Below are 57671 nucleotides of genomic sequence, written 5' to 3' on the forward strand. Positions count from 1 at the left end.
CTTCTGCCGCCGTACGCTCCGCGAACAGTCGATTTACCTTAAGATAAACCTCCCAGTGATCTTCCGAAACTCGCTCGCTCCCAAAAAGTATGCAAAGGTGGGCCAAAAGCCTCCTTAGAGAACTTCTTGTAAAAAATATCCATGTCTTTTTTGCTTAAAGGAACCCGCGCTGCCACCAACTTTGGATAACGACTAGCCTCACTTCGGTGTGGGTTTCAAATTTGCCTTGTTTATTGTCATGCACCGACCACGCCACCCACGAGCCCGCTTTGCCGTCGGCAAAGAAACTCAATAAGGTAGGAATAATGCCATTGGGCGAGGCAGGCCTGCGCCGAATCATGACACCATCTTCTACCACTTCTTCGTAGGGCAGGCGGTGATACACCATCACCAAGTCCGCCTTGCCGGGCTCCAGAATGTCTCGGGCCTCGGCATCCAAACCGGCCGTGCCTAAAAAGCCGAAATGGCGGATAGCTTCCAAAATTCCCCCCGCGCCACTCAGCGAGGCATGAAAACCCGCGCCGGCTTTCGGTCGCTTCCAGCAAACCTGACTCTGACTCACCTACACAAACACCGATAAAGCCCTGCTCATACATAGACAGATCATTCAGAGTATCCCCGCCACCAACACCTCTTCATGGGGAATGTTCAAATGCGCCACCAATGCCGTCAGGGTCGAACCCTTATTGACGCCTTTAGCAAAAATATCTAAATACCAACTTGCGGAATACAGTAGATCGCAATCTAATGCGGCAACAGCTTTGGCCAAGGGGGCTCGCACCGCATCTACCGCTTCAGGCTCACAAAAATAGGAGCAACGACGCTCCTGCGGCACATCTTGGCGTTGCAGGCCGTTAATACCGTCCAAGGCAGCTTCGACAACGTGCTCACCCGGCCAGAGCTTGTCGATATCGGACTGCAAAGGTTGTATCGGCTGCTGAGTACTACCATCAACTACCGTGCAGCCCACATCACAAATAATATAATCCGGTTCAGGAATGGTGGGGTCGGCTAATAATGGCAATACAGATTCCAGTCCACGACCGGTGACAAATGCCAGTTCAATTTCGGGGTGAGCGGCGATAATCTGATATAAACGAAGGCGATTTTCAGAAGTCCCCCCCAAAAACGTGCCGTCTAAATCGGTTGCTAACAACATAGTCAATTCCCGTGATTTGCAACAGCGCCGGGCATTCCCCAGGCCGATGCCTGACGTATGGTCCACGGACCTATGTTGGTGGGAGCACTCACTCGTTCGAGCCACTCCTAGCACCGCGAGACGGCGCACAAACATCCTCACTGCATGAAGGAAGAAACCAGTAAAGGCTGATCCGAAGACCTTGATTAACCAAGCAAAAATCCGTTTAGCACTTCAGCTTGGCGGTGAAACGCAATAAACCTGATCATGCAGATTTTATGCCGCGCAAAGCTAAAAGCAGGCCTCACGGCGCTTTCCTGCAAGTCTATTCAACTGACATGGAACGCAGTGATATTCAGACTCTCCCCGGCACCCCTTGCTGCACCAAAAAAGAGCGTCACGCCCGTTTAGGCCTGTCCCCGCTCTTTCTACACAAACAAGAAACTTTCTGGCTTTTCCACATACCAACGCTATAGCACTTAAGTATCACGGCTCCAGCACCACCAGCAGGTGGGCATTTAAAGCTAAACGCCCCTGCCCAAAAGCTGGTTGGAACAAGTCTTGCCTCGGGTCTAGTATTAGAGCTGAATTGCTAAGTTCGACACCTGATCATGAATCGCCTATTACAAGCGAGCGATCTCCAAGGTGGTAAACCGTTGGCAAAACGTGCTTTGATCGTACATGCCAGTGCAGAACTGGAGAATAATAGGGAGGAGCATGTCCGAACGTTGGAATAACATCATTACCTCGGCCCAGACCTTTCGTCGGGAGCTCCACCGCTATCCCGAACTAGGCTGGCAGGAAAACCGTACCGCTGCAGAAATCCGCAGAGCGTTAAGCTCACTGGATATCTCTTGGCGAGATTGCGCCAAAACCGGCACTGTCGCATCGCTCGGTAAACACAAGCGCGGTAAGCACATTGCCCTGCGAGGCGATATCGATGCACTTCCCATCACTGAAAAATCCGACAAAGAATGGCGCTCCGAACATCAGGGTTGCATGCATGCCTGCGGCCACGACGGTCACACCGCCACGTTGCTGGCAACCGCAGAGTGGCTTAAACACAGTGAAGATCAACTCACGGGGCCAGTCACTTTAATCTTTCAGCCCGCCGAAGAAGGGGGCCACGGCGCGCGGGAAATGATCGCCGACGGTGCCTTAGAGGGCGTGGATGAAATTTTCGGCTGGCATAACTGGCCCGCCATCCCCTTTGGCAAATTGGCTTGCCCAGACGATATTGTAATGTGTGGTAACGGCACCTTTCGCATCAAACTGAATGGCAAAGGTGGTCATGCCAGCCAACCTGAATTATGCAAAGACCCCGTATTGGCCGCCAGTGCAATCACCCTTGCGCTACAGCAAATTGTCGCTCGGCGCCTAGCACCCCAACGGGCCGCCGTAATCAGCGTCACATCCATTAATGCTCCAAGCGGGGCGACGATTATTCCGCAACAAGCAGAACTCGGCGGCAGTATTCGAGTACCCGACATTAAAACCCGGGACGAAGTAAATCAGCTTATTCGTGAAATAAGCCAGCAAACCGCGGCCAGTTATGGGGTTGATTGCGAGGTAGAAATCATCCCTCGCTACAACGCCACCATTAATCATGCCCAGCAAGCCCAACGCCTTCGCAGCTGCTGGCAAGACGCTTTTGGTAGCGCGGCAATGGCAAACGATATTCTCACGCCGATTATGGCGTCAGAAGACTTCAGCTATTACCTGCAAGAAATTCCTGGGGCCTTTGCCTTAATCGGCGCAGGCGAGGCAGACGAAGAAGCCTACCCTTGCCACAGTCCCCACTACGACTTTAATGACAAACTGATACCACTTGTTACCGAACTTTATGCCCGCTTAGTCGGCGCGGCATTACCTACGCCCAACTAATCGGGCATCAAAACTATCGTTACCTTGACGCACCACGACGCGTCTATTTTGTCCCCAGCGACAAAATTCTAAAAACCGCAGGAGGAAAGACATGAGTATTTTTGAACAGCGCGAATCCGAGATCCGGGGTTATTGCCGAGTCTATCCAGTGGTGTTTGATAAGGCATTCAATGCCCGCCAAACCGACGAGAACGGCAATGAATATATCGATTTTTTTGCCGGTGCCGGGGTACTTAACTTTGGCCACAACAACGAGCGCATGACCCAAGCCGTTATTAAATATATTCAAGGTAATGGCGTTACCCACAGTTTGGACATGCACACCACTGCTAAGCGGGATTTCATGGAACGGTTTGTCAAAACCATAATGGACCCCCGCGGCATGGATCACAAAATGCAGTTTATGGGGCCCACGGGCACCAACTCTGTTGAAGCCGCATTAAAAATTGCTCGCCGCGCGACAGGACGCCGAGAAATCATCGCCTTTACCAAAGGCTTTCACGGCATGACGCTAGGTGCACTGGCATGTACTGCAAACCAAGCGTTTCGGGGGGCAGCAGGCATTCCATTAGAACATGTCAAACACTACCCCTTTGGCGAAGACAGCACTATTACTCAACTACGGGCCATGTATAGCGACAGTTCCAGCGGCATGTTGCCTCCGGCCGCATTTTTGGTAGAACCAATTCAGGCCGAAGGCGGCGTCAATATTGCCAGCCAGGCGTGGCTGAAGGATCTGTGCGACTTGGCTAAAGAGTTTGGCTCGCTCGTAATTTTTGATGATATTCAGGCCGGTTGCGGTCGCACTGGCTCCTACTTCAGCTTTGACGGCATGGGGCTAGACCCAGATATTATCTGCCTCGCCAAAGGCATCGGCGGCATGGGCACGCCAATGGCCATGAACCTCGTCAAACCAGAGATTGATAAACACTGGTCACCAGGCGAGCACACCGGGACATTTAGAGGTCAGTGTTTGTCCTTTGTCGCTGGCTCAGAAGCCCTGAGCTATTTTGAAGACGAAAGCTTAATGGAAGAAGTGGCGCAAAAAGCCGCCACCATGCGCGGTGCCGTCGACGCCCTGGCAGATCGCTATGACAGCATAGAAATTCGAGGCAAAGGCATGATCATTGGCGTCGATGTTGGCAATGGCGATCTCGCCAAAGCCATTGTCGCCAAATGCTTTGGTCGCGGTCTTCTCGTTTCAGCCTGTGGCAGCGGCGGCCGAGTGGTCAAACTTATTCCGCCCTTAACCATCCCCAATGACGACTTGAACACCGCGCTGGATATTCTCGTTCAAGCCACCGCAGAAATCATGGAGGCCGCATGAAACAACGCGATGATATGACCTTTGAGTTTGCCGAATACGAGCAGCGACTGGCCGCGCTGCGCCAACGTATACAAAAGCGCCGCTTAGATGCCGTGGTCATTACCGATCCTGAGAACATTATGTATCTCACCGATTACCAGACCACCGGCTACTCCTTCTTTCAGGCGCTGGTGGTACCGCTGGATGATGAACCATTTATGATCACCAGGGCATTGGAAGAATCCAATGTCCACGCTCGAACCTGGGTAGAGCGCACCCGGCCCTATCCCGATACCGGCGACGCCATTCAAATGCTGGTGGATGCGCTACGCGAGTTTGGTCTGGACAAAAAACGTATAGGCTATGAACGAAACAGCTATTTTTTCCCGGCTTACCAACAGGACCGCATCCACACCACGCTGAGAGAAGCCAAGCTGCTGGACTGTTTTGGTATTGTAGAGCAGGGACGGATCTGTAAATCGCCCGCTGAAATCGAGCTTATGCACCGGGCAGCAGTTGCCACTGAGGCTGGCATGAAGGCGGGCATTGCTGCTTGCGAACCCGGCGTGACAGAAAACGAAATCGGTGCTGCCATCAGCGCCGGCATGTTCAGTGCCGGTGGCGAGCCCCCGGCAGTCATGCCCTATGTCACCTCCGGCCCGCGAACCATGATCGGCCACGCCACCTGGGAAGGCCGCACCGTGCAGCCCGGCGACCATGTGTTTTTAGAAGTGGGCGGCTGTTTCCGTCGCTACCATACCGCCATGATGCGCACGATTGTTACCGGCCCGCTCACCGACTCTATGTATAAAGCCCAGGAGAAAATGAAACACGCCTTGGATGCGGTACATCAATACGTGCAACCGGGAATGACTGTATCTGACGCCGACAATTTGGTGCGAAATATTATTACTGACAACGATGTCGGCGCTCGTTTAGTGACCCGCTCGGGTTATTCCATCGGCATCGCCTTTCCTCCCAGCTGGGACGAGGGCTATATCGTCAGCCTCAAACAGGGCGAGTCAGTAGTGCTGGATGAAGGCATGACCTTTCATATCATCCCGTGGATGTGGGGCGTTGACGGCGACAAAACCGTAGGCATTTCCGACACCATCCATATTACCGATCAAGGCTGTAAATCCTTCTTCACTATGGATCGGGATTTCAGTATTAAAGCCGCTAAAGAACCACTGGCTCCTATCAAGATGGAGGAAGTGCGATCAAAGGACGCCAGTAGCAAGCAAGACAAAAGCAAAGACCACAAAGCGCAAAAATCAACAGGAGCTTGAGGTAACCATGCTAATAGCACGCAACCCCTACACCGGTGCGGTCATTGAAGAATACCCCGCACTGAGCAATGAGCAACTGCACGAGCGTATCGGCGACGCCGATCGCGCCTTTGATGGCTGGCAGGCGATGACCTATCCCGCCCGCGCAGAAGTGCTTAGAGCCGTTGCTAGAGAATTAAGAAATGACAAGCAACGCCTTGCAAAAACCATGGCCATTGAAATGGGCAAACCCATTAAAGAAGGCGGCCCCGAAGTCGAAAAAGCCGCGGTGTGCTGTGAGTTTTATGCCGACAATGCCGAAACTTTTTTAAGCAAAGAAGAACTGCCCTCTGACGCCTCACTCAGCTACGTTTGCTACCAACCACTGGGCACCCTGCTCGGCATTCTGCCTTGGAATGCCCCGGCTTGGCTGGCATTCCGCTATTTGGCGCCAGCGCTGATGGCGGGCAATACCTGCGTCATGAAACACGACCCCAATGTGCCAGGCTCAGCACGTCTCATTGCCGAGGCCTTTCAACGCGCTGGCGCGCCAGAAAACATTATGGTCAATCTGCCAATAGAAACCGCCCAGGTAGAAAGCGCCATCCGCGATCCGCGCATTATGGCAGTCTCCTTTACCGGTTCCGCCGGTGCCGGATCCAAAGTTGCCGCAGTGGCAGGCTCAGAAATTAAACCCACCGTACTTGAACTGGGCGGTTCTGACCCCTGCATTGTCTTGGCCGATGCAGACCTTGATGCAGCCGCCGACATCGCGGTGCTGTCTCGCATTATCAACGCGGGGCAATCCTGCATTGCTGCCAAGCGCATCATCATTGAAGAATCGATATATGATGACTTTTGTGAGCGACTCAGAAGCCGGCTGGCAAAATTAAAACTCGGCGACCCCCTATCAGCGGATACCGACATTGGCCCCATCGCCAGAGCAGACCTGCGAGATAATCTGCACAGACAGGTTAGTGAGACCATTGAAGCAGGGGCCAAATGCCTGCTGGGTGGCGAGCTTCCCAGCGGTAAAGGCTACTTCTACCCGGTAACCTTGCTGACCGATGTAGAAGAAAACATGTGCGCTTTTAAAGAAGAGACTTTTGGCCCATTAATGGCGGCCATTAAAGCCTCAGACATAGAAGAAGCCGTGCAGCTGGCCAACGAAACGCCCTACGGTTTAGGCGCCGCCATTTGGACAGGCAATGCCGAGCTAGCCAGAGAAGTCGCCGACCGCTTGGAAGCCGGGCAAGTTGCCATTAATGGCATTGTGAAAACCGACCCTCGCCTCCCCAGCGGTGGCATTAAGCGCTCTGGCTACGGCCGAGAACTTGGCCCCCACGGCATCAAAGAGTTTGTTAACGCCAAACAAATCTGGATTAAGTAACAGGCCCAAGCTCGGCAGCCCGCTCTGCCGAGCTTTTTTCTCCTCGCTCTCACACCCTAGCAATTCCCCTTTTAGCAAGTCACACCCTAGCAACTCCCCTTCTAGTAATTCACACCCTAGCAGCTCACACCCTGGCTACTCCCCGCCAGCCAACCCTAAACCGCAGAAACTGTTATTATCGTTTGATGAATAACCCAACACTTCCACCGTATATTCAAACGCAGGACCGGGTTCTGTTATTTGATGGTGTCTGCAAACTTTGCCACGTCTGGAGCCGCTTTATTTTGCGTTTTGACCGAGCGCAAAACATAAAGCTTTGCAGCGTACAGTCTCCAGAAGGACAAGCCATTCTGGCGCATTTTTCATTGCCGCTGGATCAGTTCGATTCGCTGGTTTATGTGGAAGGTGCAAACCACTATTTACGCAGTAATGCCGTGTTAAATGTGCTCAGGCAATTGCCTTGGCCTTGGCCTGCTTTTTATATTTTTAAACTTATTCCCCGCCCACTCAGGGACTGGGGCTACAACCGCATTGCCCAGAACCGCTACCGTCTCTTTGGTCGTTACGCTCAGTGCCAGCTCCCCAGCACCGAGCTGCGCCAACGCTTTCTTGATGGCCAATGTATTAAGCCATCAGAACATCATTAAAAAGCGTATTGCCACCCCAGTGTCAGCGTCGACTCCAACTCCATATGCGGCCCATCTAAACGTTGAAAGATCGGCTGGCTGTATTCCAGCGCAAGGCGGTGGCCTTTCAACGAACCCCTAATGAACAAGTAATTCAGCCCCAGGGATAAATCGGCGCGTTGCCCCGCACGGGCATCTGGGTCAGCAGTGGGCACCATATTCGGATTCAAATCTTCTCTGGCCCCATCAATATTTTGCCAATATTGATAATTCAACCCCAGCGACGTGCTCACCGCAGTAGACCAACTCCGCGCCAACCAAACCGACACACCGTAGCGATTACCCAGCTGGTAGTCGTTATCGTTCTCTGCGGTCGGCAAGGTCAGCATCAACTGTGAGCCCCAGCTATATATCTCACCAAAACCTTGGTAAGTCATGCCCGGCATTACATCAATGCTGCCGGACCCAAGCTGCATGGGATAGGGCAACTTGGCGTTAGCCATAGCTGGCGTATCGTCACGCTCATCGATAGAACCAGTGGGAAGACTCAAACCTAAATTAAGGTGGACTTTATGGGCCTTAGAAACCGATTGATAAACATTCACCAAGGCACTCAGCTTCACGTCGCCAAAGCCCGCAGCTTCGGTGGTAAACCGGCCACCCATTCGGGTGACATGGTCCATCTCGCTTGAAACCCAAGGCAGCATTGCCATTACCGTCAGCTGATCACTCGGCGCATACATTGCTCCCAGCATATGCATGGTCATAACCATATCTTCAGGCGCGACCATATACTGACCCGGATTCATCATATTGCCCGTAATCTCGGCGCTGCTGATGCCATCGCTGCCATCGAGGTTGCCGCCCATCGCCATCGACATATAGCGATATGACAACATCCACTCACCGGCTTTATGGGTATGGTCGCCCATAACAGAGATCGGCGCATGGCTACTCGAACCCGATATGGTATTTGGTGAACCGTGGGCAAAGACCATTGAAGGGCCCAACAGCGTTACCAGTAATAAAGATGTACGACGCATACTGCCATTTCCTACTACGCAAAAGGCGACATTCTAACAAGCCAGCCCCACGACAAAATGCGACATATTGTCACGCCCCGCTTACCCGTAAAAAACGCCACGGCCGATTCCTGCTGCCCAGCCCCTTTATCCCTATTCCCCTATCCCTGCTCCTTTAAGTAAGCTGGCGCGACAGTTTGTCGCAGCTGCAGCAAAGCTATCATTGCCGGCACAAGATATAATATCCTGACAAATATGCTGATTTCTGTCTTAACGATTAAGCCCAGAATCGGCTTATTTAACCCGTAATAACAACTGTAAAAGAGCATTGTGAATCTGAATCCCGCCACCGCCAATTTGCGCACGCTTTGCGCGCTACGCAGCTTGGTACTCATTGCGCAAGTCAGCGCAGCCTATTACGCCGGTTCAGTATTGGGCTGGATGCTACCCTACCTCACATTAAATTTACTCTTTGCCGCCTTGGCTTTTTTTGCTGTTTTTAGCTGGTGGCGCAGTTTTCAGACTTGGCCTGTCACCCAATTAGAACTGTTTATACACCTCTGTGTGGATATCGCCGGGTTTAGCGCCGTACTGTATTTTTCGGGCGGTGCCAACAATCCCTTTATTTCCTATTTGCTGGTACCCTTGTGTATTTCCGCCACCACGCTGTCCTGGTCTCATACTTGGATACTTACAGGCTTAAGCGCCAGTGTTTACACGGTGCTGTTATTTCATTATGTGCCACTGGCCGCCATCATGCCCCAGCACGATCACAGCGCCATGTCGGCCCTGCCAGCCCCCTCACTAAGCGCGCTAAACATTCACATACTGGGCATGTGGGCCAACTTTGTAGTTAGCGCATTACTGGTCACTTATTTTGTTTTTAAAATGGCCAGCGCCCTGCGCAAACGCGATGCGGAACTGGCCCGCAGCAGAGAACGCCGCCTACAAGACGAACAATTACTTGCCGTTGCCACCCTCGCCGCAGGCACCGCCCACGAACTCGGTACGCCGTTATCAACCATGAAGGTCATAACCGAAGACCTGTTGGATTTAGACGAGGGTACGGATTCCCGACAGGATATGGTCGCGCTCAGTCAGCAAATTGACCACTGCACAAATATTTTAAAAAAACTGGTCAGCACCGCCAGGGACTTTAGCAATCTGGAAGATGAGCACGTACAGCTGCAACACTATGTCAGCGAGCTACTGGATCGCTGGCAATTGCTGAGGCCCGGCATTGATATCAAGGTTGAACTCAGCCAAACATGTCGCGAACTCGCATTAAAGCTCGACGGTACGGTTAGCCAAGCACTGCTGAATCTCTTGAACAATGCCGCCGATGCCGAGCCCCACGGCCTTGCACTTAGCGTTACGGTCCAAGACGAACATCTCATTTTTAATATTGCCGACCGAGGCGATGGCCAAGCCAATATCAATCGCGAAGCCTTTATCAGCAACAAGCAGAACGGGCTAGGCTTGGGTTTACGATTAAGCCACGCCACCGCATCCCGCTATGGAGGCCACCTGAACTGGACACCCAGACCTGGTGGCGGCAGCGAAATAAGCCTACACCTGCCACTGCAAAGAGTGTCCGCATGACCAGCAATACAACCGCAAAAAATATTTTGCTTGTGGATGACGACCAAGGATTTCTAGATGCGTTGAGCCGATCATTAACGCGCCGCGGCTACCAAGTATTGGCCGCAAACAACATTCAAGCTGCACGGCAACAATGCGAACAGATGCTGCCCGATTATGTGGTATTGGATTTAAAGCTGGACCAGGAATCCGGGCTCACGCTTATCCCGGAGCTGCGACAACGGTTTCCAAAGGTACAAATGCTGATGCTCACCGGCTATTCCAGTATTGCCACGGCAGTAGAAGCCATAAAGCTCGGCGCAGATAATTATTTGCAAAAACCGGCCAGTACCCGAGAGATTCTTGCCGCCCTCGTACTCCACGACACACCGCCTGCGAATACCAGTACCGACAGCATGACACCGCCATCGCTAGACCGACTGGAATGGGAACATATTCAAAGAGTGCTGGGCGAGAACGATGGCAATATTTCTGCCACCGCAAGAGCACTGGGAATGCACCGGCGCACTCTGCAACGAAAACTGCAAAAGCGGCCGGTAAAAAGCTAAAAGCAGTTACTCAGTATCTAACGTAGAGCCCACTTCAAAAACGCGGACGGTACCGCTGCGGCCATTGGCCACCAGCAAATATGCCCCCGACGTGTCTGAATAAACTGCGATATTTGCCGGTCCAATATCACCGGTATCAAACTGCGGGTCACTAGCGAAACTGCGGTTATTAATATACTGCACAAACTGCGCCCCAAATGGCGAAGTCACGTCGTATACCAAAACACCACCACTGGCCTCTAGCACGATAAAGGCATAAACCCGTCCCTGACTACCCACCAATACAGCGGCACTAGGTTTAGCGCCTTGGCCAATGCTGCCAGCATCACGATTATTAAAATCGTTACCCAGGTAAGCCTGGGTAATTTGTGCAATATCATCGCCGGAATCAAAGACTAATTGACCGTCATCATTCCAGATAGAAAATGAACGACCACCAAAGGCCGAGATTTCATCGATATCACCATCATTATCGGTATCGCCAGTAACATTACTCACCTGCAAACGACCAATTTCTGAATTATTAGACGCAGCGCCAATACTCGGGTTAGCCGAGTCAATCGCCGGGCCATTAAAACCATCAAGATCTGCCGCAGGGACCACTTCATTAAACCCTGCGTACTGTCGAGGCGCACCGGTGTTTGCCGTCAAGTAATAACGTTGACCACTATAATTAAAGCAATCAACAGAGCCCGCCTGAAACAAACCAACAACGCCAGGACGAGAGTTAATTTGCGCTAAACCATTATTATTGGTATCCAATCCCGCCGCTGCGCCACCAAAATCTTTGCTGCCAAAAGCAGTAATGCTTTCAATTTCCAGGCTTGCAACATTAATTTTTGCGACCGCATTATTTTCTTGCAAGACAACATATAAGCGGCTGCCATCAAGGCTCGTCGACAAACTTCCAGGCTCCAGATCTTGCGCAACTGTCGCGCCCGGGCCGGTAATTAAAACGCCCTCGGGCAATTCATCCGCGCGACTGCCACCGGTATTAAAGTCCTGAAAATCAATTTCGGTGACTATCGCAGAGGTCACCCCGCTACGAAAATCCACCACAGAAACAGAACCTTCTGGGTCAACACTATAACTATTGTTGGGCACACCTTCGTTTGCCACAAAGACTCTAGCTGCCGTTCTATCAGCGGCTATCGCTGCGGGAGAAGGACCAACGTCATACGTAGCCGTAAGACCTAGGGTAGTAAGGTCGTATAATGCCAACACCCCGTCCTCCTGAGCATTCGCATTGGCAATGGTCACTACCAAATAATCAGCCGTCAGCGTCATCGCCGTGATTCGGCCCGCGGTTATGCCGGAACTCGTCGCCACTTCTGCTATATCTAACTCGCTAGACAGCGTTGGGCTCAATGGCGTTGCCAAGCTAAAAACATCGATACTCCCCTGAGCATTGTTGGCAACAAACATCCGCTCTCGACTCGGGTTAGCCACTACGATATCAGCGGCATTGACATCAAAGTCAGCCCCATTCGAAGCAATGGCAGAGTTTTCGTAGCTCAAGACTGGGGCAACAGGGCTCACGGTGCCATTGAGCAAACCCGGAATTGGCAGCACAACAATTTTAGATTGAACACCACGAAGTCCATATTCATTGTCTGTCGTAACTGCCGCAAAATCGCTATTCAATATCGCAAAGCCCTCAAAACCGGTACCTATTTCATCAATCCCGCCCGCGCGGGGGTCGGTTGCGCTATTGAAAACCGGCTGCTTAACCACAAAAGGATAGTCTTCCAGCGCCTGCTGTTGCTCTAGACTTGGGGAGGTAGAAGGCGAATCAAACTCGCTACCCTGAATGCTTGCTGCATTGGCAAGGTTGATACGAAAAACTTTACTAGCAGTACCCGCTTGCTCAACAAGCAATAAATCATCCGTCGCAACCGCCGACATTTCATTAACAGTTACGTCGCTTTGAACGGCAGTTTCACCGTCTGCTTGAAGGTCATATTGCGCGGCAGAATCCAAGCGATAGAGATACTCCCCGACCAAGGCATTAGGCGTACCGTTGGCGTTCAGAGAGACCTTACCAACACGCACAATTCGGCTATTTTCAACTGCGGCAGTATTTGGGTTAGCCAATGGCCCCTTCATCGCAAAGTACAAAAAACTATTATCAGGAGAAACCGCCAGTGCCGCGATACCTCGCTGTACGCCACGTTTAGCATAAATAGCGGGAAGAATATCTTCTTTTACGTCAAAGGTTGAACCGTTTAAGTCAGAGGCAATACCGGCCGGCACTTGACGCTCTACCACCTCGCCATCGCTTTCAACCAAGACTAGGCTTGGGCCATATTCTTCAGCAATCCAAAAGCGGCCGTTATCCAAACGCACCAAAGCTTCTGGGTCCATACCATTGGGGTTACGTTGTAGCTGATTGCCATTGGGGTTATAAGGAATTTCATCAAGCGCCTGACTAAAGCTAGGTGGCACCCCTTCTACGGGGTTATTGAATTGATCCCGCAGAGTAGTGCGCTCAACCAAGTCTAAGGTCAGATTGTTGCCGGATTCGGCCAGCTTCCAACGCAAAATTTGCGGCCTGAACTCGGGCTGGGCAAAGACTGAGCCATTACTATTGGAACAAAAGTTATCAACGCCAATCACCTCACCCGTATCAGTACAAGGCACCGTTGGGCCGCGATCAGTAATGGTATAAAACACGTCCCGGTCATCATCTGGCACGTGAAAAGCACCGCTACCCACCGATAAGCTCAAATTAAGAGTATCGCCCCCAGCAAAGCTCACCGAGCCAAGAGATTCGTTCACCACAAATTGAGCAGAACGCAGCTCTGTACCAATTGTGCCAACCCGTCTATCCCGGTCACTACCGCCACCACCACATGCCGACAACGCCGCGGCAACAGCGACCAATGCCACCGATTTAAAAAATCCAGAATCATACTGCTGACGAGAAAACATCATTAACTATGCCCCAATACTGAACGCCACCGTTGGCGGCAACACCTGTTTATTAAAATAAAAAAGGGGCGCAATGGCACCCCCTTTTGCCAGAACATTCTCACACTTATAGCGGAGAACGTCCCTTGTTTGCAGCAATTCGCATCCGCAAAGCATTCAGCTTAATGAAGCCTTCTGCGTCCTTTTGATCGTAGGCACCCGCATCGTCTTCGAATGTGGCAATGGCCTCGTCAAACAGCGAGTTGTCTGACTTGCGACCTACTACGACCACATTGCCTTTGTAGAGTTTCAATCTAACGACACCGTTTACAAACGCCTGGGACTCATCAATCGCCGCCTGCAGCATATGCCGCTCGGGACTAAACCAGTAGCCATTGTAGATCAGCTTAGCGTAGCGCGGCATGAGCTCGTCTTTCATGTGTGCCACTTCTCGGTCCAGGGTAATCGACTCAATAGCCCGGTGAGCGCGAAGCAGAATGGTGCCGCCCGGTGTTTCGTAGCAACCCCGAGATTTCATGCCCACGTAGCGGTTTTCAACCAGGTCAAGACGACCAATACCGTTGTCACCCGCCAGCTTGTTGAGCGTGGCCAGCATGGTCGCCGGGCTTAACTCTTCGCCATTCAGCGTCACCGGATCACCGTTTTGGTAGCCCAGCTCGATATACGTGGGTTTATCTGGCGCTGCTTCAGGGCTCACGCTCCAACGCCACATGTCTTCTTCTGGCTCCCAGTACGGATCTTCCAGGTTGCCGCCCTCATAGGAGATGTGCAGCAGATTGGCATCCATCGAGTAAGGCGATTTTTTCTTCTTACCAGAAAAATCCACCGGAATTTTGTGCTGCTCGCAGTATGCCATCAGGGTTTCGCGAGAAGTCAGATCCCACTCCCGCCAAGGAGCAATCACTTTAATACCGGGTTTCAATGCATAGGCACCCAGCTCAAAGCGCACCTGGTCATTACCTTTGCCCGTCGCACCATGAGAAATCGCATCCGCACCGGTCTCATTGGCAATTTCAATTAAGCGCTTGGCAATCAAAGGCCGGGCGATAGACGTGCCCAGCAGATACTCACCCTCATAAATCGCATTGGCGCGAAACATGGGATAAACAAAATCCCGCACATACTCTTCGCGCAGGTCGTCAATGTAAATTTCTTTTACACCCAAGGCTTCTGCCTTGGCGCGAGCGGGCTCAACCTCCTCGCCTTGACCGATATCGGCAGTAAACGTCACCACCTCACACTGATAGGTTTCTTGTAACCACTTTACAATCACTGAGGTGTCCAGGCCGCCCGAGTAGGCCAAAACCACCTTGTTGATATCCGACATTTCCGACTCCGTATTTCCCCGACCCATCGCAGGCCGCCGGGATTGAAAAAGACCGCTATTCTAGCGAGATTCGGGGGATTTCGCTATGTGGGAGCTCCGCAAGTCCACCCTAGCGAAAAATAATCTGCAAAACTGGCAACATTAGCGCCTCTCGTGAGGCTTAACACCCAACCACCTCAGCCCAAGTTTTTATATCGACATTCTTAAGCACAGGGCAAATTACTCCGCCAGGGATTAATCTAGGTGGCCTGGACATACAAACCAACTAGGTTAGCCCCCGCGCCAAGTCCCACTGCCGCCTTGAACAACCTCAGCCTTGCCATACTCCCGCAGGTGGACGTGCCAATTTCCCTCAGTTACGTTTCCCCAGTTACGCTCCCCCAGTTACGCTCCCCCAGTTACGCCATATGGACTGGATACCCGCTTTCGCGGGTAAGACTCTATTCAGGTATGAAATGAGTTCAGAGATGAGCAAAATACCACTTCCATCTACTCTCACAGCGTTGCATAAGCTTGACTCAAATGGCCCCAGACAACCCCAGAGCCAAGAGAATAATAGAAAGAAGACCCACCGTACTTCGTCATTCCGGACGCGTTTTTTTGCGATCCGGAATCCAGCAGCCCTAGCTGCGTTAAAGGCTTAACAGCTAGTTGTATCCCCCCACCAGCCAAGGGCGACAGCACTAAGTACCCGAGTCTCGTAACTGCCCGCATTCGCGAGCATCGCAACAGAGGAGCATCACGACCAGCAGTGACCGCAGGGCCAAGGCAATAATAGAAAAAAGGCCCACCGCACTTCGTCATTCCGGACGCGTTTTTTGCGATCCGGAATCCAGCAGCCCCAACTGCGTTAAAGGCTTAACAGCTAGTTGTATCCCCCCGCCAGCCAAGGGCGACAGCACTAAGTACCCGAGTCTCGTAACTGCCCGCATTCGCGAGCATCGCAACAGAGGAGCATCACGACCAGCAGTGACCCCAGCGCCAAGGCAATAATAGAAAAAAGCCCACCGCACTTCGTCATTCCGGACGCGTTTTTTGCGATCCGGAATCCAGCAGCCCCAGCTGCGTTAAAGGCTTAACAGCTAGTTGTATCCCCCCACCAGTCAAGGGCGACAGCACTAAGCACCCAAGTCTCGTAACTGCCCGCATTCGCGAGCATCGCAACAGAGGAGCATCACGACCAGCAGTGACCCCAGCGCCAAGGCAATAATAGAAAAAAGCCCACCGCACTTCGTCATTCCGGACGCGTTTTTTGCGATCCGGAATCCAGCGGCCCAAATTTATTAGCTTGCAAGAAACACAGAACCCAGCCGCCCAAGAGGAAAATTGTTATTTACCGAAATATGCTTATTTCCTCCTAGCTCCAGAAACCAAAAAGCCCGAGAAAATCCCGGGCTCTATCAAGGGTCGCAGTGCCATCCGTAAAGTACTATTTCTTGCGTTTTTTACGGCTTTCCGCAGGGCGGGGGCGGTAGTCCAGCTTCGGCATTCTGGGCAGCTTCCCTGAAGCCAGGTACTTATGGGTTTGCTCTTGTGAGCGAATTTTTGCCACCCCTTTCGCCCGGGGGTGGAAGTGATTACTCAAACTGGCATCAAGAATGCGCGCCTTAACATTATCGGCCCACTGAATATCCAGAATATCCTGAATCATCTTTTGCAAAGGTTTGCTGTACACCGGGCAACTCACCTCAACACGAAAATCAATATTGCGAGTCATCAAGTCTGCCGACGAAATGTAATACCGAGGCTCACCGCCATTGCGAAACACATAGACCCGCGGGTGCTCAAGATAACGATCCACAATACTGATGGCTTCAATATTGTCACTCAGCCCCGGCACGCCAGGCACCAACGAACACATGCCGCGCACAATAATTCGTACCGGTACACCGGCCTGACTTGCCGCATAGAGCCGGTCAATCAACTCCTTATCGACAAGGTTATTACACTTCAGGGTGATGCCGCATTGCTTGCCAGCATTGGCATTGTCAATTTCAGTATTCACCATCCCCAGAATATTTTGCCGACTATTCAAAGGGGACACCGACAAGTGTTTGAAACGGTGGCGCTTATAGGTATAAGCAATAAAATCAAAAACTTTAGCGACCTCGTCGCCAATTTCCTGATCGTAGGTCATCAGGCTGAAGTCGGTGTAAATCGACGCCGTTTTCTCATTAAAATTGCCGGTGCCGACATGGGTGTAATAACGCTGGGTATTTCCCTCCTGGCGCACAATAGAAATCAGCTTGCCATGCACCTTCAAACCCGGCACACCAAGGATGACGTTAACGCCACCGTCGGTGAGGCGCTGGGACAAGGCGATATTTGCCTCTTCATCAAACCGTGCCTGCAGCTCTACCACCACCGTGACTTCTTTGTGGTTGGCCACCGCATTCAGCAAGGCATCCACCACATGGGAGTTAGATGCCACCCGATAAAGACTGATTTTGATACTTTTAACTGAGGGGTCGATGGCCGCTGTTTTTAGCAAATCGGTCAGGTAATCAAAGCTGTGGTAAGGATAATAAAGCAGTACATCCTGATCGCGGATACAGCTCAGAATATTGTCAGCTTTGGCAATTTCAGCATGGGGAATATTCGGCAACGGTTTTAACTCTAAATACGCCGGCCCTAAATTGGGAAAGCGCATAAAATCTTTAGAGTTGTGATAACGACCGCCAGGAATCATCGAATCCAAACGCCCTAAACCCAAACGTTTGACCAAATATTCCAGCAAATCATTGGGCATGGCACTGTCGTAAACAAAGCGCACCGGATCGCCTTTTTTACGGCGCTTCAGGCTCTGGGCCATCTTCTCGACAAAGGTCTGGGTCAGCTCTTCGCTTAATTCCAATTCGGCGTCACGGGTCAGCTTTATGGTATAGGCATCGGCGCTGTCCAGCGGGAAAATACCGCGAAACACCTCCTGCAAGCACACCCGAATAATATTCTCCAAGGTGATGATTACCTTGCCCCGTTTGCCCTTGCGGCTGGGGATGCGAATAAAGCGATCAAGCCGGGAAGTGGGAATTTCCAGCAGCGCAAACCGGGTTTGCCCTTCAAAGCCCAAACGAATAGCCAAATAGATAGACGCATCATTAAGCTCTGGCACCGGATGACTGTCGTCCAGCAGAATCGGCACCAGCTCTTGCTGAATATGGCTATAAAAATAGCGTTTTACATATTCCTGCTGAGTGTCATCCAATTGTTTTTCATTGATGATGTATATTTTTCGACGCTGTAGTTCTTTTAGTAACTCGGTATAGGTCGTATCAAAACGACGTTGCAGCTTGAGCACACTCTGGCGAATTTCTTCCAGCAGCTGCTTATAATCTTCTTGTTTAGATGGCGTAGAGAACGCCGCCAAACGACGAACATCCGCCACTCTTACCCTAAAAAACTCATCAAGATTATTAGAGAAGATGCCCAAATAACGAATGCGCTGTATCACCGGTACTTTAGGATCAGCCGCCTCTTGCAACACCCGCTCATTAAAAGACAACCAGCTAAGTTCCTTGGCAATCCAAGCCTGCTTATCACCGGTACCCGACATCGACAACCCCTAACATAAATCATTTAGCGGCATAGAGTAGCCGCCCTGCGTGTCATTTTAATGACATATTACAGCAGTCGCATTTCGCTCACACTGCCATTACACTGAAAAAGCCTTCGTCACTACGATATTGGAATAGCCGTCCCAATGCCCCAAAATACAGAGTCCTACGCCGCCCTAGATCTGGGCTCAAATAGCTTCCATTTGCTGATTGCCAGTTTTCAAGACGACCAGTTAAAAGTCCTTGATCGCCATAAAGATATGGTTCGATTGGCAGCCGGTTTAGATGAAAATGGCAACCTTAGCGACGAAGCCCAAAGCCGCGCACTAGATAGCCTGGCTAAAATGGCCAACCGCCTTAGCAGTGTTCCCAAAACACGGATTCGCGTCGTCGGCACCAACACTTTGCGAGCCGCCAACAACGCGGCTGACTTTATGAGCAAAGCCGAAGCCCTGCTCGGTGTTCCCATTAATATTATCTCCGGCACCGAAGAAGCACGCTTGGTTTATCTAGGGGTTGCCAAAGACTTCGCCCCCGGCGAACGCAGCCGCCTCGTCGCCGATATCGGCGGTGGTTCCACCGAAATCGTCGCTGGTAATCATGTCCCCAGACAGCTTGAAAGCCTGCCCATGGGCTGCGTCAACTTCAGTATGCGCTATTTCCCCAATGGCGAAATCAGCGAGAAAGGCTTTAAAAAAGCGGTCAATGCAGGCCGTCGGCTGATATCGCCGTTTGTGGAGCAATATAGAGGCCAATGGCAAGACGCCGTCGGTTCCTCCGGTACAATTCGCGCAATCGGCCGCATTATGGACGAACAGAACCTCAGCGATGCCGGTCATATTACCCGAGCCGGTATGGAAGCCGTCAAAGAACAATTACTCAGCGCTGATAATGTCACAAAACTTGATATAAAAGGGCTGACAGACGACCGAGGCGATGTTTTTCCCGGCGGTTTCTCGGTGCTCTACGCCCTCTTTCAAGAACTGGATATACAGGCAATGCACGTGTCCACTTTTGCCGTTCGCGAAGGCATCGTCTACGATCTGGCCGGGCGCCTACACCACCGCAACGACACCCGCGACCAAACCATCAGCAAATTGATCCAGCAATTTACTATCGACAGTAAACAAGGTGACAGAGTTGCCGCCCTCTGCGAAAAATGGTTCCCGGTGATTCAAACTCACTGCACCACCCCCGCCAGCGAAGCCATAGAACTGCTCCGTTGGGGGGCACAGCTCCACGAGCTGGGCCTGGCCATCGCCCATGGTGGCTACCACAAACATGGCGCCTATATTCTCACTTACGCCGACATGCCCGGTTTCTCCCGTCAAGAACAAGCCCGTTTGAGCTTTTTGGTGCTAAACCATCGCCGCAAACCCAAACCCCCATCCACACTGGTTTACGGCGTCACACCAGATTGGCTGCTTGCCACCCTCCTCCGGCTGGCCTGTATTTTTTACCGTCGGCGCCAAACCATCCCTTTGCGAAATGACATCACCCTGCACTGCGAAATGCCCGACACCTTAAGCCTGACCCTGCCCGCCAGCTGGATGGAAGACAATCCCCTCGTCGTTGCCGACCTGGAAGAAGAAGTCGAACTTCTCAAAAAAGGCACCGATATCAAACTCAACCTGCAGGTCAGCAACTAATCCAAAGCATAACTATGCAGAAGCCCGCCCTGCGCGTTACAATGACCTTAAGCAAAACAAGCGCTGTTTTTGGGGCCGATTTGGATTCGACGCCGGTAACAAAGCTCTGTGGTGCATGCCGTGATGGCAGCCAATCACGTTAATCCAAAGCTGTAAACGATATAGTTGCCAACGACGACAACTACGCTCTAGCGGCTTAAACCCCTGCTAGCGGTCATAAGTGGATGCTTGTAAACACGAAGTGACCGTCATATAGAACAAGCTAGCGATGAAGTTTGTCTGAGACGGACTCGCGAAACTCCTAATCAGAATCGCCAATATCGTCCTGACCGTTGGGCTGATTGCGGCTAAATTAATTAACGGAAACTAAGCATGTAGAGCCCTGAGTGGCGGACTGGCGGACGCGGGTTCAAATCCCGCCGGCTCCACCAAAAACACTTCCAAGGGAGACCAAGGAAGGCCTAGAACCCCAGTAAATCTGGGGTTTTTTGTGTCTATAGCGTCCATAGGTGTCTGGGGGCATCTATTGCAATCCAGTACAAAGCGGGGGCACAATCGGGGGCATAAACGGATTTCACCAAACAGGTGCCCCCAGATGCCCCTAACAGACCCCGCAGTAAAGCTAGCCAAGCCCAAGGACAAACCCTATCGCCTAACTGATGGCGAAGGCATGTACTTGGAAGTCTCTCCCAAGGGCGGCAAATACTGGCGAATGAAGTATCGTTTCGGGGGAAAAGAAAAACGGCTTTCTATTGGCGTCTACCCAACCACATCCCTAAAGAAGGCCCGCCAGCTTAGAGAACAAGCTCGCCGACAGCTTAGCGATGGCATCGACCCTTCTGCCCTCAAGCAAATAACGAAACTTGTCAGCTCTACCGCCGCTGCAAACAGCTTCAAAGTTGTTGCACTCGAATGGTTTGCCAAGCAGAAGCCGACATGGGCCGAAAGTCATTGGAGCAAAGTCGATCGGATGATGGAGCGGGACTTGTTCCCCTACCTAGGCACCCGCCCACTGAATGAGATCACCCCGCCTGAACTATTAGCCGTATTGCGAAAGATTGAAAGCCGTGGCGCTCTTGAGTCTGCCAAACGCACAAAACAAATAGCCGGCCAGATATTTCGCTACGGAGTGGCAACAGGTCGATGTGAACGCGATCCGGCCCAAGACCTTAACGGCGCACTAGCCACCCCCGTCAAAAAACATTTTGCAGCGATTACAGAACCCAAAGCTGTCGGCGCACTCCTGAACGCCCTAGAAGGCTATCAGGGAACCGCTGTTGTCCGAGCGGCCCTTCGCATTGCCCCGCTGACGTTTGTTCGCCCCGGCGAATTACGGAAGGCTAAATGGGCGGAGATTGATTTCGATAAAGCTGAATGGCGTTATTTCGTCACCAAAACAAAGTCTGAACATATTGTGCCGCTATCAACGCAGGCTATCGACATACTCCGAGAGCTTCAGCCCCTGACCTGTAGAAGCGAATATGTATTCCCAAGCGCAAGAACACTTAGCCGGCCAATGAGTAACAACGCAGTGTTATCGGCTATGCGCCGCATGGGAATCGATAAAGATGAAATGTGCGGGCATGGCTTCCGAGCAATGGCGCGAACGATACTAGACGAGGAATTACAATTTCGACCTGACTGGATCGAACACCAGTTAGCCCATGCGGTAAAGGACGTTCATGGCAGAGCCTATAACCGCACCGCTCACCTAACGGAGCGCAAGAAGATGATGCAAGCTTGGGCGAACTACTTAGACAACCTAAAAGCGCAGGCTGCAAATAACAATGTGATAGCGGCTAATTTTGGCTGAGGTCACTTGTAAGCGGGCGGGGACGGTATTGGCGTACCACCCCCGCCCTAACCACAAACCACCTGATAGAGAGGTGAAATTATGGCTAATGCCGATACTACCAAAACTAGACGCCTTCCCGGCGGATTAAGTTATGACCCCGAACTGAGCGCCGGAAACCTGTTTGATGACGGCTTTGCTTTGCTGGCTACCGCTACAGAACAGATCAAACAAACGGCGGATCGTCTTTTCAACAGTGATGACGAGGAAGAAAACAACTTGTCCGCTGCCCTCTACGGTAGCGTTTGGCTGGTCGAGCTTTCTCACGACATGCTGTTCGGAGCAAGTGAGAAACGATACAACGAGGAGGTAAAGCCATGAAGCAGGTTGCAAAAACATCGTCCGCATCCGTCATTGATGCGGCCTCAGCTATTGCCGAGAGAATCGAAATGCTAACTAAAGTTGTTGTACTTGGCATCGACAACGAAAACGGCGGCGACCTTGAGTTAAGCGGGGCAGACGCCTATGAAGCTGCGAGCATGATTGTCGACCTTGTACGCCAGCAACGACAATTAATTGGCGAGATTGAAATATCACTTAACTAAGTACCGGATATAACCCAATTGCCACCCCTAACCCGACGGGGAACAGGCCGTAAACCTTCACCGGCTTGGGGTGGTAACCTTTGAAGGGGCGCAGGAAGGCTCGTAGGTGGATAACACCCCGTTAAGCAATCACCTCAGATATTTCAAACGCTCGGAATTTCCCGAATGGGTGCCTACGGGCGCGCTGTTAATGCTCGAATGGTCGGTGGGTGCATTCAAGGGGAGGAAGGGATCTTTTAACAGCCAAGACGAGAAGCTTATTTCTCTTCATAGGCGCGATGAAATGAAATATTCATGGGAAAAAATAATAAGTTTCTTTTCCGAAGACCCCGACTGGGGTGGCGCTTGGTTCTCACAGACACTCGATTATTCTTTCCCGCCCCAATACTCCAATCTCAAGCCGGTATCGGCAACAAAAGCAAAAAATTGGCAATCAGGATTTGCTAAAAATCTATTGAAATCATCCAGGTTCGCCAAAAGTGTTCCTGGGAATTTTTTTGGCTGGGAGCATGAATTTAGACGAGAGGTCGGCATATACCTCCACCGTAGAGGCCAGCACAATGCGCATGACAAGATTGAGGATATGGTGGGGGAGCTTCCGCCGCCCAGCGTCCTACTAAATTCAATGCATACCGCCCTTTCAAATGCTTACAACTGGCACAGAGAGGAATTGTTTGGAAAGCAGCCGGAGGGAGATAATAGCTCCCGCCTTTATTTCATGAGGTCGCTAACATCCAACCTTGTTCAAGCAACAACCAAACCGCTTCGAAAGGTTGTCGCAGATGCAGCGTCAGTAGGCTTTGATTGCCAAATTTCAGAACGTGAAGTTATTAGAGCGTGCAAAGGTATATCAAGCAAGGAGTCGATAGTTCACCGAATAGACGCTGAGGCTGAGACAATTGAAAGAGTTCTAGGTCGTATGCAACCCTGACACAAAACTATAAAAAATAGAAATTCCTGCCATTAGAGCTTGGATCGCAATCCGTGAAAATCCATAGGCAGCCATGCATTTCTGCTGGCGCTCACAATTTATATGGAGTTCCCGATGGTAGAGCAAGCAACAGAAGCACTGTTACGCCGCAAACAAGTCGAGGCCCGCACCGGGCTAACCCGCAGCACAATCTACGCCCTGATGGCAGAGAGTAAATTCCCCAAGCCTGTACCGCTGGTAGGCCGCACTGTGGCCTGGACGCAAAGCAGCATTGATAAGTGGATTGCTGAGCGCATCGCCGCCAGTAAGTCCGCCGCTTAAGGGAGGTGCCAGAAATGAAAAAGGCCACCCCGAAGAGCAGCCAATCACACACCACCAATTCTACAGCCAGCAGCGACCAGCGCCAACGCCTTATAGCGGCATTGCGTGAAATAGGTAGCAGTGGACTAACAACAATTCAGATCCGCGAACAGCTTGATATTATGATGCCCGCTGCAAGGGTTCACGAATTGCGCTGGAATCACGGATATAACATTCAAGCTATCCCAACGCACGACTACAACGCCCAAGGTCACCGCCATTCCTGCAAACGATATGTATTGTTCGCGGGTAAATGGGATCGAGTGCGGAGGGCAGCGCAATGAATCGTTATTTAGTGGAAGTCCGGCAAGTAATAACCACCCCCGTCACCGTTGATGCAGACAACATCGAGGACGCCCCCAAACGCGCTCTATACGGCATGGGAGAGTGTGGCGACCAAGAGGCGGGAGAGCTGCGAATTGTCGCTACACGGCTATTAGAATCGGCTGAGATAGCGTGATATGACGCTTCTTCAAAAGCTATTAGCTCGTGGCGGGGCCGTTTACCTTGAAGCTGGGCAGCTCACAATCAAATCGAACGAAGGGCAACACCTCCCAGAGGATTGGATCTGCCAACATCAAACGCAGTTGCTAAGGGATATTTCAGCGGCTACAGGGCTTCCAATATTTCAGTATCAAGGCCACTCAACTGGTCGATATGGCAGGTACAAAGCATCCGGTGTAACACTGCGCTATGTGGATCTCGTTACCGGCGAGCAACATGCTTTAACATTTAACGCCGATCTAAGCAGAGACCGAACCACCCGCTATGGTAAGAAAGGTCAGCCACTACCTAGGGGCCAATTCAGAGTGGGTAACAATCACGCCTTTACGCTTTATTGGCAATCAATGGGCTTACCATTACCGCGCCGGTTATCAGCCTTCCACGAGTGCATGGGGAAATTAAAAACCGTTATTGTGACGGGGGTGGTTGCCTCTGACTCAAAGCTGGATAAAGCATTAATCAAGCCGCTGTCATTGTCATGTGATGAAATAAAAATCGCTTTAGATATTAAAAAAACACCCGACAACTATCCGACAAGAAACCGACAACTTTCCGACAACTACCCGACAAGCACACCCGACAAGGAAACCGCTGAAAGCCCCAAAACCAAAGGGGTACAGAGCGATTTAAGTACGTGTGCAAATCAGTACGAATTAAGTAATAAAGAAGGAACGTATAAAGGAACATCCTTTAAGCCCCTAGTAAGTAATATATCCCCACAAGAACAAAGCAATGACGAATGGCTAAATGACTATGACGCCGCCAGTTGATTGTTTGAATAATATTGATGAACTGCCTATAACCAACGACGAGAAACGATCAATCTACAAGCAATGGGCAAGATCTGAGAATAGCGGCCCTTACCCTGATGAATGCCGCGACTTAACTTGTGGGGCTAAAACGCGAGCCGGTACACCCTGCAAGCAGAAGGCGATATACAGCAATGGGCGCTGCAAGTTTCACGGCGGTTTATCAACTGGCCCAAGGACAGCAGAAGGTAAAGCGAAATCAGCAGCCAACGGGTTTAAAAAAATCCCATGAGAGGGGCAAGATAGCGGCAAGGTTTAGACAAGGGTATTAGCACCAGAACAGCGAACCCCATGTGATGCTCAGAATTGTTAAGGCCCACAAACCCCATGTGCTATTGACTAATGTTGACACCACAACGGCCATAGAACCTTATAAAACCTAACATTGATTTACCTATAATTTCACTAGGTCGAGTATTTCCCGTCTATAAAAAAGGGATCAAATACATCTCGCGTCCAGTCGTTCTAGGTCAAGTTTAGTAAGGTTTAGGGAAGGGTAGTTATGACACCCCCTAAAGACAGTGAAACCGGCCTACAGATAGTTTTAGCAGCAATACGCGCGCGATACCGGCGATAGAATGGGTACATCATCACACGCCGCTAATAATCCCAGAGCTGGCAATTGATGACTGGCTAACCGGGTCGGTGGATGACGCCACCGAAATCATGAAAATAAATAAAAATATTTTAATAGCCGTATCAGCGATACAAAGCCCACCAAAAACCGCCTGATAACAACCCTAGCGAAGCCATTCTGGGGGCATTTATGGGGGCATATTTCAAAACACAAATTAAATACTATTTACTAATCAGCCGCTTATGGAGTCTATTAAAGTGACGCCGGCCCAACAAATCTTCCAAGGGATACCTCGGAAGGCCTGAAACCCCAGTAAATCTGGGGTTTTTTGTGCCTGAACGGTCTGTATGGTTCCGGGGGTATGCGAATAAATGGGGGTAGCTCAGTACCCCCAATGAAACTCACAGTTTCAACGATCAAGGAAGCCAAGCCAGCGGAAAGCCCTACAAGCTGTAGTGACGCCGACCTACCAAATATCAAACCTCAACTTGAAAAAGTTGGGGTTTTTTATTGCCTGCGCATCGGACTCTACTCATTAACGGGGAGCGGCACTCATCAAACGCTATTTGATTCTAAAATCCTGATGTAAATTACTCCAATGGTTCTTTAGTTTTTACTTGTGCGCCTCATTCATTGGGAGATCATTGACTGCCTCTGGCCAAAGGTTTCGCGCCTTTTCCATAACATCATCTAGGTGGGGTTTAATGACTCTCCAGGGAATGCCGGCACGCTCAGCCCACGACTGAAAATTTGCCATTGAGACGCCATACCACTCTTTGGTCTTCCCTAAATTAAGCGCGAAATTACGCTCACCGTCGATATACACGCTTGTGGTAACAATATCGTATGCTGGCGAAATCCTTGGCGTTATTTTATCTGAATAAATCAAACTCCAATTTTTTAGATGCGCATCACCGTTTGCAAGCAGAATGTTAACTAGCAGTCGTCTGGCGAACTGCTGCGTATCAGCCAAGCCGTCACCAGAATAGCCGTAAAGAATACGTCCGATTTGTTGGTAGTTTGCCGAGTTGTATTTTTCATGGGCATACTTAACCAGTACTTGGGCAAAGTCTTCCATGTGAATACGTGTATCATCAGCGCGATCAAAACGTTTAATTGCGAAAGCAAGTTTTTCATCGGGCAGGTTTATTTGAGGAAGATTGTCTAACTTACTCAGCTCAATCAGCTTAATTTCTGGAATGTCGACGCCAACTAATTCCGCAAGTTTCATTGCGGTGTATTCGTTCAGCGGCACATCTTTATGCTTGGTGGAAGGGGTTTTTACAATCCAATCCCCTAATACATCGCCCTTAGAAAGATTGTAGCGTCCGTCCTTTTCCTTCATGGAAAATTTCATCTGAACGCCAGCCAAAGAAAATTTGTTTTCCGATGATGTCTTGTCAAACTTTACTGCTCGAGCTTTGCCGTGAGTATTAAGAACACTATCCGGCACATCGTCAGGTTCCATCGGCTCGGCTACCAAAGCGCCAGGAAGGTCGGCACCTAAGTATGAAAGGATATGGAACTCGTTATCGACATGAGTTTTGAGTCCTTGCGCAATTAACTCCCGCAAGGCCCCCTCAGGAAGTAAGTTTGACAGCGTCGGATGCAATCTCTGGTTTCTTGCCCACGACTCCGCCATTATTTTTTCAGCACGAGGAAATGCTGGGTGGGTAATTAAACTAAATGTAGGACGACTTGCATCACTTCTGAATTCATCGGCAAAGCTCAGCACATTTCGACCACTTTGAAAGCCAGCCAAATAGCCCACCAGCCTTCCGTGCAGGCTCAACTTGAGTACATTTATTTCATCGACACGGCTATCGCTCATGTCTCATCCCCCAGCAAGTCTTGCCACGGGTCATCTGAAAGACTTTTTCTTGCGTCTTCTTTTACAGCTTTTTTCGCGCTAGACATACGCCCCTTGTTTGGCTCGAAAGGCGGCTCGTTAATCGTTGAGAGCTCCTCCTGTTCGAGCAGCGCCATGACTGCACCAAGCTTTTCCTTTGGTATGAGCACAAGTTCGCTATTCAAGCCCTTGGCAATCAACGCCAAGGTGTCCAACCTAGGATTCCCCTTAGATTCCAAGCGCTGATATTGCTGACGAGATACACCTACTCGCAACATCATGTCGTTCTGCTTAAGCCCGAGCGCCAATCGCCGCTGCTTGATCTGCTGAAGTATAGAATTCATCATAGTAAACACATATATTGCTTTTTCGATTAATAGCAACAGATTAGTTTCCTATATCCTAAAAAGCAACATATTAGCTTCTTTTAAAAAGCCATTGCAGCAAAAACATAAAAAGCAACCAATATGTTGCTTTCCCTGCCCACTTAACTCGCTTTGTAAATCAGCCTGCGATGCCTTGCTTCCCCCTGCCTCGTACCACTTTCTGACTCAATCCGATAAATTAACTAAATATATATTGAATTTAGTTAATTTGTTGCTATTGTTAAGCCAACGAAACGATTAATTTACTTAACACCAACACTCAATGCCGGAGACTGACATGCACAGCGGAGCTTTAGTAAAATTGGCGCTTAGGGATCTAGGCTCCACTCAAAAAGAACTTGCGTCGCAAATAGGCGTTTCTGCGGCACAGATCACCAAGTGGAAACAGGGCGAGCCGATGTCTTTCGAGATGGAGAATCGGTTCAGAATATTGACCCAAATTGGAGATCGCGATCCCGAAGTTGTCTATGCCGCAGGTTCAATTGGCGATACAGACAAGTGGCAAAAACTAATAGACTTCCTCGCTAAAATTGCGAATGAGAATGCAGAAACGGGTTACATTACTTACCCCTTGGAAGATGAAATAGGCGTATTGATCTCCCACGTTTTTAATTGTTTAGATAGACTTGGGGCAAAGATTCCAAGCACCTTTCCAGAGGATCTGGATGTTGATTACGAGAAAATATTTACGCTGGATGAAGAAGCTAGTGACGAGATTTACAATCACATTGTGACTGGCAATAAAATTTCCTCAAGTATTTATAAAGCATTCTTGGTACTCAATGATTTATGGGGGTTCTTTGCTGCATACATCGAGGGTCTAATCGATGAAGCTAGGGAGGTAGATATAGCCGGTCTTAATCATTTCGATGACATTGAGCCCTGCCTTATTGATTTGGCATTTGGAAAGGCTGATCTCGACGCCAGTTACGCGCCAAATAAATCCATGTTTTCTTTAGAAATAACTGAAAACTACAAATCCTGGCTGACCGATCTCAAGCGAACATGCGTAAAAGCGCAAATCCCTATTACCGTTGAACCCATGAAATTGATTTTAGACGACCACAACAGCTTAGGACACGACGCGGAGTTTGTGTCCCTAGGTTTTGATAAGGACCAAATTCACCCCGACATTTATATGAATGAAATCCTCTGTACACTAAGAACCATAAATCACGTACTCCCAGCGATAGTAAAAAAGCTCAACATAACTGAAGAGGAACTTAACCTGAACGCGCTTGAACTCCGATTAAAGTAAAGGTCAGATTCGTTGTCGAAAAATCCATGGAATTGCAGTTATTACTTGAAACCGCGATGATCAAACTGAATTAAAAGATCATAAAAAGCCTTGGGGTCTGTTCACTCAATCCATTCCCGTCAAAGCCTTTGACTCGCACAAGCCAACCACCAAACAAGTGAATACAATGACGCTCACAGAACTTCCACCACGAATATGGCAAGAGCTTGAACGGGCCGTGGCGGATCGCCAACATTCTTGGCGCACGCCTGTGTTGGCCAGCGTTGATAGTGAGGGTTTACCTCAGGCGCGTACGCTTGTGTTGAGAGGGGTCGACAAGGCCAGCCAGACGCTGCAGTTTTTCACTGACTCCCGCAGCCCTAAAGCTTTGCAGATACAACATAGCGCTCAAATACAGTTAGTGTTTTGGAGTCCGGCATTAAAGTGGCAATTACGTGTTACAGCTATGGCGCGTGTTGAAACCAGCGGCTCTGAGGTAGATGCTGCATGGCAGCGGGTGATGCAGAGTCCGGCTCGGCAAGATTATCTCTCGCCACTTGCGCCGGGTGAAGTGTTGCCAAATGGGAAACACGATGGACTTGGCGACGCTCATCACTTGGCTATTATCAGCGTCTGCGTGAGCCATTTAGATTGGCTGTCGCTGAGCCCCGCAGGGCATCAGCGAGCTGAAATTTCAAAGGATATTTTGCGCTGGCTTACGCCCTGATCACTGACAGCTGTGACTTGCAGATGCTCAGCCATTTGAGGCCATGGCAAAACCGTGGGGTTTTACGGCCTCTTTGCCATCGAGTTTAATCAGATAGGCCTTGATGTAAGCTGCAGGAAAGTGCACGAGGGTATCTTCGCCAGGTTTTTTGGTCTCAAAACGCACGTCCAGCCCTCTACCCAGCGCTTCTTCTAACTGCATGCGGGTGATTTCTGCGGTGACAACTTCGCGATGATCGCAGTTTAAAAATGCACTGGTGCAGCGTGAAAAGCGACGTTCTTCGGCATTAAATGGCAAGTCGTCAATTTCGAGCAGCAATCGTGCACTGCGGTAAAAGCGCCAGCCGCCAACATATCTCACTTGCAGCAGCACTTGATGATGGGTGCGCCCTTCATCGTCAACCACACTGCGAATATAACGCTGACTAAGATCATCAACCCCGCCTTTTGGCGTTCGGGTGGTGATACTCATACCACGCAGGCTGGGCTCACCGTCTGCACCAGCCTGGTTATAGCGAGTCAGTTCAACAATATCGTCTACCGTTAATTGCTGCTGGGGTCCCGCATGTACAGACATGCAAAAGCAAAGACCAAGCAGCGCCGTAGTTAGCCCTTTCATATGTCCTCCCGAGGAGATTCGTCCTCTATTATTTTGACGAGCAACAGCTCGATTCTGCGCGCTTGAAGCGGCAAAATCGAGCTGCAACATTGACCTTTAGATCAATACTTACGAGAGGAAGGCCGTAAATGGATTTTATGCCGCGAAAAAATCTCCCCCAGCGGGCAAGCTGTAAATACGTTTACCGGTTGCCGCAAATAAGGCATTCGCTACTGCGGGAGCCACCACCGGCGTACCGGGCTCGCCCACACCCGTAGGCGCTTCGGCAGAAGGAACGATATGCACGTCAACTTGAGGCATATGGCGCATACGCACTACCTTGTAAGCGTCAAAGTTAATTTGTTCGGGCTTGCCGTCTTTTAAGGTGACTTCACTGAACATGAGTGGCGACAAACCAAAGCCTATGCCGCCTTCCATTTGGGCAGCAATCACATCGGGGTTAACGGCCACGCCACAATCAACGGCACAGGTCACTTTCACCACTTTAAACTTACCGTCTTTTTGGGCTGCGACCTCGGCCACTTGTGCCACGTAGCTACCAAAAGACTTATGCAACGCCACCCCATGAAAATGCCCCTCGGGCAAAGCTTTACCCCATTGGGCTTTTTCTGCGGCAAGCTTCAGCACCCCGGCATGACGGGGCTCATCTTTTAGCAGTGACAAACGAAACGCCACCGGATCACGTCCTGCTTTTTTGGCAAGTTCGTCGATAAACACTTCCACAGCGTAGGCGGTATGGGTAGAGCCCACACTGCGCCACCATGAGATCGGTACCTCTTCGCTAGTATTATGGGACTCAACACTGAGGTTGGGGATGTTATAGGGCAGATTTGACGCCCCTTCAACAGAGGTATGATCTACCGATTTACCGGCACCCATAATGGATTGACCCACAATGCGCTGTTGCCAGGCATCAAGCTCGCCAGCGTCGTTTAGCGCAGCCTTCAGCTTGTGAACGTAAATCGGGCGATAGTAACCACTTTGCGTGTCATCTTCCCGGGTCCAGACCAGTTTTACGGGCTCGGAGCCACCCCAGGCTTTCACAATTTCAGCCAGTTCAACGGGATAGTCGGACACGACCGTTGCCCGGCGACCAAAACTACCACCGGCATACAAGGTGTTAATGGTGATCGCTTCTGGGTCCAGGTCAAATACCTTGGCGATATTCTTTTGGTCCCAGCTATGGCCTTGGCAGCCATACCACATCTCTACGCCTTTAGCGTTTTTTTGCAGTGCGCAGTTCATGGGCTCCATGGCCGCATGGGCGAGGAAGGGGAATTCGAAGGTGGCTTCGACAACATGTTTGCCACTCTCTAAAGCCGGCGTCACATTACCGTTTTTGGTGGCGCTCAAGCCCGGTTTATCGGCAAGTTTCTTGTAATCCGCGATGATCTCCTGGGAGCTGCGCTTACTGCCACCCTGCCACTGCAGTTGCAGCGCATCCCGGCCCTTTTTCGCTTGCCAGAAACTGTCGGCCAACACCGCAACCCCGCTAGGGATCTCCACCACCGCTTTCACACCGGGCAATTTTTTTGCTGCACTGGCATCAACAGACTTGAGAGTAGCGCCAAACAAGGGCGGGTGCGCGACAACCGCCGTCAGCATTCCCGGCAGTTGTACATCTTGAGTAAAAATAGCGCTGCCATCGGTCTTGCCGCTGTCTTTACGCGCTAGCTTGGCTTTGCCAATGAGTACAAATTCGCTGGGGTCTTTGAGCTTCACGTCTTTAGGCACTGGCTGCTGAGCGGCAGCATCGGCCAATTCGCCAAAGCTCGCTTCTTTGCCAGACGCCGCATGCATAACCTTGCCCGCTTTTACACTAAGACTGGCAACCGGCTTATTCCATTGCTTACTGGCCGCCGCCAACAGCATCGCTTTCGCTGTGGCGCCCGCTTCACGCATTTGGGTATACGAATTGGCAATCGCCGTACTGCCCCCGGTGAGCTGAACCCCCATGGCCAGGTTGGCGTACTTTTTAGTGTTTGCAGGTGCCGCAACCGCCTTGACCTGCGCCCAATCTGCGTCCAGCTCTTCTGCCACAATGGTCGCCAACCCCGTATAGGTGCCCTGCCCCATTTCCAGATGTTTAATGGTAATCACAACCGTGTTGTCAGGCTGAATGCTGACAAAGGCATTGGGCTCAAAGTTTTCGTGCTTATCGCCACTTGCCGCCAACAGCTGGCCACTTAAACTCATCCCCAAGGTTAAACCTGCGCCAGCTTGGGCGCTGCGAATAAGAAACAACCTCCGGCTCAGACCCTTTTGCATTGCGCTCATGATGTTACCTCCGTAGCCAAATCGGACGCGGCTTGTTTAATACCCGCACGAATCCGCTGATAGGTAGAACAGCGACAGATATTGCCCGACATAAACTGATCAATATCGTCGTCGCTTGGCGAGGGCTTGTCCTTTAACAATTTGCTGGCAGACATTAGCTGGCCCGACTGGCAGTAGCCACACTGGTATACCGCCAAGTCATCCCAAGCAGCTTGCAAGGCTTTGGCTTCGGCGCTGTCTTCCCCTTCAATGGTAGTAATCGCTTGCCCCTCAACCGCCTGTACCGGCAGCGAACAAGAACGCATGGCGTTGCCATTAAAATGCACCGTGCAGGCCCCACACTGGGCTATACCGCAGCCAAACTTGGTGCCGGTCATTTGTAATTCGTCTCGTAAAACCCACAGCAAAGGGGTATCTGGCGCTGCCTCAACCTGGGTTTTCTTTCCATTAAGTGTAAAGTTTATTGCCATGCCGACTCTCCATTTGGCTGGGTGAAACATCGCATTACCCGAAGCCTAATTTTTTAGTTCATTTTTCAGTGTAACGCTGTTGCTTATTCGCCACCAGAATACAAAACCCTCAAACCAAGGCTAAGCATAAACGGTGTATTTCTGTGTGGCACCTATGCATTTTTTAAAACAGTTTTAATCTTTAGGACGCTGCCCACAAATTAAGCAGACCAACAAAAGTCGAGCCCTAATTCAGTGCCCCCTATCTCAGCAGAACGCAATTCGTGTGCGCGCAAGACACCCTTTTCTAGAACCCCTACTCAGGAAAGCGTGACGCACATCACAATACTGTTTTCGCAACGATTTTTATAGCCACAAAGCAGTGCGCGCTATTCATTAAAACAGTGCACAAATCTTAAAAATCACCGTAAAAACCAGGTTTTTCTCATATCTCAACAATTGGCTCATAGCTTGCAATGACCAACCTGGGAAGAAAGTTTTTATCTTATTTTATCTATTATAAAGGACGTAAGTTATGAAGAAGTTAACTGCCGCCGCTATTTTATATTCTGCCTTTACCATGCCCGCCCACGCGGCGGATTCCATTGCCAGCATTAATGGCTTACTGGGGTACATCGGCAGCTCAATTGAAGGCACCACCGAATTTATAGTAAGCGACCTCAATGGAACCGCTGATTTTCTCGCTGCGGACCTGGAGGCGACTTTTGAATTCTTGGCCTCTGGGGTGGAGGGTACCACCGACTTTGTGGCGGGAGATGTCGATGCGTTTTTTGCCTTAGCCAATGGCGAAATCAGTTTGGAAGACTATCTCAAAAATAGTATAGAGGGCACTGGGGACTTTATTTCTGCAGACTTACTGTCCACCGCAGATTTTCTGGCAGCCTCCATTACCGGCACGATGGTGTTTGTTACCGACGGCATCTCTGCAAGCTCCGCCTTTCTGGTCGCCGATCTAGAATCACTAGAGTCAGTACTGCCTTCACTCCCCGGCCTGGAATCTTTAGACCTTCCTCTCTGAATCAGCTGATCCAATCTTTAAAAAATAAAAAAAATAATCCCCTATTCAAAAAAAGGCCGCGAAATACGCGGCCTTTCAATTTAGCAGAGCAACAACTAAGTATTGCCCGTTTGGGTATCAACCACATTGTTGTCTGATGCAAGACGAATATTGCCCGCAGGCGCCGATCCGTCTTTGTCTTCACCAAAATACAAGGTGGTATGCGGGAAGGGTATTTCAATACCGGCTTTATCAAAGTAGATTTTCACCAGCCGGTTGTAAGCTCGGCCTACAGCCCACTGATTACCCGGTGTAGTCTTAATCACCACCCGAATATTCACCGAACTGTCAGCAAGGGCAACCACCCCGGCCACGTTTAACGGCGCCAAGATGTCATCTTTAAATTTACCCTCTTTCAACTCTTCAAAAGCCGCTTCAAGCTGAACGATGGCCTCGTCGATACTCTCGCGATAAGCAATACCGTATTCACCAACATGGTTACCAAATTCTTTGGTGAAATTAGACACCGCGCCTACCGATGAGAAGGGCACAATATGGTAGGTGCCATATAAATCCCGCAGGGCCACAGAGCGAATACCTACCCGCTCCACCGTACCGGAGTTACCACCCGCTGATACAAAATCCCCCGTATTCATTGCATTTTCAAGCTGAATAAATACCCCGGTGATCACATCCTGCACCAGTTTTTGGGCACCAAAACCAATGGCCAAACCCAACACCCCGGCACTGGCAATTAACGGCGCGATATCCACACCAATCTCGGATAAAACGATCATCACCGTCACGACCACTATGGCAATGGCCAACGTGGTATTAAACAAGCCTAGCAGGGTCTCTGCACGGGCTGCTTCTGAGGAGCTCATGGTGTCTTTTGGCGTCAGGCGATGCTCTACCATGCTGGCCAAAATTACCCATACCACTGCGGCAGAGAACATAATAATCAAGATATCGACAAGCGACGATACCGCTCTTATGCCAACATCACTTGCGTACCAGGTACCCAAGTCATATACCGCCCACGCGTCCAATGTAAACACCACAACAGCTATCAAGATTAAGCTGCGGGCCACTTTTAAACTTGTAGGAACATAGGTGTTCACCCGCGCTTGCAGGCGGGGCATACGGCTATTAAGCCGATCTGACAGGCTTATTTCTCTGCCAATTAATTGTCCAAGCACCACCGAGAACAACAAACCAGCACCGCAATAGATTAAGGTTTTCAGTGTGGCCATTGCGACAAAGGGCAAGGCCGTCTCTGGGTGCAAAACACTCACCACTAGCACCGACAGCGCATAGGCCAACGCAAACAAATGCCACGTCTTGGCAAGCAATCGTAACAACAGCGCTAGCGGGCCACTGCTGGATTCAGCCCGCGTATTTAATTTGTCAGCAATGGCGCGACGATTTTTTAGGATGACGCCAGCAGCGTATAAAACCGCTATCAGAACAATTAGCGAGCTGATACCAGCACCCAATCCCGGCGACACATTAAAGTTAAGAATAGGTACCAGCACCAACACGCCATAACCGACAAAGCCAGCAATGTTGGCAAAAAACCGATTGCAGTAACCCGCCTGTGCCGCAGACACCGGCACCAAGCGCAGGCTGGCGTAACGCTTGGCAAACAACATGCGCAATACGACTTTAACCATCTCAATAATGACAAAGGCGTTAAGGAACAAGGCGAGACGGGTCGCCACGGTACTGTCCCCCGCGGCGAGATAATTACTCACGACTCCACCACCGGCATAGGCCAAAACGACCGCTAGCATATCGACCAAACCCGCAACCACAACAGCGACTAGCGTGCGCAGCATGGTAAATTTTTCAGAACCTCGGCTTACCCACAAACTTAAGCCCTGAAAAGAACGTCCGGCAATCGCCCTAAATAAAATAAAGAGCGCGAAGGTGGCGGCAATCACCCCAAGCAACTGCCCTGCAGCCTGCATCATATTAGCCCGGTCAGGTAGCGGCCCGGTTGACGCTTCGGCCTCACTGGCAAACAGACCCTGCACTGCCGTACTTAACAACGCAAACTGCTCGGCCAAACCATCCACAAACCGCTGGCTGGTGGCGGCCATGCGCCGGGCAAAAGAAACTTGCTGCGCGCTTTGACCACTGGGGGCCTCAGCGGCAATTTCTTTTGCAGGCACCACTTCTTCATTGACAGAATTCTGACTTGCCGCCTTGTTCTCTAGTACCCGCAGCTCTTCAATAAGAGTGTTTCTGACATGCTCATCTTCAAGCATGGAGGCCAGCGCACGGTAATCAACCGGCTCAGTAGAAGAAGATGATGAGGAAGGGGGCGCAGCCAAACTCACAGAGGGAATGGCGCAAAATAATATTAATAAGATGGCCATCATGGCCGATTTTTTTACAAAAACGTTTTGCACGCTCTCGCTCCTTGTTTCGTCATTAGTGGTTGCCGTACAGGGCGATGCAGCTATATGTTTCGGTTTGCTCTCTTCAATAGCTAAGCCGTCGAGGGTAAAGCACTCAGTCCCAAATCGCCACCGAGCTTTAGGCTGTCACCCTCTGGAAAACAGCGCTTTCCAATAGAACGTGTCGTAGTCGAAATCACTAGAGTCAAACATAAGTAGCCCTACCCATTAGCAGTGCCACTCATGAAACACAAAGCCTAAGACTACGGTTGCACCGTAAAAGCAGATCACAAAAAATCCGACAGGCTATCGTTTAGCTTGTTCCTTAGTTTACGACGAGAACGCAAAAGCGTACTTGAGGGTAGAGACTCGGAGGAAGGTTATTACGAGACGATGTTACAGGCCTATATATTACTGACTTACAATTTACTGAGCTTTCTTATTCAGCCTTATCCGAGTCAGCTTTATCCGGCTCATCGGGCACCAAACCTAAACGTCGAGCCCGCTTTACCCAAAGCTCACGAGCCAGCGCCTGCATATCAATGGCATTATCGGTTTCGTCCACAATTTCCATACCCAGTAAGGTTTCGGTAAGGTCTTCAATGGTCACCAAGCCCATAACGCCACCGTACTCATTGACCACCAAAGCAATCTGGTCGCGGTTCTCTACCATTTTGCGAAGTAAATCCGCCAGCGGCTGGGTTTCTGGCACGGTAAGCAAATCTCTGCGCAACTCCGTCAACGCAATTTCTGGGCGGTTCACGGCCGCCATCAACAGATCATCTTTGCGGATAAAACCGTGAATATTGTCGTGCTGTTCACTAAATAGCGGAATACGCGAAAAGGGAAAACGCGTATTAGCTTTAAGCGCCGCAGCAACACTCAAGGACTCGTCTAAGGAAAAAATAACCGGTCGCGGCGTCATCACATCTCTTGCCGCCAAAGCCCGAAACCGCATTAAGCTTGCCACTTGCGACGACTCTTCTGCCGTAAACACGCCTTCCCGCACGCCCAGTTCTGCCAGCGCGGTAAACTCCTCTCTGCTGATGGAGTGCGGCGCGCCACCTTTGGACAACAGCCGCGTTAAACTCTGGGCAAAGACTGCCAACGGGTACATGGACCAAATAACGCATCGCAAAACCTGCGCACAAAAGGGAGCCATTTGTCGCCAATACAACGCCCCCAGAGTTTTGGGGATAATCTCAGATACAACCAAAATCAACAGCGTTAGTACCGCAGAAATCACCGCAAAATAGGCCTCGCCAAACACCACCGCCGCTTGCGCACCCGCCCCCGCTGCGCCTACCGTATGCGCGATAGTATTCAGGCTCAAAATTGCCGCAAGAGGTCGATCAATATCGGTTTTATAACGACTCCAAAGCTTAGCGCTTCGGCGCCCCTTTTCTGTTGCCGAGGCGATATAAGAGGGCGAAATACTCAGCAATACGGCTTCTAATACCGAGCACACAAAAGAGACCCCAAGGGCCAAGGCCACAAAGGCGATAAGAACTAGCATGATTGGGTTTTAGCTGATGTCATGGCTTGCGCCAGCACCCTCTTCAAAGACCTGAATGTAAGCATACTTTCAAAGCTGAATAGCAACGTCAATCAATTCCGTATTGCCGTTACCATCGCAAACAATGCTTTCCACGCTTGCTCGACACGCTTTAGCCGGGGAGAATAAGCCCCCAATGCCGGTCTCCGGCAAGAGACACGAGGACGCCATGCTCAGACTGTTCCGAATAGAAAACGGCTTTATCCGAGAAGTGGACACCGAAGACCAGAACTTGAAACAGGCCCTGTATCAAGCCGACTGGATTGACGCCCACGAGCCCGATGAAGAAGAGCGTGACCTGCTACAAAGCCTGCTGCGCACAGACTTACCCGAATCAAACGAAGTTGAGGAAATTGAAGCCTCCGCACGCTGTTTTGTCGATCAAGCAGGCATGCATGTTCACGCCCTGTTTCTGGCGCCCTCAGAAGGCCGCCACACCACGGTCACCGTGGCTTGCATTCTGCAGCCCAAACGCTTAATTACCATCCGCGATGAAGACACCGCCGACTTTCGGCTGCTGCGTATGCGGGCCCGTCGAGGCCAAGTAGAAAGCCACAGCGCCTCAGAATTACTGGTAACACTGCTAGAACAAAAGGTTGAGAACCACGCCGACAGTATTGAAGACATTCATCGTCAACTCGAAGACGTAAGCCACTTGGTATTGGAAGACGAAGAAGCCGAGCTGGAAGAAGCCATCAGCCGCCTTGCCCGCTTAGAAGACAGCAACGGCAAAATTCGTCTCTGCCTGATGGATACCCAGCGTAATATTTCCTTTTTGCTGCGCCATTTACGCAATCAACCTGAGCAGCTGGAAACCCTGCGGGAAATTACCCGAGACATGGAAACCCTGATGTCTCATACCGCATTCTTATTCGATAAAATTAATTTTTTGATGGACTCCACCCAAGGCTTTATCAATATAGAACAAAACCAGATTATTAAGATCTTCTCTATCGCCGCGGTGGTTTTTCTTCCCCCTACACTGGTGGCCAGCATTTACGGCATGAACTTTACCCACATGCCCGAGATGGAATGGTTGCTGGGTTACCCTTGGGCATTGGGGCTCATGGTGATGGCAGGCATTGCGCCCTACCTCTATTTTAAATCCAAAGGCTGGCTATAAGTGGGCGATGCACAACAGCAAGCTAGCGAGTTTGCCGACTACTTTCAGCTGGACGACAGCCTTGTTTTTCCGGATTTAGCGCTAAGTATTCACGCCGCACATTTCCATAGCCAGCGCTATCAAGATCACTACTTTGATCAAAACAGCATCCACTTTCCACCCGCCCGAAAAAAAGCCGTCAACAAACGTCGCAGCGAATTTTTTACCGGCCGCTATCTAGCCAAGTTAGCTCTGACCCAGGCGGGCAGTCCCAGCCATGATGTGCCCGCCGACAATAACCGCTGTCCGCTATGGCCAGCAGGTTTTCGGGGCAGTATCACCCATACCGACAATTATGCCGCCTGCGTTTTAGCTCGCACTGACCAACTCAGCGCCGTGGGCATTGATATTCAAGACTGGATGGAAGAAAACGCCGCGCAGCGACTGGCCCCGCGTATTCTCAACGAAAAAGAACAGCAGGTTTTAGCCAGCTCAGCACTATCAGCCAGTGTGGGCATCAGCCTGTGCTTTTCAGCAAAAGAAAGTATTTTTAAAGCACTCTATCCCTATATCGGTCATCATTTTGGCTACGCGGCTGCCAAGCTCATCAGCATCGACCGTAGGGAAAATAAAGCCTGTTTTGCCTTTGATCCGGCGCTGCAAATAGCCGCGATAGACTGCGCGACGCTGAACGTCGCCTTTCAAGAAAGGCCGCATCACATTGTCACTCTGCTGGCCATTGCATAACTCCCATGCTTACACTTGAATGACCTACACCTGCCCTGAATTAACGCTAAAGGAACCGCAATGAACGACTCCCAGCTGCGAGACCAGCTCGCCGTAGATCGCACAGCGCTGGCGAATGAACGAACCCTGCTGGCATATCTTCGCACCGCGCTGGCGTTTGCCGCCGCTGGCGCCGCTATTTTGCATTTTTATGCCAACACCCCGTCGCTGACCTGGGTTGCCGTGGGCTTAATCGTGGCAGGCGGACTAACGGGTATTATTGGCGGCATCCGGTTTTTACAGGTTCAACGCCGCTTAAAATAGCCCATCGCCATCACCACAATAGCGCCAAATTTTTAGCTCAAGTCGCTTTGTTACGCTCCACTATTCTCAGTTTTCTCTCAAATTTGCAGTAACCGTCCCCTCAAGACCGAAATATTTTCGTCATTTGCGGTAAAAGCCCAATTCAATGCCGAACCTTGGGTGATTTTAAGACTCTAATGGCCCACACTGTAGCTGCCCTTGCACAGTTGTCGACAAAGGGCTATAACGTCGCGCTTCAACGCACCCTAACAACCGTGAAAGGCACATGACCTCTAGCCAACATACTGATAACACCACCATCGCAAGCTTCCGCCTCAAAGGCGGCCTCTACCCCCTAACCCAACTTGAAATCAATCATTATCAAGCTGACCAGTTTCAACAGGATTTGGCCGACAAGGTAGCTGAAGCACCGGCTTTTTTTCGCCAAACGCCGGTCGTGCTCAATTTTGAAGTGTTTGATGGCGACCCAGCCATCCTCCCCTTAAAAGAACTCAAGCAGTTCTGCATGGACTACGGCCTGCTACCCATTGCCGTTCGGGGTTATAGTGATGAGCTGGCCTCCCGTGCATTAGTTGCCGGCATGCCCATGCTCAATGGCGGCGGTCGCAAAAAAAACCGTCATGGTGAAACCGAGCCGAGCAATGCTTCGCCCACCCAAGACATGAGCGCTGCAGACACGCCGGTCGACGCAGCAGCGCCAGCCAAAGACTTAAGTCCCGCACAAAACCGCCTTATCACCGAGCCGGTGCGCTCGGGCCAGCAGGTCTATGCCGCGGGTGGTGACTTGATTGTAATTGCTCCCGTATCCGCTGGGGCCGAAATTTTGGCCGATGGCAATATCCATGTTTACGGTCCCCTAAGAGGTCGGGCATTAGCGGGGGTAAAAGGCAACCGGGATGCGCGTATTTTCTGCCATAGCCTGGAAGCCGAACTGGTTTCTATTGCGGGAGACTTTAAACTGGACGAAGACCTGCGCGGTGAGCTATGGAAAAAATCCGTGCAAATTAGTCTCAGCGAACAAAGCTTAGAAATTAAAGCGCTTTAACAGGCGGCACCCTGCCGCAACCATTATTCACACTATGCAAAAAGGACCAACACCTTGGCTAAAATCATTGTAGTCACCTCAGGAAAAGGCGGTGTGGGCAAAACCACAACAAGTGCCGCCATCAGTAGCGGTCTGGCGTTGGCGGGTCACAAAACCGTGGTTATCGATTTTGATATCGGCCTGCGTAACCTGGACATTGTTATGAACTGTGAACGCAGAGTCGTTTATGACTTTGTAAATGTTATCAATGGCGACGCCAATCTGCGTCAGGCCTTGATCAAAGACAAACGGGTGCCCGATTTATTTATCCTTCCCGCCTCACAAACTCGAGACAAAGATGCTCTGAGTATTGAAGGCGTCGAACGTATTTTGAAGGAACTGGCCGAAGAGGGTTTTGAGTATATTATTTGCGACTCCCCCGCCGGTATTGAGCACGGTGCTTTTATGGCCATGTATTTTGCCGATATCGCAATCGTGGTAGCCAACCCCGAAGTCTCATCAGTACGGGACTCCGACCGGATTCTGGGCATACTGCAAAGCAAATCCCGCAAAGCCGAAAATGGCGAACGAGTGCAAGAACGCTTGCTGCTAACCCGTTACAACCCCAGCCGGGTTGAAAAAGGCGAGATGCTGTCGGTAGAAGACGTGCAGGATATCCTCGCCACTGAGTTGCTGGGGGTCATTCCTGAGTCTGAGTCTGTACTGAAATCATCCAACCAAGGTGTGCCGGTGATTCACGACACCGAAAGCAATGCAGGTAAAGCCTACGCAGACGCTGTCGCACGGTTACTGGGTGAAGACCGCCCACTGCGGTTTCTGACTATTGAACAGAAAGGCGTTTTCAAACGGCTATTCGGGAGGGGCGCGAGCGCATGAGTATTCTGGGTTTCTTTAAGAGCAAGAAGCAAGATACGGCTTCTATCGCCAAAGAGCGGTTGCAGATTATCGTGGCCCACGAACGCTCTCAGCGTAACGAACCCGACTATCTGCCCAAGCTGCAACAAGAGCTGCTGGAAGTGATTCGTAAATACGTGGAAGTCGATCGCGAGCAAGTAGAGGTTGCCCTGGATAACAACGGCAACTGCTCGGTGCTTGAGCTCAACATCACTCTGCCGGGCCGCTAAACGCAGCTTTTAAAACTGCAAATATTTTAAGCTGATATGTCACCACGCCAGATTTCTCTGGCGTGGTTTATTCTGCCGTCGCCATCTCCAATTCTTCCATCTCTTGCTGGCTGATTTTTTTCGGCTTGAGTAATAACAGCAACGGAATTGAAAGCAGCACGCCAATCGCCATGTAGTGGAACACGCCCAACATACCGATAGTCGCCGCTTGTCGCTGTATTTCTGCCTCTACCTGCACTAAACCCGATGCGCCCTGCAAGGTCGTATTACTATTGATATACCCCAATACTGCTGGATTAAAGGGGTTAATTTCTTCCACCAAAACCGAGCGAGCCATTTTGGTGCCAAAATCTTGATAGGCAAATGCTAAGGCGATTCCCACGCTGCTACCCACATTTCTGAGCAAGCTATATAACGCCGTACCATCACTGCGAAACTGGGCCGGCAAGGTAGAAAACGTCACCGTAGATAAAGGAACAAACACACAACCCAAGCCCAAACCTTGAACAAGGCCGCTGTAAACGATGGATGAGGTAGGCACATCGGGGCTGAAGGTCGACATCCAATGCAGCGAATAGCTCAGCAGAGACAAGCCGATCAAAATAGGGACTCGTCCATCGACCCAGCGCAAACTCCGCCCGGCAATCAACATCGCCACCATGGTACCAACGCCCCTTGGCGCCATAACCAGACCGGCCGTCACCACCGGATAATTTTGCAAATTCTGCAAAAATGGCGGCAATAGCGCAAAGGTAGAAAACAGCACCACCCCCATTACCGCAATCAAGGTGAGTCCGCCTACCAGGTTTCGATCTTTAAACAGCGCAGGATTAACAAAAGGTGACTTGGCGGTAAACGTGTGGGCAACAAAAAGATAAAACGCGGCAATGGCAATACCGCACTCCAACATGATTTCTGTTGAATCAAACCAATCCAGGCTCTGGCCTCGATCCAGCATTAGCTGCAAAGACGCAATGGCAATACTCAAAAAGGCAAAACCGGTAATATCCAATGGCGCAACCCGGCGCGGCTCACTATTTGGCAAGCTGCGTTTAAGGGCCATAAAGCTGGCGATACCCACTGGCAAGTTGATAAAAAACACCCACCGCCAGCTGTAATTCTCCGTTAACCAACCGCCCAGCGCCGGACCAATAATGGGGCCAATCATCACTCCCATGCCCCAAGCCGCCATGGCGGTGCCCTGCTTAGAAGGAGGGTAAGTATCCAACAGCGTCGTTTGAGACAAAGGCACCATTGCCGCGCCAAACAAGCCCTGCAAAATACGAAACAGCACCATTTGTTCAAGACTGCCAGCAAGACCACATAAAGCCGACGAAACCGTAAACCCCGCTATCGCGATCAAAAAGACGCGTTTCACACCATAGCGATTCGCCAAAAACCCGGCGGGAACCGTGGCAATAGCAGCAGCAACGATATAAGAGGTAAGAATCCAGGCAACTTGCTCTTGTGAAGCAGAGAGGTTGCCTTGCATATGGGGCAGAGCAACATTGGCAATGGTGGTATCCAATGCCTGCATCATGGTGGCCGACAAGGTGCCAAAGGTCACCAGCCAGGTGGGCGAGCCTTTTTGCACGGGGCTATTCCCCGAACTCACAACTGGCCTGCAATGAGTGGGGAGCCTCCGTTCTGCTTACTCGTTGATACCTTCTTGTCACCAAACAAGGCACTCAAGGCTTGCAGGCGCGCAGGTACACCAGTATCTACGGTCACTTCTGCACTTAAGCCCGAGCGCAGAGTCGACTCGTCGCGATGGTGGTCAAGGCTTAAGCGCACAGGTAAACGCTGCACTATCTTCACCCAATTGCCGGTGGCATTTTGGGGTGGCAACAGGGCAAATTCCGCCCCTGTCGCTTGGGCAATACTCTCTACCGATGCCGTCCACTCTTCACCGGGATAAGCATCAATTTCGACTTTAACTTCAGCACCCGGTTTTAACTTTGCCAACTGATCTTCTTTAAAGTTGGCCTCAATCCAAATATGGCTATCCGCCACCACGCTAACCACCGGCAGCCCCGGCATGGCATACTGGCCAATATGCGGCACTTTAGACGCCACCCCATCAACCGGCGAGCGCACTGTACAACGGGCCAAGTCCAACCGGGCTTTTTCTAGCGCTGCTTGGGCAGCCTGTACCTCAGGGTGACGCTGAATATCGACATTCACCTGACCACCCAACTGCGCCAGTGTCTCTGAGCGATCACTTTCAAGGCGGCTCACTGTATTTAGCGCCACATCTAAATCACGTTGGGCCTGGTCCAACTGCTGATTAGACGCCACACCTTTTTTCTGCAAATCCACCATTCGGTGCTGCTGTTTACGGGCATAAGCCAGGTCATCTTGCGCCGCCGCCAGTGCCGCCCCTTTTTGCACGTAGGCCGCTTTCAACGATTTGATACGAATATACGCCTGCTCTAATTCTGCCTGAGCGTCGTGCACACCCACTTCATACGCCTGAGCATCAACCCGCAGCAAGACCTGTCCAGCTTTCACCCGCTGGTTCTCTACCACCGCAACATCCAGAATATTTCCGGTGATTTCTGAGCTTACATTAACCACATCCGCTTTCACGTACGCATTGTCGGTGCTCACATAACGGCCACCAAACAAAAAGACATACGCCGCAATAAGCACGGCAACAGCAGGAACGACAACAAATAGCCGGCGGCGCAGCTTTTTGTTTTGGGCAGATGGCGTTGTCACTGCGGTATTATCAACATTGTCAGAGTCGCTCATTACGCGCCCTCCTCGCAGTCATTGGCCGCACAGATATTCTGTTTAATTCGCTCCAGCATGTCTTCTACCTGCTTGCGCTCAGCGGCACTAAAACCAGCAAGAGCCACCTTGCGGGTATGCTCTGCAATTTCAGTTAAATCCGCCAAAATAGGCTCAGCTTGCTCAGTCAAAAAGAGGCTCACCGCCCGCCGATCATTTTCTTGACGTTCACGCCGCAGCCATCCCGCCTTGACCAACCGGTCCACACTTTGGGTTACCGTCACCGGATGCACCTCCAACCAGCTCGCCAACTTCGCCTGATTCATTCCCGGCTCACGGGACAAAATCAACAGTAACCGCCATTGGGGCTGGGTCAAATTAAGGTGCTGGGCACGACGACGAAAATCTTCCCTTACCAGACGGGCCGTCTCGATAAGCAGAGAAATGGAATTTTTTTCAGCAATAGTTTTTTTCATAACTGCAATAATAGCAATTAATTAGCCACCTATTCAATAGGTGCCTAATTAATATTGAATTGGCAGCATCGTTCCAACACGCCACTAAACTTCAGGAGTGAAACGCATTGCTTTTGAGTATGGCGGCGGCATGCGAAGTCGGGAATGGGAATGGGAGCTAACATCAGAAATGATGCGCTACTGACAATAACCGACCACGATACGCAGACAATCTAGCCACGAAGTAATCTATAAAAACCGACAATAAGAAGTGCGGCTAGATATTCTGCTAATGGCACAAAGCGGGCATTTGAGTAGAGAAATTCTACAGCCTCAACGCCGCCAACACGCGCGGCTTTTTTGTGGAGCCGCAGGCGGAACGAAAAGGCCGTCGCGGTGCTTGGCCTTGATAGGGCATCTGCTGTATAGTTGTACGGCATCTCCGTACATGAGGATACCCACATGGACACAATTAGCGTAAATAAGTTTAGAGACAACCTTAAAAGTGTTGTAGAACAGGTAGTTAGTCGACATGAGCCCCTCAAGGTAACCAGGCGGGCTGGTGAGGCATTTGTGGTTATTAGTGCCGACGACTGGGAGCGAGAGCAAGAAACTCTTTACGTGCTCCAGAACAAAAATCTCATGCAACAGATTGCCGACTCCCTTGAAACCCATACCCGTGACCAAGGCTATAAACCGACTGACGAGCAAATGAATGAGATCACTGGTATTTGAGGGTAATACCTGGGAGGAGTATGAGGCCCTGCGTGAAAAGGACAAGCGGATCCACAAGGCCTTGCTCAAATTGCTCAAAGAAATGCTCCGCTCCGACGACCCTTCTTCTGGCTTGGGGAAACCTGAGCCACTGAAGCATAACCTCTCGGGTCTCTGGTCAAAGCGGATTTCGCAAAAAGATCGCTTAATATATCGCTTCGATGATAAATCCATTTATATCTTCGCAATTGGTGGACACTACGATCAGCCCTAACGCCCGGCTCACCGAGCAAATTTTTGATGGCGGCTTTTTTGCCACGCAAAAAAGGTGACAGCGAAAATTTGTCCGGTGCAGCCGGGCGTTATGTTTTGAAGAGCTTGCAGGCGCAGGACGTTCTTGACGGATATGGTGAAGTATATTTACCCAACGCATTGAGCAAAAAATACCCGAGCGCCGCCAGAGATTCTGCATTAAACATCACTTTTCGGTTTACGACTGGAATGTTTTTTAGGCCCCTCAAGCAATACCTTCGGCGGCGCCTCAAGATGAAAACCGTCAAAGGCTTCAGAGTTACATTCCTTCCGCAAAGGCCCCCAACAAATCCGCGCATTGGGGGAGCCGCCATCAATACGAATGCAGGCGCCAGTAATATAAGCCGCGCCAGGAGACAAAAGATAGACAATGGCGCTGGAAATTTCTGCGGCATTTCCCCAGCGTTGTAACGGAATAGTTTTAGGGATTTCGGCAAAGTGCGCCTGAGCTTCAGGCTCATAGGTATCCAAGCCACTGCTGGCAATACAGCCCGGCGCAACGGCATTCACTCTGACACCATAGCTTGCCCACTCGGACGCCACACTTTCAGTGAGCGTCCACATGCCGCCACGAGCGGCAGCTGAATGAGAATAGTTAGGCCAGCCATTCCAGATATCAGCGATCATATTCACAATGGCGCCACCGTTGGCTTTCATCCAACGCTTGTAGGTTTCGCGCATAAAAATGAAGCCGCCCACCAAATTATTTTTCACCACTGCCTCAAAACCTTTAGTCGTGATATCTTCAGCAGGCATTCGGTATTGGCCACCGGCGTTATTCACCAGCCCATCGATTTTGCCGTGCACTTCAAGCACCTGGTCTATTGTGGCGATAACGCTTTCTTCCTCTCGAATATCGCAAACATGTATGGACGTCACACCCCCTGTCGCTTCAATTTCCAATTTAACCGCGTCCAATTTTTCACGCTTACGACCAACTATTGCCACGGTAGCACCAAGAGACGCCAGCTCGTGAGCCGTGCAACGGCCAATACCGCTGCCACCACCGGTGACAATCATAATTTGACCTTTAAACAAGTCGGCTCGATAGATAGATTGATAACTCATATAAAAGGCGCCATTCTTAAAATATTCTTTTTACAAACCGTAGTCTAAACACGCTTCCCACTTTTACTTCACTTGAAAAATTATTTATTTCCCTCGAAGTTACACCAATTCAGCGATAATCATTGCCATACAAACTACGGCCAACCAAACCTTCAGCATATACTTCCAAGGACCAGGCATTGCCCCGACCTCCATAAATGAAGTCATTATCGCGTGCACTTTAATTGTTGAAATCACAACAATAACCACAGAGGCCAATGCATAGCCATGAAACTCTTCAAAGGTTAACCAAGATGCGACCGTGGCCAGTAGCAAGCCCATCGCAACCAAACTTTTTTTATTCATTATCCAATGCATCTTTACGCCCCCAAAAAATAGATTAATGGAAAGATGAACACCCACAACAAATCAACCATATGCCAATACACCCCACCGCTCTCAACAGGTGAAATATTATCCGCGCCATACTTGCCTTTTCGGGTATTGATAAAAAGCACGAGCAGAACAACCATCCCACCGACAACATGCGCCAAATGTATGCCAGTTAGAATGTAATAAAACATAAAAAAATCATTGCTCAGAATGGTGATGCCATCCTGAATTTTGGCACTGTACTCTACAATTTTATTAGCAATAAATGCCACACCACAGAAAAATGCGAGACCAATAAATACAGATGCGGCCTGCTGTAAATTCTTTTTTAAAGCCTTTACAGCCAGCACAACAAACCATGAACTCAATAAAAGTATTAAGGTATTAATCGTTCCCAAGGTTTGATCAAGCTTGGCCTGGGATGCAATATACATTGCTTGCTGGGCGTTGCGCTCCATAAGATATGCTAAGAAAAACATGGCAAACATACACATATCAGCGAAGACAAATATCCAAATGCCATCTTCTACTGCTGGTGCATCCTCTTTCTCTACCGAATAACTCAACTCATACCCCCTAGGAAACTGACACTGAATAGCTGCCCGTGAAAATCAATTTTCGCAGGCAGCCCTTAGATATTATTTTAAGCTTGCGACAGGCCCGAGCTATATTCACCCGCTGCTTCGCTCGCCTTAATACGACGATGTACTTCTTTGAGCATATAAGTACTGGCAATGGCATACCAGCCCAACCAGCAAGCATAAGGGATGTAGTAGCTCAGCATGCCGTCCCAAGCGAACGGCCCTGTTTTGACAACGCCAGTTAAACTCGCAGGCAAAAAGCTAAGTCCGCACCAGATGGTGACAAAGCAGGCCCAGCGTGGAAATAACGGCACTTCCCGCTTATCTGCCAAGCCCACCAGCGCGGCAGCAATCATCTGCAAGGTTGTGCACGCATATTGCAGATCAATGCAGAGCCAGCCCAGATCGGTCAGCATTTGGGTGGTTGCAGGATCTTGATCAGGACGAAAGGCCGCCGCCACCCAGAAAAAGGCACTGAACGACACGACCATCACCGTAAGACCACCACCTAGCAACTGCAGGTAAGCCATCACCGGGAAACGACCTTCAATTCTGGCCATTTGCGTACTTAACAAAGCTGTCCAAGGTAAATACAGTACGACGCATATCAGCGAGACAATAAAGCCCAAACGGATTGAGCCAAGATTATCAGCATAGCGAGCCTGCAAGGCATCAGCCGTTAAGTTTGGAGAAGGATTAGGGAAATTTCCGCCCAGAATAACCCAGAAGATAATAAAGGTGATTAAGAACGCTGGACCGCACCACGCGCTAATCAATTCATGCCGAAAGGCGGTTTTCTCATCCATCGCTGTATACCTCGCTTGTTGTCATCACACCAAGCTCGGCTTTATTTAGCGATACTTGGCCTCGTCGAAAGACACAATCGCCTTTCTTAATAATTTATCTAATACCGCTTGCTCATCCGAATCTAGATCGGCAAAAGCATTGGCTACCGGGTCAGCAATGCTAGGGGTTAGCTTATTGACGACGTCTCGCCCACGCTTGGTGAGCACAATAACGCTCCGCCGACCATCGAGCGCACCCGCTTCACGCCGCACGTAGCCTTCTTTTTCCAAGTCGACCAGCACCCTGGACATACTCGGACGACTAGTGCCTACCAACTCACTTAACTCACTGGGAGAGGCATGGCCTTTATCGCTCGAAACCAAGACACACAATGCGTGATAACTATGCTCTGTCAGGCCAAGCTCACTAAAAACCCCAGTAAAAAAATCGCCCAAACCATACGCTGCAATTCTCACTAAACGGACCAAAATCGTTTGCTGCTTTGGCAACTCAGGCAGCGCCTTTGCTAATGGCTCAGTAGAACGCTCAACAGACCGAAGCCTTTCGATTCCTCTCACCCATTTATCTCCAAAAAAATACCAAGCTAGAGATAGTATGAGGGGGGCACTACCCCGTCAATGAGACAACTTGAATAGAATGCCTAAACAAAGCTTAAGAACCGGAGGACAACTGGCCACTAAACACAAAGCGGCTTATTTTTATTAAAAAAGCTGCCCTAAGTAAGGCAGCCAATCCGCAAGTGAGGGTGGTCACATTACGGAATGCAAAACCAAGTAATTTCAATATGATTTCAGATGAAACTATTAGGCCGCAACTCTATTCTGCTGTCAAGATTAAATTTCTTGCGTAGGCTTTCTAGATTAGAGATTCAAACGAGTGAAACCGTTCATTAGCCGCTTTAAAGATGCTGACTTTTATTCAGACACAAAAAAGCCGCCATCACAGGCGGCTTTCAAGAAGGCACTAGGGCTTCAAATGCCAATATCCTCATCGTAGCTTTTGCTGGCATACTCCATTAACTTTGAGCTGGCGTCACAATGGGGCTTATTGATAAAAGTGCGGCGCACATCCATTAAACCAAGGCTCTGGATGGTCCTGCGCCCCAGCAATACTGGATAATTCATATCTTCCCGGTTACGCAAGCTGAACTGCTCTTCATAAACCGTATCGTTCAGACAAATTTTCATTAACACCACTGGACGATGGTCTACGCCACCGGCGCCCCGCAATTTAAGATTGCGATGTACCGGCAACTCGAAGGTTTTTTCAACTTCCTTATCTTTGTATTCATCCTCCACATCAACAGTAAAGCGCACCCAGTCTTCGCCATCCTTTTTAAACTCTTCTAAATTTTCTGCATGCATAGACGAGGTTAATGCACCACTATCTAACTTGGCTTTAACCGCCACCCCCCAAGGTTCAATAGTGGCCATTTCTAGCCAACCAAACACGGTTTTATCCGCTTTTGACTCGGCACTTGCCGCACCTACAAAACCCAACATGATTGCAACGAAAAAACACTGCCATTTCATTAACATTAACCAACTCCTATTGATCAATACCTAATCCGCTTAATGCGTCAAAGCGCCCTACATGGATATTCTGGACAATAAGGGCTGAAAGGGGTTCCGGGTAAATATTTACATCCGCGCCAGCTATTAGCTATTTAGAACAGTGTCACCCTCCCCCCGCGCCTCACTTCGACGGCGCTTCTTTTGCTGTTTTTGTTCATACATCAGCTCATCGGCACGCTTCACCAATTGCTGAAAATGGCTAAATGTCCCCTCACTCCAGCTGGCCATACCCACACTGTAACTCAGCGTATACTGCCGTTCTCCGCTATCATTTAATACTTGGCAGTTTTCACTTAACCGCGATATAAGCTCCTTGCACGCAGCAGGGTCGGATGGCACCGCGACCACATACTCATCACCCCCAATACGTCCGACAAGGTCACTGCTACGAAAAGTTTTGCTGAGTAGGCCCGCCATATCGCTAAGCAATTGATTGCCAATTTCATGGCCCAAAGTGTCGTTTGTGGTTTTCAGATTATCTAAATCAAAGAACAACACACTAAGATCGCCATCCATCCTCCTGGCATCTCGCAGCGCCTGCTCGCCCAATAGATAAAAACCCCGCCGGTTGTAAAGCCCGGTCAATTCATCCGTCAGTGACATATCCCGTAAGTCACGCTCCAGATCATTGATCCGCCACGCCATCATAATGACCATCCAAAAAAACAGCAGCGCAATAAAGGCCGTAGACATCGCCGCCGCATAGGCATTGCTCACCCAACCCGCCGAGGCAGAAATTTTAAAGCCATAGGACATGGCAAAAGGCAGCAGCAACGCAATTGGGGCCGCCATTCGGGAGATTCGGCTACCTATCCCCACCCCTACAATGACACTAAAAACGCCGTACTCCGCCCGCCGAGACACCACTAAAAAGGTGAGGAGCAACATGCAAACCAGAGTATGCGGCGACGTCACCGTATCCGCTGACTGGCCATACAAACCCGCCGCACCAAAACAATAACCCGAAAAAATGATCAAGCTTGTAATAATCAGGGCCATCGCCAAGACATCCGACACCTTTGACATCAGGCTTTTGCGACTGCGATTAAGCAGCAATGTCAGGCTCAGCAAAAACAAAAATGCCGACGACTGCAATGACATTAAGCCGGGGCGAGAAGCTGCCGTATCAGCGACAAACAGGGTTTCCAGTCCCAAGCCAGAATCAAACACATGCACCAATAGCGCAGACAACCCCAGTAACAAGGCCATGCTCGCAAACAGCAAACTAAGCTTTAGCTGTTGGGCGCTGCGGCGCTCTTGAGCAAAACTGAAGCTCGCTGCCGCCAACAGTAGCCCCAGCCCCGTATTAAATTTCATTAGTGACCAGCCATCGGGGAGCAGAGCACCGATTAGACCCGGCGCAATCCACGCAAGACATACCAACGCAGTAACAACCGCAATAATCGCAACAGCAGCGTGTTGGCCAGCATGCAGACGCGATAAAATAGTTAAATCTGGCTGACTGGATGACAGCGATTCGCCTTTCATAAGGCAGCCTCCGAATAAATGTATCTGTAATTTATCGAATCAGCCCCAGAAACCCAAGCAGAAGCGATGATGGGTCGGTCATTTAGTGACCTAGGCCTCTTCTTGAGCAAGGATAAAAAATTATTATTTCGCTACTACAAGTGATGACGGGAGGTTAAAAAACACTCAAACCAAACCCAGCCATTGTCGGCAAGCAGGCAGACACCGCAGCAGCGTTTTTTCAATGAGCAACAATGCAATCAAAGACAAAGCAAAGGCCGGCAACAATACCGCCAACAACAGCACCAACGCACTGACCCAGGCCGCAATATGGCTTTCTGTGGGCAAAGGCGGCGCACCAAGAACGGCTATTGGCCGACGTCGCCACCACATAACACCACCACTAATTGCCAGCAACACCAGTCCGAGAACCGCAAACAAACCCAATAGCTGATTGAACCAGCCAAACAACTGGCCTTCGTGGGCAGCAATCGCCACCCCAATCACCCGGTCTGTCAGACCTCGCTCTGCAAAACCTGTTTGCGATATCAGCTTGCCAGTGGTGGCATCCAACGTCGCCTCAGCGCGCAAGGGTCGATTCTGGCTTTGGGATTTCAGCTGCCATTGGTCTGGCCGGTTCTTTAGCGGACTCAACTCCACCGGCGGCGCAAAATTTAATGCCACGGCGGTATCAATGACGGTTTGCTGTAATACTGGCCGGGACTTCAGCGACTCGGGCTGATGGTGATGCTCTGCCCGAAGCGACCAATCCTGCGCTGCAGGTGGCTGCCCCCAGCTACGCAGCTCTTTAAAAGCGCTTCCCCACAACAACGCCCAAGGCAAACCACTGATTAATAAAAACAACACCAGCGCTGAAATCCAGACGCCCGTAACGGCATGAATGTCTCGCCAAAACAGACGCTTGCCGCTAAACAGTCGCGGATACATCACCCCCGCCAAGCCCTTGGTATTTTTAGGCCACCACAGGTACAAACCACTCACAATCAATACAACGGCCCAGCAGGCAGCAACCTCCACCAGAATTGAACCCACCTTCCCCGCCATTAATTCGCCATGAAACTCACGAACCTGACGGATGAACTGTTCTTCAAAGGGTATCGTTTTGAGTACAAAAAGGTTCTGGGGATGGAGATAAACCAACAGCCGCTGCCCTTGCTTAGACAGGGTGATTTTGACCGCATCGCCAGCCTGCGCTGGCAGCTGATAAGCAATAAACTGAGCACCGGGCACAGCCTTTAGGGCAGCCTGAATTTGCGCCTCAGCGCTGGCCGCCTCGCCCTTAAAAGGTAAATTCTGATAAGACTGATCTAACCAAGATTCTATTTGCGGTTTAAAAAGGTAAATTCCGCCGGATATTGCCAACGTAAGAATAAACGGAATACAAAAAACGCCAGCATAAAAATGCCAGCGCCAAATTCGTCGATACAATTTAAGCCGAGTCGGCTCAGAGAGCTTCCGCTTAAAGATCATAAGAAAGATTCACGTAAAAAGTACGGCCCGGCCAAGGGTGGGCGACATAATCAATATCGTTCAGCAAATTATCGATACCAATGCTGCCGCGAATTTGCGGGTTGAACTGGTAACTGCTTTTAAAACCTAAGCGCAGATACGCATCTTGGGCACTAAAGACATTGTCTTCCCGGTCCGTATTATCCAAGCGGCCATAACTGTCGCTGGCATATTGCACACTGCCGCCCACATCCAGTTTTTCAGAAACGTGGTAGGTTAACAGTACATTGCCACGCCATTTAGGCATACGGGTAAATTGATTACCTTCAATACTGGGGTCAACTCGATTTTTAGTAATTTCCGCATCAGTCCACGCCAAATTAAAACGCAAACCCAGGTTCAGCAGCATAAAATTGTAGGCGTTAACAATAAGTTCAACACCCTGGGTTTCCACCACATCCACTGGCACAAAGGTTCTGACCGAGCCGCCACCGGGCAAGGTGGTACTTTGAGATTCAATAACATCCTGAATCGTTTCCCGAAAAATATTCACTCGCACATAGCCATTTTCAAGCCCGCGCTCAATCATGAGGTTGTGGTGCAAACCTTTTTCCGGTTTTAGCTCGGGGCTCGCCTCACTCAAGCTGTTAAAGGCTTCAAACTGGCTGAAGAGTTCTTCTACAATCGGGTAGCGATATGCCCGTGCTATTGCATAACGCAGCTGCCATTGCTCAGCGGGCTGAAAACCCAGCGCAAACTTGGGGGAAAAGCTCTCGTCTTCCCGGCCGGGCACATCAACTAGATCCAAACCCGGCGTGGCGACATTGTCGTCGGCGTAATAGCCACTGCGACTGCGCCAAGACTCAAAACGACCGCCCAAAGAGAGGTCCCACGCAGGGGCAAAATCCCAGTTCATTTGCATAAAAGCTGCCGCCAAACTGGTTTCACCACCACTGGCATCCACGGCATTGTCTTTTTGGCCTGCCGCATAATTGCTGGAGCTAAACACTTGGGTGTTCAGTTCGTAAGCCTCATAACGCAGCCCCGTTAATACGCTCATACCGTCAACGCCGACCTCATCAAACGCCAGTTTGGCCTCCAGGGTCTGCCAACCGGTATCGCCGTAATCCACCACTTGGCCGCTGCCATCAAAGGCGGGATTATTGGGGTTAACCGTCGAGCTGCGGGTCTGGTCTTTTAAAATTTCAAACTGATTGATATTAGCTTCAAAATTAACGCTATCGCTGAGCGGTCCTTTTAAACGCAAGCCCAGCGACAAGCTTTGCCGCTTCGCCTCGCTCACACTGAGCCGAGAAGCCGGAATGGAAAAGGCCTCGCCGTCTTGTTCAACATCGCCAGCCCAAACCAGCTCGCCATTGGCATCGCGCACATAGCTATTGGGGGCATCGCTGTAAGACTTACGATCTTCAAAGGCGATATTGGCCAGAGCAATCCACTCGCCCATTTCATAGCCCAGCTTTAACTTAAAATTATCGGTGCCAGTATCAACAATACCGGTGTCACCAAAAAACAGCTGGGGATTCCCGCGCTCATCATTACCGGCAATCGCGCCAGTCACAGGGGTGGCCCCAGGGTTGCTGCTGGCACCACCATAATAAAAACTCTGGGGCTGGGAATCGTTTTGCAGGTGATTGTAAGAGAGGTAATAACTCAAGGCGCCCTGTTTGTCGCCGTAAGAAATAAAGGTTTTATAGCCGTCTACGCTGTCATCAAAACCGTAGGCATCAAAGTCCTGACGAAAATAACCCACATCAATATGCAGCTCTTGCTGTTGGGGAATCGCCGTTTCAATCAGCACCACCCCGCCCATGGCGTTGCCGCTATATTCAGCAGAAAAAGGGCCATATAACACTTCAAGCTGAGCAATTTCGCTGGCCGATACCATAGTCCATCGGGGAGCACCGTTCCAACGGGATTGCAAAAAGTAATGCAGCGGCACACCGTCGGCAAACACCATTGATCTCGACGTTTGGAACATATTGCTGCCGCGAATCCCTAAAGTGCCATTGGCGTCACCAATAAAGCGGCGGCGAATAACCAGGCTGGGCTCGTACTTTACGAGGTCTTCTGTGGTTGCGGCATTAATGCTGAGCATATCCTCTGGCATTAATACGCTGTTAGGACTGGTATAACCCGCATCACCACTGTTGCGCTTTTCACCCCAGACTTTCACTTCCTCCACACCATAGTTGGATGGCACAGGGGCAAGTTCCGAGGCCGCCCAAAGTGGCGACGACATTAGCGCAGAAACAGCAAGAACGAGACGAGATGAAAGCATAGCAGCAATCCTGATGAAAACTGCCGCGCACTTTAGGTGAATGCCCTCAACGGGCAAAGTGACAAATTGTCGCAGTGGGTCGAATTTTACAGCCGGTTTAGATTGATGCCAGGGAATCAGGTTCGCTTGCGCACCCAACGGCTATCTCGCTGCTCAACCTCAAAGGCCACCCAGCGCCGAAACGCTGACAGACGACACACGCCGACTTCATAAAGATCAGCACCCGCGACATTTTTATAAATCAGCTGCACCTTGGGGCCCTGAAGAGAATCCGGTAAATCAATCACTTGCCGCACCGCCCAGTCAGCCCCTAACGCGCCGTTACTATAGTAGGCTCCACCACGGATTCCCGGGCCCGGCGAATGACTGCGGGCATGTTCACAGGCCTTCTCAAACAGCGCGGCCAATTCCTCAGAGGTCACATCCACATAGGTATCCAAGGACAGCATCGCCGCAGAAAAATCCTCATGACTCAGCTGTAACCGCCCCGACTGACCGGGAACATCGCGACTGCGATTCATTAAGGCGATGGGGTAACGACGCCAGGGAAAGAGGTTATTAAAGGCCAACGCCAAACCGAGGATTACCGCGACATTAATGGCGACCGGAAACAGTAAATACGAAAACCCCAGCTCATGAATTTCTGGGCCACCAATGACCGCCGCCAATGCAGTAGCGCCGCCGGGAGGGTGAACGCAGCGCAAATAGGCCATCGCGCCTACCGCCAAACCCACCGCAATCGCCGCCGCCCAAACAGAGTGGGGAAGCCAGCGATAACAACTTACGCCAATGGCCGCAGACACCAGGTGCCCTGCCAATACCGACCACGGCTGGGACAACGCCCCATGAGGAACGGCAAATAACAGCACCGCCGACGCCCCCATCGAGGCCAGCATGAAAATACCCGCATGGGCACCCAGATAATGCTGCGACACAGCAAACACTGCGACAATTCCCAACAGGGCACCCAGACTTGCCACCCATTTTTCCCGATGGGAGGTATGGCTGGCATCAATCCCAAACCAATGCGCGAAAGAAGACAACGCTAAAATCAGACTTTGCACCAAAACTGTGCCTCAAAAAAGTCTCGCATAGTAGCTTTCGCACCAAAATGAATCAATCGACTATTCAGACCAAGCTGCTCCCTTCTTGCATTT

54 protein-coding genes and 1 other RNA gene are annotated in these 57671 nt (G+C 50.5%); 29 read left to right on the top strand and 26 right to left on the bottom strand.

All coding sequences use genetic code 11. From position 1 onward, the window contains the following. Positions 1-154: 154 nt before the first annotated feature. Together IMCC21906_RS16935 and IMCC21906_RS16940 are read right to left on the bottom strand one after the other, a co-directional pair. Positions 155-562 carry a hypothetical protein gene (locus tag IMCC21906_RS16935; RefSeq protein ID WP_052763271.1) on the bottom strand — a complete coding sequence of 136 codons (408 nt, stop codon included), beginning with the start codon at positions 560-562 and terminating at the stop codon, positions 155-157. A gap of 45 nt (positions 563-607) precedes the next feature. Next, positions 608-1159: an HAD family hydrolase gene (locus IMCC21906_RS16940; protein ID WP_052763272.1), complete on the bottom strand. Its 552-nt coding sequence runs from the start codon at positions 1157-1159 to the stop codon at positions 608-610. A 696-nt stretch (positions 1160-1855) separates the two neighbouring features. On the opposite strand from IMCC21906_RS16940, the gene doeB2 reads away from it, so the two are divergent. The 5 genes from doeB2 to IMCC21906_RS00030 all read left to right on the top strand — a co-directional run bounded on the left by doeB2 (position 1856) and on the right by IMCC21906_RS00030 (position 7633). Then, complete coding sequence (gene doeB2, locus IMCC21906_RS00010) at positions 1856-3022, top strand: N(2)-acetyl-L-2,4-diaminobutanoate deacetylase DoeB2 (protein WP_047010435.1); 1167 nt, start codon at positions 1856-1858, stop codon at positions 3020-3022. A 91-nt stretch (positions 3023-3113) separates the two neighbouring features. Then, positions 3114-4349, top strand: coding sequence for an aspartate aminotransferase family protein (locus IMCC21906_RS00015; RefSeq protein ID WP_047010436.1), 1236 nt, complete (start codon positions 3114-3116; stop codon positions 4347-4349). Continuing rightward, a complete protein-coding gene (gene doeA / locus IMCC21906_RS00020; RefSeq protein ID WP_047010437.1) occupies positions 4346-5617 on the top strand; it encodes an ectoine hydrolase in 1272 nt (423 codons plus the stop codon). The genes IMCC21906_RS00015 and doeA overlap by 4 nt, the downstream gene beginning before the upstream one ends. A 7-nt stretch (positions 5618-5624) precedes the next feature. Further along, entirely contained in the window at positions 5625-6986 is a 1362-nt protein-coding gene (locus tag IMCC21906_RS00025) for an NAD-dependent succinate-semialdehyde dehydrogenase (RefSeq protein WP_047010438.1), read from the top strand. 185 nt (positions 6987-7171) lie between these two features. Then, positions 7172-7633: a thiol-disulfide oxidoreductase DCC family protein gene (locus IMCC21906_RS00030; RefSeq protein ID WP_047010439.1), complete on the top strand. Its 462-nt coding sequence runs from the start codon at positions 7172-7174 to the stop codon at positions 7631-7633. On the opposite strand, the gene IMCC21906_RS00035 is transcribed toward IMCC21906_RS00030, so the two are convergent. After that, positions 7630-8655: a transporter gene (locus IMCC21906_RS00035; RefSeq protein ID WP_052763273.1), complete on the bottom strand. Its 1026-nt coding sequence runs from the start codon at positions 8653-8655 to the stop codon at positions 7630-7632. The genes IMCC21906_RS00030 and IMCC21906_RS00035 overlap by 4 nt on opposite strands. 309 nt (positions 8656-8964) lie before the next feature. Between IMCC21906_RS00035 and IMCC21906_RS00040 the strand changes: the two genes are divergently transcribed. Continuing rightward, positions 8965-10236, top strand: a complete 1272-nt coding sequence (locus IMCC21906_RS00040; RefSeq protein WP_052763274.1) for an ATP-binding protein — start codon at positions 8965-8967, stop codon at positions 10234-10236. Next, positions 10233-10784, top strand: coding sequence for a response regulator transcription factor (locus tag IMCC21906_RS00045; protein ID WP_047010441.1), 552 nt, complete (start codon positions 10233-10235; stop codon positions 10782-10784). Before IMCC21906_RS00040 ends, IMCC21906_RS00045 begins: the two co-directional genes overlap by 4 nt. Positions 10785-10790: 6 nt before the next feature. Here IMCC21906_RS00045 and IMCC21906_RS00050 read toward each other — a convergent pair whose 3' ends face one another. The 3 genes from IMCC21906_RS00050 to ppk1 form a co-directional block, all read right to left on the bottom strand. Next, positions 10791-13718 carry a choice-of-anchor I family protein gene (locus IMCC21906_RS00050; RefSeq protein WP_047010442.1) on the bottom strand — a complete coding sequence of 976 codons (2928 nt, stop codon included), beginning with the start codon at positions 13716-13718 and terminating at the stop codon, positions 10791-10793. A 103-nt stretch (positions 13719-13821) separates the two neighbouring features. Continuing rightward, on the bottom strand, positions 13822-15042 hold the full coding sequence (locus IMCC21906_RS00055; RefSeq protein ID WP_047010443.1) for an argininosuccinate synthase: 1221 nt from the start codon (positions 15040-15042) through the stop codon (positions 13822-13824). A gap of 1429 nt (positions 15043-16471) precedes the next feature. Next, a complete protein-coding gene (ppk1, locus tag IMCC21906_RS00060; RefSeq protein ID WP_047010444.1) occupies positions 16472-18595 on the bottom strand; it encodes a polyphosphate kinase 1 in 2124 nt (707 codons plus the stop codon). Positions 18596-18742: 147 nt separating this feature from the next. On the opposite strand from ppk1, the gene IMCC21906_RS00065 reads away from it, so the two are divergent. From IMCC21906_RS00065 to IMCC21906_RS17200, 11 genes are all read left to right on the top strand, one after another. Next, on the top strand, positions 18743-20245 hold the full coding sequence (locus tag IMCC21906_RS00065; protein WP_047010445.1) for a Ppx/GppA phosphatase family protein: 1503 nt from the start codon (positions 18743-18745) through the stop codon (positions 20243-20245). Positions 20246-20316: 71 nt separating this feature from the next. Beyond that, positions 20317-20676: a transfer-messenger RNA gene (ssrA, locus tag IMCC21906_RS16520) on the top strand. Positions 20677-20840: 164 nt separating this feature from the next. Further along, positions 20841-22058 carry an integrase arm-type DNA-binding domain-containing protein gene (locus tag IMCC21906_RS00070; protein WP_047010446.1) on the top strand — a complete coding sequence of 406 codons (1218 nt, stop codon included), beginning with the start codon at positions 20841-20843 and terminating at the stop codon, positions 22056-22058. Between the two features lie 81 nt (positions 22059-22139). Continuing rightward, positions 22140-22418, top strand: coding sequence for a hypothetical protein (locus tag IMCC21906_RS00075; protein ID WP_047010447.1), 279 nt, complete (start codon positions 22140-22142; stop codon positions 22416-22418). Then, complete coding sequence (locus IMCC21906_RS00080) at positions 22415-22642, top strand: hypothetical protein (RefSeq protein ID WP_047010448.1); 228 nt, start codon at positions 22415-22417, stop codon at positions 22640-22642. The genes IMCC21906_RS00075 and IMCC21906_RS00080 overlap by 4 nt, the downstream gene beginning before the upstream one ends. Before the next feature lie 106 nt (positions 22643-22748). Further along, the gene (locus IMCC21906_RS00085; protein ID WP_047010449.1) at positions 22749-23573 is read left to right on the top strand and encodes a hypothetical protein; all 825 of its coding nucleotides are present in this window, start codon (positions 22749-22751) and stop codon (positions 23571-23573) included. A gap of 114 nt (positions 23574-23687) precedes the next feature. Next, on the top strand, positions 23688-23894 hold the full coding sequence (locus IMCC21906_RS00090) for an AlpA family transcriptional regulator (RefSeq protein ID WP_052763275.1): 207 nt from the start codon (positions 23688-23690) through the stop codon (positions 23892-23894). 14 nt (positions 23895-23908) lie between these two features. Further along, positions 23909-24217 carry a helix-turn-helix domain-containing protein gene (locus IMCC21906_RS00095; protein WP_052763276.1) on the top strand — a complete coding sequence of 103 codons (309 nt, stop codon included), beginning with the start codon at positions 23909-23911 and terminating at the stop codon, positions 24215-24217. After that, positions 24214-24393, top strand: a complete 180-nt coding sequence (locus IMCC21906_RS00100) for a hypothetical protein (protein ID WP_047010451.1) — start codon at positions 24214-24216, stop codon at positions 24391-24393. The genes IMCC21906_RS00095 and IMCC21906_RS00100 overlap by 4 nt, the downstream gene beginning before the upstream one ends. Position 24394: 1 nt before the next feature. After that, entirely contained in the window at positions 24395-25207 is an 813-nt protein-coding gene (locus IMCC21906_RS00105; protein WP_047010452.1) for a hypothetical protein, read from the top strand. After that, positions 25191-25478, top strand: a complete 288-nt coding sequence (locus tag IMCC21906_RS17200) for an HGGxSTG domain-containing protein (protein WP_369795835.1) — start codon at positions 25191-25193, stop codon at positions 25476-25478. The genes IMCC21906_RS00105 and IMCC21906_RS17200 overlap by 17 nt, the downstream gene beginning before the upstream one ends. A 958-nt stretch (positions 25479-26436) precedes the next feature. Here the strand turns inward: IMCC21906_RS17200 and IMCC21906_RS00110 are convergent. Further along, complete coding sequence (locus IMCC21906_RS00110; protein ID WP_047010453.1) at positions 26437-27654, bottom strand: type II toxin-antitoxin system HipA family toxin; 1218 nt, start codon at positions 27652-27654, stop codon at positions 26437-26439. Further along, positions 27651-28055, bottom strand: a complete 405-nt coding sequence (locus IMCC21906_RS00115; protein WP_231580293.1) for a helix-turn-helix transcriptional regulator — start codon at positions 28053-28055, stop codon at positions 27651-27653. The genes IMCC21906_RS00110 and IMCC21906_RS00115 overlap by 4 nt, the downstream gene beginning before the upstream one ends. A 280-nt stretch (positions 28056-28335) precedes the next feature. On the opposite strand from IMCC21906_RS00115, the gene IMCC21906_RS00120 reads away from it, so the two are divergent. Both IMCC21906_RS00120 and IMCC21906_RS00125 read left to right on the top strand, forming a co-directional pair. Then, positions 28336-29316, top strand: coding sequence for a helix-turn-helix domain-containing protein (locus tag IMCC21906_RS00120; protein WP_047010454.1), 981 nt, complete (start codon positions 28336-28338; stop codon positions 29314-29316). A gap of 166 nt (positions 29317-29482) precedes the next feature. Then, positions 29483-30022 (top strand): pyridoxamine 5'-phosphate oxidase family protein, encoded by a 540-nt coding sequence (locus IMCC21906_RS00125; RefSeq protein WP_047010455.1) that lies wholly within the window; start codon positions 29483-29485, stop codon positions 30020-30022. 27 nt (positions 30023-30049) lie between these two features. Here the strand turns inward: IMCC21906_RS00125 and IMCC21906_RS00130 are convergent, their stop codons facing one another. The 3 genes from IMCC21906_RS00130 to IMCC21906_RS00140 form a co-directional block, all read right to left on the bottom strand. After that, positions 30050-30640: a hypothetical protein gene (locus IMCC21906_RS00130; protein WP_047010456.1), complete on the bottom strand. Its 591-nt coding sequence runs from the start codon at positions 30638-30640 to the stop codon at positions 30050-30052. 135 nt (positions 30641-30775) lie between these two features. Next, the gene (locus IMCC21906_RS00135) at positions 30776-32917 is read right to left on the bottom strand and encodes a xanthine dehydrogenase family protein molybdopterin-binding subunit (protein ID WP_047010457.1); all 2142 of its coding nucleotides are present in this window, start codon (positions 32915-32917) and stop codon (positions 30776-30778) included. After that, on the bottom strand, positions 32914-33387 hold the full coding sequence (locus tag IMCC21906_RS00140; RefSeq protein ID WP_047010458.1) for a (2Fe-2S)-binding protein: 474 nt from the start codon (positions 33385-33387) through the stop codon (positions 32914-32916). Before IMCC21906_RS00140 ends, IMCC21906_RS00135 begins: the two co-directional genes overlap by 4 nt. 514 nt (positions 33388-33901) lie before the next feature. Between IMCC21906_RS00140 and IMCC21906_RS00145 the strand changes: the two genes are divergently transcribed. Then, positions 33902-34405, top strand: a complete 504-nt coding sequence (locus IMCC21906_RS00145; RefSeq protein WP_047010459.1) for a hypothetical protein — start codon at positions 33902-33904, stop codon at positions 34403-34405. A gap of 95 nt (positions 34406-34500) precedes the next feature. Here IMCC21906_RS00145 and IMCC21906_RS00150 read toward each other — a convergent pair whose 3' ends face one another. After that, positions 34501-36798, bottom strand: coding sequence for a mechanosensitive ion channel domain-containing protein (locus IMCC21906_RS00150; RefSeq protein WP_197085922.1), 2298 nt, complete (start codon positions 36796-36798; stop codon positions 34501-34503). 427 nt (positions 36799-37225) lie between these two features. After that, positions 37226-38302, bottom strand: a complete 1077-nt coding sequence (locus tag IMCC21906_RS00155; RefSeq protein WP_047010460.1) for a CNNM domain-containing protein — start codon at positions 38300-38302, stop codon at positions 37226-37228. Positions 38303-38510: 208 nt separating this feature from the next. On the opposite strand from IMCC21906_RS00155, the gene corA reads away from it, so the two are divergent. From corA to minE, 6 genes are all read left to right on the top strand, one after another. Next, a complete protein-coding gene (gene corA, locus IMCC21906_RS00160; protein WP_047010461.1) occupies positions 38511-39464 on the top strand; it encodes a magnesium/cobalt transporter CorA in 954 nt (317 codons plus the stop codon). Then, on the top strand, positions 39465-40190 hold the full coding sequence (locus IMCC21906_RS00165) for a 4'-phosphopantetheinyl transferase (protein ID WP_052763278.1): 726 nt from the start codon (positions 39465-39467) through the stop codon (positions 40188-40190). A 60-nt stretch (positions 40191-40250) separates the two neighbouring features. Next, the gene (locus IMCC21906_RS00170) at positions 40251-40493 is read left to right on the top strand and encodes a DUF202 domain-containing protein (RefSeq protein ID WP_047010462.1); all 243 of its coding nucleotides are present in this window, start codon (positions 40251-40253) and stop codon (positions 40491-40493) included. Positions 40494-40758: 265 nt separating this feature from the next. Beyond that, positions 40759-41538 carry a septum site-determining protein MinC gene (gene minC, locus IMCC21906_RS00175; RefSeq protein WP_047010463.1) on the top strand — a complete coding sequence of 260 codons (780 nt, stop codon included), beginning with the start codon at positions 40759-40761 and terminating at the stop codon, positions 41536-41538. A 54-nt stretch (positions 41539-41592) separates the two neighbouring features. After that, the gene (gene minD / locus IMCC21906_RS00180; RefSeq protein WP_047010464.1) at positions 41593-42414 is read left to right on the top strand and encodes a septum site-determining protein MinD; all 822 of its coding nucleotides are present in this window, start codon (positions 41593-41595) and stop codon (positions 42412-42414) included. Beyond that, positions 42411-42662: a cell division topological specificity factor MinE gene (gene minE, locus IMCC21906_RS00185; protein WP_047010465.1), complete on the top strand. Its 252-nt coding sequence runs from the start codon at positions 42411-42413 to the stop codon at positions 42660-42662. Before minD ends, minE begins: the two co-directional genes overlap by 4 nt. Before the next feature lie 67 nt (positions 42663-42729). Here minE and IMCC21906_RS00190 read toward each other — a convergent pair whose 3' ends face one another. Genes IMCC21906_RS00190 through IMCC21906_RS00200 form a run of 3 tightly spaced genes read right to left on the bottom strand, consistent with a single transcriptional unit; the run spans position 42730 to position 45871 of the window. After that, entirely contained in the window at positions 42730-44256 is a 1527-nt protein-coding gene (locus IMCC21906_RS00190; RefSeq protein ID WP_231580294.1) for a DHA2 family efflux MFS transporter permease subunit, read from the bottom strand. Between the two features lie 17 nt (positions 44257-44273). Next, positions 44274-45416 carry an HlyD family secretion protein gene (locus IMCC21906_RS00195; RefSeq protein WP_047010467.1) on the bottom strand — a complete coding sequence of 381 codons (1143 nt, stop codon included), beginning with the start codon at positions 45414-45416 and terminating at the stop codon, positions 44274-44276. Then, the gene (locus IMCC21906_RS00200) at positions 45416-45871 is read right to left on the bottom strand and encodes a MarR family winged helix-turn-helix transcriptional regulator (protein WP_047010468.1); all 456 of its coding nucleotides are present in this window, start codon (positions 45869-45871) and stop codon (positions 45416-45418) included. Before IMCC21906_RS00200 ends, IMCC21906_RS00195 begins: the two co-directional genes overlap by 1 nt. Before the next feature lie 441 nt (positions 45872-46312). On the opposite strand from IMCC21906_RS00200, the gene IMCC21906_RS00205 reads away from it, so the two are divergent. Continuing rightward, complete coding sequence (locus IMCC21906_RS00205) at positions 46313-46585, top strand: type II toxin-antitoxin system Phd/YefM family antitoxin (RefSeq protein WP_047010469.1); 273 nt, start codon at positions 46313-46315, stop codon at positions 46583-46585. After that, on the top strand, positions 46566-46838 hold the full coding sequence (locus IMCC21906_RS00210) for a Txe/YoeB family addiction module toxin (protein WP_047010470.1): 273 nt from the start codon (positions 46566-46568) through the stop codon (positions 46836-46838). Before IMCC21906_RS00205 ends, IMCC21906_RS00210 begins: the two co-directional genes overlap by 20 nt. Positions 46839-47035: 197 nt before the next feature. On the opposite strand, the gene IMCC21906_RS00215 is transcribed toward IMCC21906_RS00210, so the two are convergent. From IMCC21906_RS00215 to IMCC21906_RS00260, 10 genes are all read right to left on the bottom strand, one after another. After that, positions 47036-47944, bottom strand: coding sequence for an SDR family oxidoreductase (locus IMCC21906_RS00215; RefSeq protein WP_047010471.1), 909 nt, complete (start codon positions 47942-47944; stop codon positions 47036-47038). A gap of 99 nt (positions 47945-48043) precedes the next feature. Further along, positions 48044-48289, bottom strand: a complete 246-nt coding sequence (locus tag IMCC21906_RS00220) for a cytochrome C oxidase subunit IV family protein (protein ID WP_156165945.1) — start codon at positions 48287-48289, stop codon at positions 48044-48046. A gap of 14 nt (positions 48290-48303) precedes the next feature. Next, positions 48304-48882: a cytochrome c oxidase subunit 3 gene (locus IMCC21906_RS00225; protein ID WP_047010473.1), complete on the bottom strand. Its 579-nt coding sequence runs from the start codon at positions 48880-48882 to the stop codon at positions 48304-48306. Between the two features lie 77 nt (positions 48883-48959). Continuing rightward, the gene (locus IMCC21906_RS00230) at positions 48960-49703 is read right to left on the bottom strand and encodes a hypothetical protein (RefSeq protein WP_047010474.1); all 744 of its coding nucleotides are present in this window, start codon (positions 49701-49703) and stop codon (positions 48960-48962) included. 45 nt (positions 49704-49748) lie between these two features. Next, positions 49749-50261 carry a MarR family winged helix-turn-helix transcriptional regulator gene (locus tag IMCC21906_RS00235; RefSeq protein ID WP_047010475.1) on the bottom strand — a complete coding sequence of 171 codons (513 nt, stop codon included), beginning with the start codon at positions 50259-50261 and terminating at the stop codon, positions 49749-49751. A gap of 414 nt (positions 50262-50675) precedes the next feature. Beyond that, on the bottom strand, positions 50676-51242 hold the full coding sequence (locus IMCC21906_RS00240; RefSeq protein ID WP_047010476.1) for an ATP-dependent zinc protease: 567 nt from the start codon (positions 51240-51242) through the stop codon (positions 50676-50678). Between the two features lie 120 nt (positions 51243-51362). Beyond that, on the bottom strand, positions 51363-52766 hold the full coding sequence (locus IMCC21906_RS16110; protein WP_052763279.1) for a diguanylate cyclase: 1404 nt from the start codon (positions 52764-52766) through the stop codon (positions 51363-51365). A 165-nt stretch (positions 52767-52931) separates the two neighbouring features. Beyond that, the gene (locus IMCC21906_RS00250) at positions 52932-54236 is read right to left on the bottom strand and encodes a PepSY domain-containing protein (protein ID WP_047010477.1); all 1305 of its coding nucleotides are present in this window, start codon (positions 54234-54236) and stop codon (positions 52932-52934) included. Then, positions 54226-56514: a TonB-dependent receptor gene (locus IMCC21906_RS00255; RefSeq protein ID WP_047013001.1), complete on the bottom strand. Its 2289-nt coding sequence runs from the start codon at positions 56512-56514 to the stop codon at positions 54226-54228. The genes IMCC21906_RS00250 and IMCC21906_RS00255 overlap by 11 nt, the downstream gene beginning before the upstream one ends. A 116-nt stretch (positions 56515-56630) precedes the next feature. Then, on the bottom strand, positions 56631-57578 hold the full coding sequence (locus tag IMCC21906_RS00260) for an HPP family protein (RefSeq protein ID WP_231580295.1): 948 nt from the start codon (positions 57576-57578) through the stop codon (positions 56631-56633). Positions 57579-57671 lie beyond the last annotated feature (93 nt).

The sequence above is a fragment of the Spongiibacter sp. IMCC21906 genome (genome assembly GCF_001010805.1).
Taxonomy (GTDB): domain Bacteria; phylum Pseudomonadota; class Gammaproteobacteria; order Pseudomonadales; family Spongiibacteraceae; genus Spongiibacter.

What these genes read in the sequence shown, in the direction of transcription:
- IMCC21906_RS16940 (WP_052763272.1), bottom strand. Translation starts at nt 1,159, where the DNA reads ATGTTGTTAGCAACCGATTTAGACGGCACGTTTTTGGGGGGGACTTCT.
- doeB2 (WP_047010435.1), top strand. Translation starts at nt 1,856, where the DNA reads ATGTCCGAACGTTGGAATAACATCATTACCTCGGCCCAGACCTTTCGT.
- IMCC21906_RS00015 (WP_047010436.1), top strand. Translation starts at nt 3,114, where the DNA reads ATGAGTATTTTTGAACAGCGCGAATCCGAGATCCGGGGTTATTGCCGA.
- doeA (WP_047010437.1), top strand. Translation starts at nt 4,346, where the DNA reads ATGAAACAACGCGATGATATGACCTTTGAGTTTGCCGAATACGAGCAG.
- IMCC21906_RS00025 (WP_047010438.1), top strand. Translation starts at nt 5,625, where the DNA reads ATGCTAATAGCACGCAACCCCTACACCGGTGCGGTCATTGAAGAATAC.
- IMCC21906_RS00030 (WP_047010439.1), top strand. Translation starts at nt 7,172, where the DNA reads ATGAATAACCCAACACTTCCACCGTATATTCAAACGCAGGACCGGGTT.
- IMCC21906_RS00035 (WP_052763273.1), bottom strand. Translation starts at nt 8,655, where the DNA reads ATGCGTCGTACATCTTTATTACTGGTAACGCTGTTGGGCCCTTCAATG.
- IMCC21906_RS00045 (WP_047010441.1), top strand. Translation starts at nt 10,233, where the DNA reads ATGACCAGCAATACAACCGCAAAAAATATTTTGCTTGTGGATGACGAC.
- IMCC21906_RS00050 (WP_047010442.1), bottom strand. Translation starts at nt 13,718, where the DNA reads ATGATGTTTTCTCGTCAGCAGTATGATTCTGGATTTTTTAAATCGGTG.
- IMCC21906_RS00055 (WP_047010443.1), bottom strand. Translation starts at nt 15,042, where the DNA reads ATGTCGGATATCAACAAGGTGGTTTTGGCCTACTCGGGCGGCCTGGAC.
- ppk1 (WP_047010444.1), bottom strand. Translation starts at nt 18,595, where the DNA reads ATGTCGGGTACCGGTGATAAGCAGGCTTGGATTGCCAAGGAACTTAGC.
- IMCC21906_RS00065 (WP_047010445.1), top strand. Translation starts at nt 18,743, where the DNA reads ATGCCCCAAAATACAGAGTCCTACGCCGCCCTAGATCTGGGCTCAAAT.
- IMCC21906_RS00070 (WP_047010446.1), top strand. Translation starts at nt 20,841, where the DNA reads ATGCCCCTAACAGACCCCGCAGTAAAGCTAGCCAAGCCCAAGGACAAA.
- IMCC21906_RS00075 (WP_047010447.1), top strand. Translation starts at nt 22,140, where the DNA reads ATGGCTAATGCCGATACTACCAAAACTAGACGCCTTCCCGGCGGATTA.
- IMCC21906_RS00080 (WP_047010448.1), top strand. Translation starts at nt 22,415, where the DNA reads ATGAAGCAGGTTGCAAAAACATCGTCCGCATCCGTCATTGATGCGGCC.
- IMCC21906_RS00090 (WP_052763275.1), top strand. Translation starts at nt 23,688, where the DNA reads ATGGTAGAGCAAGCAACAGAAGCACTGTTACGCCGCAAACAAGTCGAG.
- IMCC21906_RS00095 (WP_052763276.1), top strand. Translation starts at nt 23,909, where the DNA reads ATGAAAAAGGCCACCCCGAAGAGCAGCCAATCACACACCACCAATTCT.
- IMCC21906_RS00100 (WP_047010451.1), top strand. Translation starts at nt 24,214, where the DNA reads ATGAATCGTTATTTAGTGGAAGTCCGGCAAGTAATAACCACCCCCGTC.
- IMCC21906_RS00105 (WP_047010452.1), top strand. Translation starts at nt 24,395, where the DNA reads ATGACGCTTCTTCAAAAGCTATTAGCTCGTGGCGGGGCCGTTTACCTT.
- IMCC21906_RS17200 (WP_369795835.1), top strand. Translation starts at nt 25,191, where the DNA reads ATGACGCCGCCAGTTGATTGTTTGAATAATATTGATGAACTGCCTATA.
- IMCC21906_RS00110 (WP_047010453.1), bottom strand. Translation starts at nt 27,654, where the DNA reads ATGAGCGATAGCCGTGTCGATGAAATAAATGTACTCAAGTTGAGCCTG.
- IMCC21906_RS00120 (WP_047010454.1), top strand. Translation starts at nt 28,336, where the DNA reads ATGCACAGCGGAGCTTTAGTAAAATTGGCGCTTAGGGATCTAGGCTCC.
- IMCC21906_RS00125 (WP_047010455.1), top strand. Translation starts at nt 29,483, where the DNA reads ATGACGCTCACAGAACTTCCACCACGAATATGGCAAGAGCTTGAACGG.
- IMCC21906_RS00130 (WP_047010456.1), bottom strand. Translation starts at nt 30,640, where the DNA reads ATGAAAGGGCTAACTACGGCGCTGCTTGGTCTTTGCTTTTGCATGTCT.
- IMCC21906_RS00135 (WP_047010457.1), bottom strand. Translation starts at nt 32,917, where the DNA reads ATGAGCGCAATGCAAAAGGGTCTGAGCCGGAGGTTGTTTCTTATTCGC.
- IMCC21906_RS00140 (WP_047010458.1), bottom strand. Translation starts at nt 33,387, where the DNA reads ATGGCAATAAACTTTACACTTAATGGAAAGAAAACCCAGGTTGAGGCA.
- IMCC21906_RS00145 (WP_047010459.1), top strand. Translation starts at nt 33,902, where the DNA reads ATGAAGAAGTTAACTGCCGCCGCTATTTTATATTCTGCCTTTACCATG.
- IMCC21906_RS00155 (WP_047010460.1), bottom strand. Translation starts at nt 38,302, where the DNA reads ATGCTAGTTCTTATCGCCTTTGTGGCCTTGGCCCTTGGGGTCTCTTTT.
- corA (WP_047010461.1), top strand. Translation starts at nt 38,511, where the DNA reads ATGCTCAGACTGTTCCGAATAGAAAACGGCTTTATCCGAGAAGTGGAC.
- IMCC21906_RS00170 (WP_047010462.1), top strand. Translation starts at nt 40,251, where the DNA reads ATGAACGACTCCCAGCTGCGAGACCAGCTCGCCGTAGATCGCACAGCG.
- minC (WP_047010463.1), top strand. Translation starts at nt 40,759, where the DNA reads ATGACCTCTAGCCAACATACTGATAACACCACCATCGCAAGCTTCCGC.
- minE (WP_047010465.1), top strand. Translation starts at nt 42,411, where the DNA reads ATGAGTATTCTGGGTTTCTTTAAGAGCAAGAAGCAAGATACGGCTTCT.
- IMCC21906_RS00195 (WP_047010467.1), bottom strand. Translation starts at nt 45,416, where the DNA reads ATGAGCGACTCTGACAATGTTGATAATACCGCAGTGACAACGCCATCT.
- IMCC21906_RS00200 (WP_047010468.1), bottom strand. Translation starts at nt 45,871, where the DNA reads ATGAAAAAAACTATTGCTGAAAAAAATTCCATTTCTCTGCTTATCGAG.
- IMCC21906_RS00205 (WP_047010469.1), top strand. Translation starts at nt 46,313, where the DNA reads ATGGACACAATTAGCGTAAATAAGTTTAGAGACAACCTTAAAAGTGTT.
- IMCC21906_RS00210 (WP_047010470.1), top strand. Translation starts at nt 46,566, where the DNA reads ATGAGATCACTGGTATTTGAGGGTAATACCTGGGAGGAGTATGAGGCC.
- IMCC21906_RS00215 (WP_047010471.1), bottom strand. Translation starts at nt 47,944, where the DNA reads ATGAGTTATCAATCTATCTATCGAGCCGACTTGTTTAAAGGTCAAATT.
- IMCC21906_RS00220 (WP_156165945.1), bottom strand. Translation starts at nt 48,289, where the DNA reads ATGAATAAAAAAAGTTTGGTTGCGATGGGCTTGCTACTGGCCACGGTC.
- IMCC21906_RS00230 (WP_047010474.1), bottom strand. Translation starts at nt 49,703, where the DNA reads ATGGATGAGAAAACCGCCTTTCGGCATGAATTGATTAGCGCGTGGTGC.
- IMCC21906_RS00240 (WP_047010476.1), bottom strand. Translation starts at nt 51,242, where the DNA reads ATGTTAATGAAATGGCAGTGTTTTTTCGTTGCAATCATGTTGGGTTTT.
- IMCC21906_RS16110 (WP_052763279.1), bottom strand. Translation starts at nt 52,766, where the DNA reads ATGAAAGGCGAATCGCTGTCATCCAGTCAGCCAGATTTAACTATTTTA.
- IMCC21906_RS00250 (WP_047010477.1), bottom strand. Translation starts at nt 54,236, where the DNA reads ATGATCTTTAAGCGGAAGCTCTCTGAGCCGACTCGGCTTAAATTGTAT.
- IMCC21906_RS00255 (WP_047013001.1), bottom strand. Translation starts at nt 56,514, where the DNA reads ATGCTTTCATCTCGTCTCGTTCTTGCTGTTTCTGCGCTAATGTCGTCG.